Origin of the sequence: Rhodococcus sp. KBW08, assembly GCF_003852455.1 — a bacterium.
In the GTDB taxonomy this organism is placed as follows: Bacteria; Actinomycetota; Actinomycetes; order Mycobacteriales; family Mycobacteriaceae; genus Rhodococcus_F; species Rhodococcus_F baikonurensis.
This window is the reverse complement of the sequence record NZ_QAJJ01000044.1, coordinates 1-57671: the sequence shown is the minus strand read 5'-3', so window position 1 is coordinate 57671 and position 57671 is coordinate 1. Positions and strand designations below refer to the sequence as shown.

Here is a 57671-nt window from a genome sequence, read left to right as displayed (position 1 = left end):
ACGATGACCGTCCAACAGGCATTGAAAGGGGTGCCACTCAGCGCGATCCTCAACTTGACCAACGAGGGCATCAGCACTTTTCGCACCCTCATCCTCAGCAGGGCCGACGCCGAGGACTCCGACAATCTCGGGGATCTCAACGAGTTCTTGTTCGCACTCGCGCAGCGGCTTCACTCGTTCATCTCGATCAGCTATCTCTCGGCTCTTCCAGCCGGTTCCCAACTCGGGGAATACTCCGCCGGCGCGCTCGTGAAAGCCATGTTGGACGGCGACGATCCCACCCAACTTGCGTTGCAGATGGGCATCGAACTCGCACCCCGCTATCTCGTCCTACGGCTCCTGGTGAACCTGCCGCCCACTCGTCCGGGAGCCCGGAATGGCAATCACCAGCGCATACAGGCCTATCGTGACCTCTCCGTCGCTCAGTCGAAGATCGCGGCCCACTTCGGGTCGGCACTGCTCGAAGCGCCCGCACCGCAACGTGGTCTGGTCCTGATCGAAGGCACGCCCGACTGGAGAACGGTGTGCGAGGTCATCCAACGTGCGCGCGCGACTGTGGGGGTGGAGATCACAGCGATCGCCGAGAGCGCCGCCGTCGGTGATATCGCCGCCGCCCAAGCAACCACTCACGAATTGGCGCAACTCGTGCGGCGGCTCAGACTGCCGGCGCGGTCGTACCGAATGGAAGACCTCGCGCTCGAGTATCAACTGACTCGCAGTGGCGCAGGCCGCGACAGCCTGATCAATCTCCTCAAGCCGCTCGACGGAAATCCAGAACTATTGCAGACGTTGTCCATCCACCTCGCCAACGGCCAGCACCGTCAGCGCACCGCGTCGGCGCTCGGTCTACACACGAACACCGTCGACAACCGCATCAAGCGCATCGCAACCCTGACCGGATTGGATCCGGCACTACCCTCTGAGCTGCTCAAACTGCGCGCTGCCATGATCTCTCTGACCTTCGCCAGCACTGATATGGACAATCGTCCAGCGAAAGTGTGAACACTCACATCCTCGCTATTAGCTGTCCACGCATAGAGCCTCGACCCCACTTTTTCGTATCGAGCCGGGCTATAAAAGTGTGGTGCGAATCACCGCGCAAACCAGTAACAATTAAGGGGAAAAACATGATCAACGGCCAGGATAACGCTCTCCTCGGTGCCTTCTTCGACACCATCCTGCAGCTGTTCAACGCGGGCAGCACCGGCACGGGCTCGACGGATGGCGGCGGCGTCTCCTAGGACGAATCTCGGGCCCTGTGCGAGAGAATCTCTCGCACAGGGCCCGCTCCAAGCCGCCTGACACTGTGAGGGCGGTGACCACGGTGACCACCACGTCGCCACCGCTGAAACCAGGAGCAAGCACATGATCGCCGCACCAACCACAGGCGCTTTGGCCGTCGTTTTGAACACCGTCCTACAGATGTTCAACGCCGGCAGCAGTTTCCTCTACACCGACAACTCTCCGATCGGCGGCGGCGGCGAAACTCCCACGACGCCTGCTCCCTGATCGACTTATCCGCTCGCATCACCAAGTCGCGGCACAGACAGGAACCACCGTGATAAACCAGCACACCCTGGGCAGCCTGGTCATCGACTTCGGCTCACTCTCCCGAGCACTCGGCTTCGGCAACGGCTCGATCGTGTCGCTCGGCAGCACCGGAAGTGCCTGAAACAGCCTTCCCGACCACGTCGACGATCCCGTCGCCGCTCACATCCTCACCACATCTCGAAACAGAAAGCAGGTCCCCCTGTGCCTACAATTCCGCTCACCGGCGACCCCATCGTCATCAACATCATCGTCCAGCTTCTGAGCGCGGGCAGCAGCAATGCGCTCGCGTTGGGCGGGGTCGGTAGCAGCGGTCTCGGTAGCACCGGGCTCGGCAGCTTCGACTCGGCGAGCCTCGGAAGCGCTGCTTAGGACCTCACTTGTGATCGGATCGGTGTTCGATCCGCGTCTTCGATCGCCGAAACAGTCCATGAAACCCACGTTGCCCTCCGTCATCGATGACGGAGGGCAACGTGGTCGTTCGGGCGAAACGGCTCGCGGTTGGGCGATCCGGTCGTCGGCCTTACTGTCTCGGCGATCGAAGAGTTGGAATCAACGCCAGTCTTTGGGCGGATCAGTGTCGTCGTGCTCGATGGTCACGGACTCCGAACGATCGTCAGCCGCAGCCTTTTTCGCTGCCTCACGCATCTCGATTCCGTCGGACACCCAGTCACCGATCTCGCGCGTCACGTCTCGAACAGCCCCGGCGATGATCATCGCGATCGAGCCCACGTGGTTGGCTGCACTTTCGGTCAGTTCCTGGACCGTGTCCTTGCGGCGTTCGAATTTCCCGACCATCAGTGTGTGCCTCTCAGGCTGCTGTTCGCTGGCGCTCGACGATAACACCGGGAGGGGTCTTCGACTTGACCAAACCGGGCGGAAGAGCGAGCTTGAAGATCTTGCCCCACACCGAACCGATCTGCTTGAAGAACCCACCGGTGTTGTACGGCAAACCGTACTTCACACACAATTCTTTCACCTGAGGAGCCAGTTCCGGATAACGATGCGCAGGCAGGTCCGGGAAGAGGTGGTGCTCGATCTGGTGCGAGAGGTTGCCCGACATGATGTGGAAGAGCGGGCTCCCCTCGATGTTGGCGCTGCCGAGCATCTGGCGTACGTACCACTGGCCGCGAGTCTCGTCGGCCGTCTCGTCTTCGGTGAAGCTCTGTACGCCGGTGGGGAAATGGCCACAGAAGATGATCGAATACGTCCACACGTTCCGGACCAGGTTGGCAGTGACGTTCCCCGCCAGAGTGGTCACGAACAGCGGCCCCGTGAGAACCGGGAAGATGACGTAGTCCTTGAGGACCTGCTTGCCCGCCTTGTTCCACCAGCCCTTCAGGAGCGGCTTGACGTCGTGCCATTTGCGCTTGCCCTGGATGACGTTCTCGATCTCGAGGTCGTGCATCATCACGCCCCACTCGAAGAGCACCATCAAGGCAAAGGCCCAGACCGGATTACCGAGGTAATAGGGGTTCCACTTCTGCGCGTCGTCGATACGCAGGATTCCGTATCCGATGTCGCGGTCTTTGCCGAGGATGTTCGTGTACGTGTGGTGCATGTAGTTGTGCGAGTGGCGCCACTGGTCGGCCGGGCACACCGTATCCCATTCGAAGACTTCGGAATTGAGCCCGGGTTCACGCATCCAGTCGTACTGACCGTGCATGACGTTGTGGCCGATCTCCATGTTGTCGAGGATCTTCGACACACTCAGTGCACCGACTGCCGCGAGCCACACCGGCGGTAGGAAGCCGAGGTACATCAAGCCGCGACCGGCGACTTCGAAACCACGCTGAGCCTTGATGATCTTGTAGATGTACTCCCGATCCTCCGCACCGAGCGAGGCGACGGTGCGATCACGCAATGCATCCAACTCACGGCCGATCTCCTCGACCTGCTCGTATGTCAGGACGACGGGAGCATCGTCCTTCGCATCGGAACCGTTGCCGAGGAACGGGAGGGTGGGAAGTGAAAGTCCAAACATGTCGGTCTCCAGACAGTCGTGTGGAAAATGGGACTTCAGATGTCGACGGTGACGTCGCCGACGGGAGCGCTGACGCACAGCTGGATCTTCTTGTCCGGCTCGTCGTCTGTCTCACCGGTGCGAACGTTGCGAGTGCGACCAGCCTTCTTGACGGAGGTGCAGGAGAAGCAGATTCCCATCCGGCATCCGTATTCGGGATTGAGGCCCGCAGCTTCAGCTTGTTCGAGAAGAGTTTCGCCGGAGTTCTCGGCCGCCACCCCACTTTTGGTGAAGGACACCTCGCCGCCGGCCTCACCCGGTTCGGCCACCGCCGGCGCGAACTCCTCGGTGTTGAGCAGGTGCTCGACGTCGACCTCACGGAATACCTCACGCACTCCCCGCATCAGTCCGGGAGGCCCGCAGAGATATGTCTGGGCGTCGATCGTGTCCGGATCGGCGATCCACGGCGCCACCGCGTCGAGGTGCCCACGATCGAAGAAACCTTCGAGGTCACCTCCACCGCTTTCGGTGTACACGAGTACCAGTTTCACGTTCGGGTTCTGCTCCGCGATGGTTTTCAGAGCGCGTGCATACGCCACGTCCGCATCGGTGTTCGCGTAGTGCACGAACACGATCTCGCCCGAGTGCTCCTCCTCCACCAGCGTCCGAAGCATGGACATGACCGGGGTGATTCCACTGCCGCCACTGATCAACAACACCCGACGCGGGCGGTCGACGGGAAGGGAGAACACACCGTCTGCCTGCGAGAGGCTGACAACGAGTCCGGGCGCGGCGTTGACGTACAGATACTGCGACACCAGGCCACCCGGATGCGCTTTCACGGTGAGCTCGATCAGCCCACTGCGCGTAGACGCGCCCCCGGCCGGTGAGTAGCACCGAGTGTGACGAACACCGTCGATCACCACGCCCAACTGCACGAACTGGCCCGCCTGAAAACCGCGCCACTGGCGAGTCGGGCGTAGCGTCAGAGTGACGGAGTCAGCGGTCGGATGGTCGACGGCGACAACCTGCGCGCGGATGTCACGAACGGTCGCCATCGGGTTGACCAACTCGAGGTAGCGGTCGATCTGATGTGGAGCGGCCATGGCTTCGATGAGTCCCACCAAGGACAGTCCACGCCGAGGTGTGGACTTCGGTGTCGTGTTCTCAGGAGCTGATGCGATTGTCATGACCCTCCTCGTACTTCGATTGCCGGGTGTATCGATTGCTGAGCTAACTTCCCCCGACTGCGTGAATTCAGTGTACAAATGTTCACCAAAGATAGTGTGACAGGTGCACACAAGTACATGTCAACAAGAATGTGATCCGAGTTACACGAGTTGCCGAAAGGAGCCGGAATGCCTGTACCTACACTCGACGTCGTGACGAAGGCCGGACCGGTGAACCCGGAGCGCAGGGAACCTGAGAACAGGGAACCGGAAAGTCGTGCCGCCAAGAAGGAACGCACACGCCAAGCGCTCCTGGACACTGCCATGGACCTCTCGGCCGATCGCGGCTTCGCCGGAATCAGCTTGCGAGAGGTAGCCCGGGAAGCCGGGATCGTTCCGACGGCCTTCTACCGCCACTTCGCTTCACTGGAGGACGTCGGCGTTGTCCTTGTCGAGGAAAGCATGCGCATGCTGCGTCAGATGCTTCGCGACGCACGGCGCAATCCCAGCACCAAGGACGCCACCACGTCGCTGGAGATCCTTGTGCGACAGGTACATTCACATGAGCGGCAGTTTCGGTTCCTCTGCCGTGAACGCTACAGCGGCGTCAGTGAGGTGCGACGCGCGATAGCCACCGAAATGCGGTTGTTCGTCAGCGAATTGACCATCGACCTCTCCAGAATTACCGGGCTGGAAAGCTGGTCGTCGGACGATCTGGAAATGTCTGCCGACCTGATCGTCTCGACGATGTTCAGTGCTGTCGTCGAACTGCTGGACGCCGGGACGGCCGGGTATCGCGACGAAGCCGCCGTCATCACGCGAGCCGAGAAGCAACTGCGAATCATCATGCTCGGAATGGCCACCTGGAATCCACCTCGAAACTGACCTCGGGTTCACCTTTTCGACGTACGGTGAGAGTCATGTCTTCCACGAGTACATTCGAAATCCCCGTTGGCGACCTCACCTTCGACGTACTGATCTCGGGCCCGGACGACGGCATTCCACTGGTAGCGCTGCACGGCTTCCCGGAGAGCGCCGCATCCTGGGGCAAGGTCACACCACTGCTCACCGCGGCGGGTTACCGCGTGATCGCACCGAATCAGCGCGGTTACTCCGCCGGCGCACGCCCCGAAGGGGTGGATGCCTACAAGATCGAGCACCTGGTCGCCGACGTCGTCGGATTGCTCGACGCGCTCGGCCTGCCCGACGCGCATCTTGTCGGTCACGACTGGGGTTCGGCGGTCGCCTGGCAGGTCGCCGGTCGCCATCCGAACCGGATCCGCAGCCTGACCGCGATCTCGGTCCCCCACCCCACCGCCTTCGGCTGGGCACTCCGCGAGGACGAGGACCAGAAGCAGCGCTCGTCGTACATCGGACTTCTCCGGCAGGAGGGCAAGGCCGAGGAAGTGTTGTCGGAGGACAACTTCCGCCGGCTGCGGGCCATGTTCGACGGACAGATCGATCCTGAATTCGCGGACGAGCACATTCGTGTCCTGAGTGGTGAGGGCGCGCTGACCGGCGCCTTGAATTGGTACCGCGCGATGACCCGCGACTTCGGCGACATCGATCGCACCACCGTCCCGACCACGTACGTCTGGAGCACCGGCGACACAGCGCTCGGCCGTGCAGGCGCAGAGCGCTGCGGTGAATTCGTGGACGCACCCTACGAGTTCGTCGTGCTCGAGGGCGGAAGTCACTGGATTCCGGAAGAGCGAGCCGAAGAGCTGGCCGAGGCAATCCTCGCGCGTGCAGGATCCTGATCGCCGCGTGGAATTCGGCTCTATGTATGTTGTCATACATAGAGCCGAATTGATTCCACCACCAGGAGTTCTGCGATGACCGAGACCGTTGCACCACCCCATCCTTTTGACGCTGCTGTCGGATTGACGTCGCTCACCGCCGGCTTGTCGACCGGCGAAACCAATCCGGCGTACAACAACATGGTCGGCCCGTTCGGCGGCGTCACCGCTGCCACCTTGCTCGAATCCGTGCTGAAGCACCCCGAACGCCTCGGCGATCCGCTGTCGTTGACCGTCAACTTTGCCGGTCCGATCACCGAAGGCGCTTTCGAGATCTCCGCCCGGCCGGTGCGCACCAACCGCTCGACGCAGCACTGGTCCATCGAACTGTCGCAGGACGGAACCGTCGCCACCACCGCGACGGCAGTGTTCGGTACCAGGCGTGAAACCTGGTCGTCGACCGAAATCACGATGCCGGAGGTTCCGTCGGCCGACAACGTTGCACTGCTGCCGTTCCCCGAGTTCATCGCCTGGGCACAGAACTACGAGATGCGGTTTGTCGAAGGTGCGATCCCCGATCTGGAGTCGGGCGAGCATCCCGACTCGACCACGACGCTCTGGGTGCGCGACCAGCCGGCACGCACTCTCGACTTCACGTCACTCACCGCACTGTGCGATGTCTTCTTCCCGCGGGTCTTCTTGCGCCGAGGCAAGATGGCACCGGCCGGAACGGTCTCGATGACCATCTACTTCCACGCCGACGCTCCGGCACTGACCGAGCAGGCAGACAATTCCGTCCTGGGAACCGCGCGGACTCAACGGTTCGGCAACGGGTACTTCGATCAGTCGGCCGAAATTTGGGGCACTGACGGCGCATTGCTCGCTACGACTCACCAGTTGGTCTACTTCAAGGATTGACGGGCAGCGCGCTGTCGCCTTCCGGCGCCTTCACCATCGACAGTGCGGCAAGGCCGACGCCGAGAACCACCAGCAGTCCGATGATGCCGGCGCGGTCTGCACCGAAGAGCCAGGCGAACAGGCCGAACAGTGTCGGCGCCAGAAACGACACTGCTCGGCCTGTGGTCGCGTACAGGCCGAACATCTGACCTTCACGCCCAGGTGGGGTGATGCGCGCCAGGAAGGTTCGCGCCGAAGACTGAGCGGGCCCGACGAACAGGCAGAGTGCAAGTCCGAAGATCCAGAACATCACCGGCCCGGACACCGCGATCAGTATCGCGCCGACGACGATCATCGACGCGAGAGAGACGGTGATGACCTGCTTCGGTCCGATCCGATCGTCGAAGCGTCCGGCAACCAATGCACCGATTGCGGAAATCACGTTGGCAGCGACACCGAACAGCAGGACGTCGGCCGCGCTGATTCCGTAGACGTTGACAGCCAGCACGGCTCCGAAGGTGAACACGCCCGCCAGGCCGTCACGAAAGAGTGCGCTCGCGATCAGGTACCAGATCGTGCGCCTGTCGACGTTCCAGAGTTCGCGCAGATCGCGCCACAACACCCGATAGGAGTCGAGGAACCCGGCCTTCGACGCGCCCGGATCGACCGCGGGGCTGGGCAATTCGGGAACCTTGAAGAACACCGGAATCGCAAAAACCGCGAACCACACCGCGGCCAGCAGTGCCACCATCCGGATGTTCATGCCGCCGTCGGTGGTCAACCCCAGGAATCCTCGAGTGTCGCCGTCGCCGACGATGAAGCCGAAGTAGCACAGCAACAGCAGCACGATTCCGCCGAAATATCCCATGGCCCAGCCGAAGCCGGAGACTCGACCCAGATTCTCCGGCGTCGACACCTGCCGCATCATGGCGTTGTAGGGAACGCCGGCCAGCTCGAAGATCACCGAGCCGATTGCGAGCAGAACCAATCCGAGCCACAGGTAGCGGTAGTTGTCTTCGACGAAATAGAGACCCGCCATCGAGAGCACGGTGATGCCGGTGAGTATCGCGAGCGAGAGTTTGCGTTTACCCGACGCATCGAAACGCTGTCCGGTGATCGGTGCGAGTACCGCGATGAAGAAGCCGGCGATTCCGAGGGCCCAACTGAGCCACGTAGTTGCCGATATCGAGCCGGGCAGGTCGTCGCCGACCGCGTCGGTGAGATAGACCGAGAAGACGAACGTGAGGATCACCGCATTGAACGCGGCCGATCCCCAGTCCCACAGCCCCCACGTGATCACTTGACTCTTCGTGGCCGCACCACCGATGCCTGCGGGTGGCTCGGCCTGGGTGCTGGTGGACTCGGCGCTCATACGGCGAAGCCTAACTGCGCGCGGGCGACTCGGCGCCTCTCTCCGAGATCGAATACAGGACGTTCTATGCACCCGAGTTAGTACGCACTTAGTTGCATACGCACCTGAGTGCATAGATACTTTTTCCATGGCTCTCGAACATGCGTTGCTCGTCTCCTTGTCCGAACAGGATGCGTCGGGATACGACCTCACACGCCGGTTCGACAAGTCGATCGGCTTCTTCCACAGTGCGACGCACCAGCAGATCTACCGAGTCCTCAAGCGAATGGACGAGGCAGGCTGGGTGGAGGTGGAGGCCATCGCGCAGGACGGCCGCCCGGACAAGAAGATGTACCGCGTCAGCGACGCGGGCCGCGCCGAACTGACCCGATGGATCGCCGAGCCGTCCGAGCCGAACCACCTGCGCAACGAGTTGGCCATCAAGATCAGGGCCGCAGCGCACGCCGATCTCCCCGCTCTACGCCGCGAAGTCGCTCGCCACCGCGACGGCCACGCCGCTCGCCTCGACGTCTACCGACTCATCGAAAAGCGCGACTTCCCCAATCCAGCAGCACTTTCCGGCTCTTCGCTGCACCAGTACCTGGTACTTCGCGGCGGTATTCGCGTCGAAGAAGGATTCACCGACTGGTGCCAGGAGGTTCTGGACGCATTGCCCGCTGGCGAGTACGCCACCGAAGACACCGGCGAGTACGCCGCCGAAGACACTCGCGAGTACGCCACCGAAGCCACTGGCAAGTACGCCACGGAAGGACATCCCCAGTCATGACGGAGACACAGTTCCCCCGCCTGCTCGAACCGCTCGACCTCGGATTCACGACGCTGAAGAACCGTGTCGTCATGGGGTCGATCCACACCGGCCTCGAAGATCGCGCGAAGGACACCGATCGCTTGGCCGAGTACTTCGCCGAACGCGCACGTGGCGGTGTCGGTCTGATCATCACCGGCGGCTACGCGCCCAACCGCACCGGTTGGCTCTTGCCCTTCGGTGCCAAGCTGACCAACCGCATCGAAGCGCGCCGTCACCGCCGGATCACCAAGGCGGTTCACGACGCGGGCGGAAAGATCGCCATGCAGATCCTGCACGCGGGTCGCTACAGCTATCAGCCGTTCAGTGTGTCCGCGTCGTCGATCAAGGCGCCTATCAATCCGTTCCGTCCGCGCAAGCTGACCGGCCGCGGCGTGCGATGGCAGATCCGCAACTATGTTCGCTGCGCGCGTCTGGCCAAGTCCGCCGGTTACGACGGCGTCGAAATCATGGGCGGTGAGGGCTACTTCATCAACCAGTTCCTCTGCGAGCGCACGAACAAGCGGACCGACCAGTGGGGTGGCAGCTCCGAGAATCGTCGACGCATCGCAGTCGAGATCGTGCGACGCACACGCAAGGCCGTCGGCCCGAACTTCATCATCGTGTTCCGGCTGTCGATGGCAGACCTGGTCGAGGGCGGTCAGACCTGGGATGAAATCGTCTCACTGGCAACGGAAGTCGAAGCCGCCGGCGCCACAATCATCAACACCGACATCGGGTGGCACGAGTCACGGGTGCCCACCATCGTCACCTCGGTCCCCCGAGCAGCCTTCGTGGACATCACGAGCAAGCTCGAGAAGCACGTCGACATTCCCGTTGCCGCCTCGAACCGGATCAACATGCCCGAGACTGCCGAAGAGATCCTCAACCGCGGTGACGCACAGTTGATTTCGATGGCAAGGCCGATGCTCGCCGATCCCGACTGGGTCAACAAGGCCGAGCGCGGAGCATCCGGCGAGATCAACACGTGTATCGCCTGCAACCAAGCCTGCCTCGACCACGCCTTCGTGCACAAGCAGGTCTCCTGCCTGCTCAACCCGCGCGCGGGCCGCGAGACCACGCTGATCCTCTCCCCCACCCGGCGGGCCAAGAACCTCGCCGTCGTCGGTGCCGGTCCTGCAGGACTTTCGGCAGCACTCAACCTTGCTCAGCGAGGTCATGCGGTCACGTTGTTCGAGGCTTCGGACAAGATCGGTGGACAGTTCGGGATCGCACAGCTCATTCCGGGTAAGGAAGAGTTCGCCGAGACCATTCGCTACTACACCCGCATGCTGGACGTGGCCGGAGTGACGGTCAAGCTCGAAACCCGCGTCGCACCGGCAGACCTCATCGGCTCCTTCGACGAAGTCGTGGTTGCCACCGGCGTGACGCCGCGCGTTCCCAAGATCCCCGGCATCGACAACTCGAAGGTGCTGACCTACGCCGAGGTCGTCCGAGAGGGCAAGCCGGTCGGTAAGTCCGTGGCCGTCATCGGTGCCGGCGGCATCGGCGTCGACGTGAGCGAATTCCTCACCCACCCGACCTCCCCCACCCTTCACCTGAAGGAGTGGAAGCAGGAATGGGGCGTCACCGAACCCGAGATGGCGCCGGGTGCTCTCACCACCCCGGTACCGGAGCTCTCCGAACGTGAGGTCTACCTCCTCCAGCGCAAGCCCGGGCGCATCGGCGCCGGACTCGCGAAGACCACGGGCTGGGTCCACCGAGCAGCACTCAAGAACAAGGGCGTGCACGAACTCTCGGGCGTCAACTACGAGCGCATCGACGACTCCGGCCTGCACATCACGTTCGGTGAGAAGCATGAGAAACCCCGACTCCTCGAGGTCGACACCATCGTCATCTGCGCCGGGCAGGAATCGGTTCGTGACCTCGTGGACGAGCTGACCGTCGCGGGCGTGGTGACCCACATCATCGGCGGCGCCGACGTGGCCGGAGAACTCGACGCCAAGCGTGCCATCGAACAGGGCACACGACTGGCCGCGAAGATCTGACCGGCTACGCTGACTGATCGTGAGCCTGCCGACACCCACAACCACAGCCCGCGCCGTCGTGACCGGCGCCTCCTCCGGCATCGGAGAGGCACTGGCCGCTGATCTGGCATCACGCGGACACTCCCTGATTCTCGTCGCCCGTCGCGGCGAGGTCATGGAGGTCCTCGCCGAGAAGCTTCGCGCCGCGCACGGCGTCGAGGTGGAGGTCCGTGCATCGGACCTCTCCGACAGCGCGGCGCGTGCCGTTCTCGTCGAGGAGCTCGGTGACCGCGACATCAGCATCCTGTGCAACAACGCCGGTATCGCCACCTTCGGGCCGATCGCCGAGCTGGACCCGGCATACGAGCGCGACCAGGTCGAGCTCAACGCCGTTGCAGTGCACGACCTCACGCTGGCCGTGCTTCCGGGCATGCTCGCACGCAAGTCCGGAGCCATCCTGATGGTCGGGTCCGCGGCCGGCAACATGCCGATCCCCAACAACGCGACGTACGCCGCCACGAAAGCGTTCGTGAACACCTTCGCGGAATCGTTGCGCGGTGAGCTCAAGGGCACCGGAGTGAACGTCACCCTGCTCGCCCCAGGCCCTGTACGCACCGAAACTCCGGACCCGGCTGAAGCGTCGATCGTCGACAAGCTGGTCCCGGACTTCTTCTGGATCTCGAGCGAGTACACCGCCAAGGTCTCGCTCGACGGCCTGGCCGAGAACAAGATGCGCGTCGTACCGGGCATCTTGAGCAAGGCGATGTCAGTCGCGGGTGGTTACAGCCCGCGCTCCGTCGTTGCGCCCATCGTGGGCACGTTCTACAAGAAGCTCGGCGGCTGATTCACGCAAACTTCTCAGAGCAGGCCATAGCAGACCGTAAAGTCGGTTAATGGCGATGCGACGAACACTGGCAGTCGGGGCAATCCTTCTTTTGGCCGGAGGGTTGCCCTTACTGCTGCCCACCGCAGCGAATGCGTGCTCGTGCGCTTCTTTTGGGTCCCCGGAAGAAGCCGTGAGCGTATCCAGCACTGTTTTCCTCGGAACCCCGACGGAGAAAACTTCGGACGGGTTCGAGGACACCTACCTGTTCGACGTCATCCGGGTCTACAAAGGCGATCTGGCATCGGTGACGACGGTGGGGACACTCGCGAACGGGAACGGTTGTGGCACAAGCTACGTGCTCGGTACCGAGCGGCTGATGTTCGTTTCGGCGCCGTACGGCGTCGACGCCGAGCACGAGGGGTACAGCTGCGGACCGGCTACCGAAACCGGGTTCGACTTACAAGCGGCGGTCGAGTCCGTGTACGGCGACGGTTACGCCCCGAGAGCCGGCGGAACTCCGTCCGTTGGTGTGTCCGCCGACAGATCGACGGTCATCGGCGGAGTAGCCGCGGTGGCATTGCTCGCGGTGCTCGGTTGGTTCGGATGGAAGCGGCGGCGAGCACAGTGAGTCGACAGGCACAGGAAGTCGAGGACGTCAGGGCCGCGTCAACCTCGTTCGGCGGCGCGTCAAGTAAGCGTCAAGAACCGCCCCACGGGTGACCTTCGGGAGTAGATCTGAAGGTAGCCCGCAACACGGCGGGTCACCTTCAGGAGATCGACGTGACGCTACTCGAAATCTTCCCCTCCCTACGCGGCGCAATGACACCGCGTATGGATCCTGCGTTGTGGCCCATCAGTACTCGCCACGACCACAGCGGGCGTGTCTGCATCGGCGACGTCTCCCTCGAAGAGATCGCGGACCAGTACGGCACACCGACGTACGTCGTCGACGAGGCGGACGTGCGGCACCGCTGCCGCACGTATCGAGAGATCTTCCCCGACTCGGAGATCGTGTATGCCGGCAAGGCACTGATGATTCGAGCGATGGCTACCTGGGTCTCCGACGAGGGACTCGGGGTGGATGTCTGTTCGGCCGGTGAACTCGCCATCGCGCTTGCAGCCGGCGTGGACCCGAAACGAATCATTCTGCACGGCAATGCCAAATCGGTTTCCGAACTGAGGGCGGCGGTCAACGCTGGCGTCGGCCGGATCGTCCTCGACTCCCCCAGCGAAGCGGTACGGCTCGCGTCGGTGTGTACCCACCGGCAGAAGGTGTTGATCAGAGTCACACCCGGCATCGATATTCGCGGGCACAAGGCAGTGTCGACCGGAGTACTCGACCAAAAGTTCGGACTACCGGCATTTTCCGAAGAACTGGAACGTACGGTATCCGTCGTCGCCAACGCGACGCATCTGCAACTCATCGGCCTGCATTGTCATCTCGGCTCCCAGATCACCGATCCCGAACTCTTCCGCCCCGCGATCGAGACGATGATCGCGCAGATGGACGACATACGACGCACGCATCGAATCATCCTCACCGAACTCGATCTCGGCGGTGGCCACGGGATCGCGTACGTACCGGGAGACGCCCAACTGGATCTGACCCGCCTTGCCCACGTCATCGACGAAACTCTCGACGACGCGTGCACCCGAAACCGCTTCCCTCGACCAGAAATCGTTCTCGAACCCGGCCGAGCGATCGCTGCGCGGGCCGGAGTCACGCTCTATCGCGTACAGAACATCAAGACGATCAGCGGCGGGCGAACCTTCGCGTCCGTCGACGGTGGGATGAGCGACAACCCTCGGGTGTCGTTGTACGACAGCCACTACGACGTCGAACTGGTGAACCGACATTCGACTGCGCCGCTCCAGGAAGTCACGGTCGCCGGCCGTCATTGCGAATCGGGCGACGAAATCGCCGCCGGTGCAAGCCTTCCCGCCGACTTGCACGAAGGGGACCTGTTGGCAGTGCCGTGCACGGGTGCCTACCACCACAGTATGGCCTCCACCTACAACAGCGTCGGCCGGCCACCTGTCGTCGCTGTGCTCGGCGGGATTGCGCGGCCATTGATCAGGCGCGAATCGATCAACGACCTCCTGGCCCGCGAGGTCGGCATCTGACCTCGCGGGCGCCCAAGCGTCAGCGCTTACGGCGACTACCGGTGCCGAAGATGTTTCGCGAAATCTCCCGTCCCGCAGCCGAAGCCGCGGATCGCAGGAAACTCTTGACGGCGGAGTTACCCAAGATCTGCTCGGCGATGTTGGGGCCCTCCGGTTCGGCCGGCGGCGGTGGCGGCAGATCCGGAAGCGACGGAAGATCGAGGGACTGATCCGCCGTCGGAGCACCGGCAACCTTCGCCGTCAACTTCTCGTATGCCGACTCGCGGTCGATGGTCTGGCCGTATTTCTGATTCAGCGGGCTCGACGACGCGGCCGCCTTGATCGCGTCGTTGCCGATGGTGTCCATCAGCGACCGGGGAGGCCGAATCTTGGTCCAGGCCACCGGCGTCGGCGCGCCCTTTTCCGACAGCACGGTCACGATCGCTTCACCGATACCGAGTGAAGTCAGTGCCTTTTCCAGGTCGTAGTGTTCGGTCTTCGGATACGTGCGGACGGTCTTGTTGAGTGCCTTCTGATCGTCGGGCGTAAAGGCACGCAAAGCGTGCTGAACCCGCGCGCCCAGCTGCGACAGAACCGAATTGGGAATGTCGGTCGGAAGCTGCGTGCAGAAGAAAACGCCGACGCCCTTGGAACGAATCAACTTGACCGTCTGTTCCACCTGCTGAAGGAAGGCCTTCGACGCGTCCGCAAACAGAAGGTGCGCCTCGTCGAAGATGAACACGAGCTTCGGCTTGGCCAGATCACCCTCCTCCGGCAGCGTCTGGAACAGGTCCGCGAGCACCCACATCAGGAAGGTGGAGAACATCGCCGGGCGTGCCGCCTGAGCGCCGAGTTCGAACAGCGTAATCACGCCGGCACCGCCGACGACACGCAACAGGTCCTCGGTCTCGAGTTCCGGTTCGCCGAAGAAGGTGTCACCGCCGTCGGCTTCGAGGTTGACCAAGGCGCGCAGAATCACTCCGGCGGTTGCCGAGGAAACTCCACCGATACCTTTCAGATCCGCCTTGCCCTCAGCGCTCGTCAGGTGGGCGATGACCGAACGCAGATCCTTGAGGTCCAGCAGAGCGAGGCCCTGAGTGTCGGCCCAGTGGAAGATCAGCCCTAGAGTCGATTCCTGTGTCTCGTTGAGGCCCAACACTTTACTGAGCAGGATCGGCCCGAAACTGGTGATCGTCGCGCGCACCGGGATACCGATTCCGTCAGTACCCAACGACAAGAACTCCACGGGCATCCCTGCGGGAGTCCACGAATCGTCACCCGTCTCGACTGCGCGAGCCTTCATTTTCTCGCTCGGCTCCCCTGCCTTCGACAGACCCGAGAGATCGCCCTTGACGTCGGCCATCACCACTGGCACACCCGCGGCAGACAGCTGCTCGGCGATGCCCTGCAACGTCTTGGTCTTGCCGGTACCCGTCGCACCGGCGATCAGGCCGTGACGGTTGATCGTCGCCAACGGAATCCGCACCCGCGCGGTGGGATCTGCCACTCCGTCGATCACCACCGAGCCCAGCTCGAGTGCTCGACCTTCAGATGAGTAGCCCGCCGCGATTTCAGCTGCAGCACCGGACGGCGCCGGGGCGGCGGGGGTAGCACCTGCAGATGCTTCGGCTTCAGCGGCAGCCGCTTCCTTCTCCGCTTCCTCGGCTGCTGCGGCGGCTTCAGCTGCAATCCGGGCGGCTTCGGCAGCGGCGGCCTTTGCAGCTTTCGCCTTCTCCGCCGGCGTCAGCGGCGCGGCTCCGTCCTTCGGATCCACGGTCATCGAAAAGCCCTCCTCGTTGCAGTGCGGCGAAGATCTTGTCATCACCCGAGCGCCGTCCTGCACGCACCCGAGTTTCCACCGCAGACCTTATCCCGCGGCCGCGCGCACTACTGTGTTCCTGGTGCAGGACAAATTGGTATGGATCGATTGTGAAATGACCGGGCTGCGACTCGAGTCGGACAAACTCATCGAGATTGCGGCTCTGGTGACCGACAGCGACTTGAACATCTTGGGCGAAGGTGTGGACATCGTCATCCACGCCGACGACGACGCTCTGGCGGCAATGCCCGACGTCGTGAAGAAGATGCACGCGAAGTCGGGACTGACCGAAGAGGTCCGGAAGTCGACGGTCACCCTCGCCGAGGCGGAGAAAGAAGTGCTCGCGTACATCCGCAAGCACGTTCCCGTCGCCGGTACGGCGCCCTTGGCAGGCAACTCCATCGCCACCGACCGCGGATTCATCTCGCGCGACATGACGGCACTGGACACCTACCTGCACTACCGGATGATCGACGTGAGCTCCATCAAGGAACTTTCGCGCCGTTGGTACCCGCGGATCTACTTCGGCCAGCCCGAAAAAGGTCTCGCCCACCGAGCGCTCGCCGACATCAAGGAATCCATCCGCGAACTCAAGTACTACCGCGGCACTGCATTCGTCGCGGCGCCCGGACCGTCGAGCGCGGAGATCGCAGCCGTCGTAGAGGGCTTGGGTCCCGCCTGACCTGCCGATTGGCTTCCTGACCGACTTTCGCGCTAGTATCTCTTTCGTCAAAGCAGCCGGGCCAAACCGGTGGCCGAGGCAATGGTGGGCGTAGTTCAGTTGGTAGAGCACCAGGTTGTGATCCTGGCTGTCGCGGGTTCGAGTCCCGTCGCTCACCCAAGCGGAACCCCCGAGAATGTCGAAAGACATTTTCGGGGGTTCTTTTGGTTTGTGCGCCAGCCTGAATGCCCCTGCACGTCTGGCCGGCTACCTCCCCGCCCCGCCCCACCCCGATCCCCTAGCCGCCCGCCCACCCCTATCCGAGCGAACGTACCTCTCGTCGCCTCAGATAGACCGAAAGCCACTTTCGCTCACGTCGGGGTAGCTGGAGATCACGACAAATGGCCCAGCCGTCGATCACTCGGGCCGCGCGCCGGGCTCCCAGACGCCCACTGCGGTCCCCTCCCTCACGTGTCGCTCGTATGCCGAAACCTTGCCGTGGATGACGGCAAGGTTGTCCTGCATCGCAGAAATCCTGGATCGAATCAACACCTCATGCTGTTGCAGAAGTGAAAGCCGTTCCTTCTCGTTTCCCGGACCCGACCTGACGAGTGCGGCGAATTCACGGATCGTGGCGATCGGCATACCCGAGTCTCGGAAGCGATTGCACAGCTTCAACCAAGTGACATCGCTTTCGGAGTAGACCCGACGCCCACCTGCCGAGCGTGCAACCTCGTGAACGAACAGTTCCTCGTGTTCGAAGTATCGAAGGGAATCGATGCTGATTCCGGTCTCGACAGCGACCTCACCGATTGACAGTTCACGCATTGCCTGACGACCTTTCCTTGACCTGGAGTGCACTCCAGATTTTACGGTGCTGCCATGATTTCCATTCAGCGCAAGATCAACACCGGATTCGCCCGAACCTCCACCGCCGACGACGTACTTGCCGGGCGAGACCTGACCGGCACCACCGCATTGGTCACTGGCGGATACTCCGGACTCGGATTCGAGATTTCGCGGTCGCTTTCGTCGGCCGGCGCGCGAGTGCTGGTGCTTGCCCGCCGACCAGAACAGGCACGGGGTGCCGTGGCCGACTTTCCAGGTATCGAAGTGCAAGCGTGCGACCTGTCGGACCCGAGCAGTGTCAGATCGTGTGCGCGAGAAATTCTCGATTCCCGAATCAGTCCGGACATCATCGTCTGCAATGCGGGAATCATGGCCTGCCCGGAGATCCGAGTCGGGTCTGACTGGGAATCACAGTTCGCGATCAATCACCTCGGGCACTTTGTACTGGTGAACCTGCTTGTGCCTGCCATGCCCGCAAACGGTTCTCGCGTGGTCGCTGTCTCGTCGGCGGGACATTTTCTGTCGGGGGTGCGTTGGGACGACATACATTTCCGCAACGGTTACGACCGATGGCTTGCGTACGGTCAGGCCAAGACTGCAAATGCTCTCTTCGCTGTACAGCTGGCGAGCGCCGGTGCTTCACGCGGAATCACTGCGTTCTCCGTCCATCCCGGGAGCATCCTCACTCCCCTTCAACGTCACTTCTCCGCATCGGAGAAACACGAACTCGGATGGACTACGTCGAATGGCGACGCCGTGCCGGGATTCAAGACTCCCGCCCAGGGCGCCGCTACAGCGGTGTGGGCGGCGACGGCGCCGATACTCGCCGATCACGCCGGCGCGTACCTCCAAGACTGCAACATCGCGGACGTTGCGCAGACGGATGACATGAGCGTCGGCGGCGTGAAGCCTTGGGCTACCGATCGCGACGACGCACGCAGACTATGGGCACTGTCCGCTGAAATGACCGGAGTGGACGCCTTCGGTCGGCGCTGACACCGAGCGAACGTACCTCCCGTCGCCTCAGATAGACCGAGAGGCACTTTCGCTCACAAAAGGAATACAGATGCAGAAATGCCCCCAACCGGACGGTCGGGGGCATTCTGACGTTCAGTGCTTCAGGGACGCACTCAGACGTCCGCGTTGCCGGTCTTCCAGACGCTCCAGGGAATGTTCCAGTCACCGAGGCCGTCGGTGCCGGAGAGCGTGCCGCCGACGGTGTTCTTGACGACGACGATGTCCCCGCGCTTGGTGTTGTCGTAGACCCACTTGGCGTTGGACGGGCTCAGGTTGAGGCAGCCATGGCTCGTGTTGGAGTAGCCCTGCTGCCCGACCGACCACGGCGCCGAGTGGAAGAAGATGCCGCTGTAGGACATTCGGGTCGCCCAGTCGACAGGAGTCTTGTAACCCTGAGCGGAGGTGACCGGGACGCCGTACGTGGACGAGTCCATGATCATGTTCGCGAAGCGGTCACCGATGATGTAGACGCCGTTGTCGGTGGGAGTGCTGTCCTTGCCCATGGAGGTGGGCATGGTCATGACGGTCTCACCGTTGACCTGGAAAGTGACCTGCTTGGTGTTGTCGTCTGCCGTGGCGATGACGGCATCACCGATGGTGAAGGAACTCTTCGCGTCTTCCTGCCCGAAGACTCCCTTGCCGAGATTGCGCCCGTACACGTTGACGCTCACGTCGACCTTGGTGCCGGGTGCCCAGTAGTTCTCCGGACGCCAACGGACCTCACGATTGTTGACCCAGTAGAACGCACCTTCGACGGTCGGAGTCGTGGTGACGGTGATCGCAGCTTCGGCAGCCTTGCGATCGGGGATGTTCTCGTCGAACTGCACCGCGATGGGCTGACCGATGCCGACCACGTCGCCCTCGTTCGGCAAGACGTACGGCTTGGTGACGTTGCCGGGTGCGCTGGTGGTGAAGGACGTGACCGTCGTACTGGCGCCGCCCAACCCGAATGCGCGGGCCTCGATCTTGTACTTGCGGTTGTAGCCGAGAGGTTCGGTGGTCGTCCACGACGCACCGTCGGCAGCAATCGCGCCGGCAACTGCCTTGCCGTCCTGATTGACCATCGTAACGTCGGACAGGGCGCCGTCGGCGACGTTGATCTTGACCGGGTCGCCCGGCGAGAATCCGACAGCGCCGTCGGCAGCGGTCGAGGTGAGCTTCGGCTTGATGAGTTCGGTGAGCGGATTGGAATCGATCGGCGCCGACCCTTCGGTGCTGACGTCCTTGCCGCCCGACGTGCACGCGGTCATCAGAACGAGAGCCCCGAGAGACACCGCGATCATCGCCGCGCCCTTCGACGCTCGACCGTTCCCCCCGCGCACGGACAGACCCCACCTTTGACGACTCATCGTTCGACTCCGCTTCACAATTTCTCCGACTAACTTCCGCGCCACATGCGAATCCCACTTACCGGAAGGCAAGTGGGACTTGCGGTATGACTGCGCTGCACCAATGATGCCAGGCGCGCTCGTTACCAACGGTCATGAAGGGCCACGCCGTCAGTAACGTTCAAGTATCAATCGCTCCGAACCGTCCGTTTTGTTACCGATTTCAGCGGATTTCCTCCGATCGGACTACGGCGGCGACGCCTCCACCTGGCGATTTGCTCCCGAACCGGCGATTCGGCTAATGTTCTGTCTCGCAAGAGCGAGCGCCTATAGCTCAGTTGGTAGAGCAAGTGACTCTTAATCACTGGGTCCGGGGTTCGAGTCCCTGTGGGCGCACTTGCAAAGGTCCCCACCTTCTTCGGAAGGTGGGGATTTTTCTTTGTGTCGTGGTGACCAGGTTGTGGTGAATAGACTTCACAGTTACCGGAACCACGGCCTGGAGGACTGATGACTGAGCGCGGAACCACACCTGACAGCGAGCTGGCATTTGCCGGGGTGGCAGGTCAGGCAGCTCTGATCCGGTCCGGAGAATTGTCGGCCCGCGAACTCACCGAGAACACACTTCGCCGGATCGAACGCCTCGATTCGACGCTCAATGCATTTGTGCGAGTTCTCGCAGACGAAGCACTCGACGAGGCGACGCGGCTCGATCAACGTCAGGCCGACGGCCAAACCCTGGGCCCACTGCACGGAGTCCCGATTGCAATCAAGGACGAGAACGACGTCGCCGGAACGCCCACGACATACGGCGGTGCGGCAGCAACGCGCATCGCACCGGCCGATTCAGAGGTTGTCCGCCGGTTGCGCGAGGCGGGTGCGGTGATCGTCGGCAAGACGACGATGCCCGAGTTCGGCATCTGGCCCTTCACCGAGACTGCCGCAAACGGCTACACGAGAAACCCTTGGGACACCGGCATATCCACCGGCGGATCGAGCGGAGGATCTGCGTCGGCCGTCGCGTCGGGAATGGTCGCGGCGGCAATAGGCGGCGACGGCGGCGGTTCCATTCGATTGCCTTCGGCATTCTGCGGGTTGTTCGGCCTCAAGCCGCAACGCGGTCGGGTGAGCACCGCGCCGAACCGAAACCTCTGGCGCGGACTCGGCACGCTCGGGCCTCTCACTCGTTCGGTCGAGGACAGCGCACTCGTATACGACGCAATCACCGGCACCACCGCGACCGACGACTACACAGCCGAAACGATCCGCACCAGCTTTGCCGACGCGGCCGTGTCGGCGCCCGGGCCGCTTCGCATCGCGGTGTCCACCCGGAGTCCGGTCCTAGGCGTCCGCCCGTCAGCGGAGATCGTTGCCGCGGTGCTCTCGATCGCAGAGATGTTGAGCGCGTTGGGACATCACGTCGAAGAACACGATCCCGAGTACCCGGATGCCACTGCCGCTTTTCTCCCGCAGGTGCTCGGCGGCGTCCGCGACGAAGCACTGCGCGTCGACCAGCCAGCACTCCTGGAGAAGCGCACACGAGCACTCGCGTCGATCGGCCGGATAGCCGCTCCCGCGCGCGTCGGGAAATTCGCTTACCGCAAAGGCGAGCGAATTGCAGCGACGGTCAACCAGGTCTTCGACACCTTCGACCTGGTCCTGATGCCGACCACGCCTGCCTTGCCTCGCCCGATCGGACAACTCGAAGGAACCGGCCTTCTCTCCGCAGTCCGCAAGGCACTGCCGATCGCCGCCTACTGTTCGATCTGGAATGTCTGCGGCAACCCGGCGGCCGCGGTACCCGCCGGGTTCTCCGAACGCGGGCTCCCCCTGAGCGTCCAACTGGTCGCGCGCAGCGGTGGTGAACCGACGATTCTCGCACTCGCACAGCAGTTGGAAAGCACCGTCCGCTGGCCGGATTCGCGCCCGCCACACTCCTGAATTACGGAAGCGATGTAACCATCGTCACCACGATGAACACGCGTTTTGCAAACTCCTGAGCCTGTCGGCTAATGTTCTGTCTCGCAAGAGCGAGCGCCTATAGCTCAGTTGGTAGAGCAAGTGACTCTTAATCACTGGGTCCGGGGTTCGAGTCCCTGTGGGCGCACTTGCAAGAAGGCCCCCACCTCACCAGGTGGGGGCCTTCTTCATGTTCTGTCTTCGAAAACTCGGGTCAGCGAATGATCTTCCGGACCACGAGTAGTCCCACCACTGAACCGACTGCGATCAGCGCGTACTTCACTGCCGGCTCGTTGAGCTTGGCGAGCACCGTCTTCTTGGTGTTCTCGACCAGCCGCTTCGGGTTGGTGCGGACCGTCAGTTCGTCGAGTGTGCTCGCGAGCTGATTACGCGCCTTCTCGATCTCGCGCTCGATGCTCTCGGTGTCCCTGGGCACGTGTCCTCCAACTTGTCTGTGTTCTGCTGCTCTGTGTGCGGGTCTGCTGTGCGGACGCAGCGCGCCGACACTTCGCTCTACCGTAGAGGAGCAGAATGCCCTCGCGCCCACCTGCCGCGCAATTTCTCGACTAACCTCGATTCCCGTGACCGAGAACAGTAGATTGTCCGCCGGCGACGTCGCGCCGGATTTCACGCTCCCCGACGCCGACGGCAACGAGGTTTCACTCCACGATTACCGCGGCCGCAAGGTCATCGTGTACTTCTACCCGGCGGCCAGCACGCCGGGGTGCACCAAGCAGGCCTGCGACTTCCGTGACAGCCTCGCCGAACTGAACGGCGCCGGCCTCGAGGTCATCGGAATCTCGCCGGACAAGCCCGCCAAACTCGCCAAATTCCGCGATACCGAGGAACTGACCTTCCCGCTTCTCTCCGACCCCGAGAAGGCGACGCTCGAAGCCTGGGGCGCATTCGGTGAGAAGAAGATGTACGGCAAGACGGTGCAGGGCGTCATCCGCTCGACGTTCCTCGTCGACGAGGAAGGCAAGATCGAGGTGGCCCAGTACAACGTCCGGGCCACCGGTCACGTCGCCAAGCTACGACGCGATTTGTCGGTCTGACTTCAGTATCTGCTCAAGAACAGCGCCTCCGCGAAAGCGAGATTCTCGATCTCCGACGGATCGACGCTTTCGTCGGGCGCATGAATGCGGCACTGCGGTTCCTCGACGCCGATCAATGCGATCTCCGCGTCGGGGAACTGCTCGGCCAGCGCGCTGCACAGCGGGATCGATCCGCCTTGGCCGGCAAATCCCACTTCCCGGCCGTAGGCATCTGTCAGCGCAGACTTCAGTTGCGCGAACCCCGTTCCTTCAGTCGACGACGAGAACGGTGAGCCCGTCGATTCCGGTACGACCTCGATGTGGACGCCCCACGGCGCCGCTGCGCGGAGGTGGTCGGTCAACAACTTCTGTGCCTGCGCCGGATCCGTGCCGGGCGGGACGCGAAGATTCAGACGTGCGGACGCGCGTGGCGTGATCGCCGCCGCCGAACCGACCACCGGCGGGCAGTCGATTCCCAGAATGGTCAGCGCCGGACGAGCCCACACCTGTTCTGCCACCGAACCGGAACCGGTCAGTTGGACGCCGTCAAGCACTCCCGCATCAGAACGGAACTGATCGTCGACGTAGCTGACCCCTGCCCATTCCTGGTCGTTGGTCAAGCCTTCGACGGTGGTGTTTCCGGCGCCGTCGTGCAGGGTCGAAAGAATGTGCACCAGCGCGGTGATCGCATCGGGCGCCGGCCCACCGAAGACGCCGGAGTGAATCTCACCCTCGAGTGTCGACACGTGGACCACCACGTTGGCGATCCCGCGCAGTGACGTCGTGATCGTCGGCTCCCCCACCTCGGTGTTGCCGGTATCGGCGATCAGAATCATGTCGGCCGCGAAAAGTTCGGGCCGCTCTCGCACCAGATCCTCGAGACCACCGGTCCCCATCTCCTCGGAACCTTCGGCGACGATCGTCAGATGTGCGCTCGGATCGACACCGGCGGCGGCAAGCGCACGCAGCGCCGTCAGATGCATGACCACGTTGCCCTTGCAGTCGGAAGCGCCACGTCCGTACCACCGCGCGTCGCGCTCGGTGAGTGCGAAAGGCGGCGAGCCCCAGAGCTCTTCGTTTCCCGGCGGCTGAACGTCGTAGTGGCAGTACAGCAGAACCGTCCGGGCACCGGCCGGACCTGGTCGCCGGCCGACGACGGCAGCCGAGCCGTCGGAGGTCTCGATCGCCTCGATGTCGGCGAAACCCTGATCGCGGAATGCCTCCAGGACCCAATGTGCTGCGGCCGCGCATTCTTCCGGCGGGTACTGCCGTGCATCGGCGACGGACTTCATCGCCACAAGTGCGCTGAGATCTTCACGGGCACGCGGCATGAGTCCACGTACTGCGGTTCGCAGTTCTTCCGTCATCGTCTCCCTTTCCTCGGCATCGAATCTCGGTGTGCCCGAAGAATCTCAGTGTGCCCGAATCGGACGTAGGGAGTCGGGAGGATCGCCGCTTTCGCCACACCGCGCAGCAACCTCTTCGGCTACTGGACAGGTGGTCACCTAGTATCGAGGTGTGGCAACTGCATCGGTACTCGTGTGCGCGCACCTGCGCGGTGCGCGTCGACCGATCACGACCGCCGAAGTAGGTGGCCGATGACACCGGATAATGCACAAGTCCCAAATTCGACAGAGAACACCGATAGCCTGGAAGACGTGCAGCCCACGACTCGTAACCGCGCGCGGCGACGAGTCGACCCGGCACTGGAGAATCCCCAGAGCCTCGAAGAACCGCAGGAACTGCTGCCGCGCAAGCGTCCGACGCAAGAGCGCAGCCAGCGTAAATTCGACGCACTCCTGGCGGCGTCACGCGAACTCCTCACCGATGTCGGATTCGAATCGTTCACCTGCGAAGAGGTCGCGGCACGAGCCGACGTCCCGATCGGGACGCTCTACCAGTTCTTCGCCAACAAGTACGTCATCGTGTGCGAATTGAACCGCCAGGACCTCGTCGGGGTCCAGCACGAGCTCGCGCAGTTCGGCGGCGAGGTGCCATCGCTCGACTGGTTGCGGTTCCTGAACAGTTTCGTCGATCACATGGCCGGGCTGTGGACGTCTGATCCGTCGCGTCGCGAAGTCTGGCTGGCGATGCAGTCGACGCCGTCCACGCGGGCCACCGGAGTCATTCACGAAAAGCAGTTCGCCGAGACCGTCGCGAAAATGCTGGGTCCGCTGACGCCTCGTACGCGGCGCGATCGCCGCCTGATGATGGCGGAAGTTCTTGTCCACGTCGTGTATTCGATGCTCAATTTCTCGGTTCAGGACGGCCAGTCGCATGCCGACGCCGTCGCCGAACTGAAGAGGTTGATGATCGCGTATCTTCTCGTCGCCGAGAAGGAGTCCCGCACGAAGGACTAGTCGAACGACGAAAGAGCCGGTCTCCCCTTGGGAGACCGGCTCTTTCGTGTCCGGCGGTGTTACTCCGGGTCGGATTCGATGACCGCGAACGCGCCGGCCATGTCCCCGTCGTGGGTGAGCGAGATATGAATCTTCACGGCGGTGAGGTGTTTCGCGACGTCACCACGAAGCCGAATGCCGGGGCGCCCCCAGGCGTCCGAGACGACTTCGATCTGATTGTGGATCATCTCCCCCAGCACCGGCGGGCTGGCGAAGAGAGCAGTCGACCATGCCTTGATCACTGCTTCCTTCGCCGCCCACCGTGCGGCGAAGTGTCGTGCCGGTTCGGAGCTCCGGGTAGCGGCGTCTCGACGCTCGCCCGGTGTGAAGTTGTCGAGCATTGCCGTTCCCGGCCTGTTCAATTGCTCGGCGAACTCCGACACCGTCACGAGGTCGAAGCCGATACCCAGAACTCCCATACCGTGATTATTACTTGCAGCCGGGCAGATTCGAGCGGTACACCAGATCTGCGCCGAGTCGTGCGTCCTCGCTCAGCAGCATGTCCGCTTCGAGCTGACGCGACGCCTTGGCCGGCGTTCCGTCGGCACCGAGACGACGATCCGCAGGCCGCTCGTAGAGGCTGTCGCCACCGCACATCGCCTTGGCGAGGCGACGCTGACCGTCGATCGTCCGCTGCTGCGCCGCAGCAACGTAGTCCGCACGCTTGTCGGCCGGAACCGACTCGACGAATGCCTGCGGGTGCACGACGGCGATCAGTCCGGAGACGTGACCGAAGCCGAGGCTGGTCAGCAGACCGGCGCGCAGCGGAAGCTGATCACCGAACTTGAGCGGCTGACGTGCCCACACGAGGTGCTCGAACTCGGCCATCTTGTCGTCGACGCAGTCGAGGCTGCGGTTCGGCGGGACGATGCCCTGGCTCAATACCTGGCAGAGCCCGATCAACTGGAAGGCTGCGGCACCGCCCTTGGCGTGACCGGTCAGGCTCTTCTGCGAGACCACGAACATCGGCGCACCTTCACTGCGTCCCAGCGCCCCGGCGAGGCGCTCGTGCAGCTCTGCCTCGTTGGGATCGTTGGCGGCCGTGGAGGTGTCGTGCTTGGAGATCACGGCGATGTCGTCGGCGCTCACGCCGAGAGCGTTGAGCGAGAGTGCGAGCTGCGAATCCGCTCCCCCGCGTCCGGCGCCCAGTGCTCCGAGTCCCGGTGCCGGGATCGAGGTGTGGACACCGTCGGCGAACGATCCGGCCCAGGCGACCACACCGAGGACGGGCAGACCCATCTCGAGCGCCAGGTCACCACGAGCGAGGAGAATCGTTCCGCCACCGGCCGACTCGACGAAGCCGCCGCGGCGACGATCGTTGGCCCGCGAGAAGCGGCGATCCTCGATGCCCTTGGCGTGCATGTCGTCGGTCTTGGCAGTGGCCGACATGTCACCGAAGCCGATGATGCCTTCCGTGCTCAGATCGTCGAACCCGCCGGCAACAACCAACTGCGCCTTGCCGAGTCGGATCTTGTCGACGCCTTCTTCGACGGATACTGCTGCCGTGGCGCAGGCTGCGACGGGGTGAACCATCGCGCCGTAACCGCCGACGTACGACTGAACGACGTGCGCTGCAATGACGTTCGGCAGCGCTTCCTGCAAGATGTCGTTCGGACGGTTCTCGCCGAGCAGCGTGTCGATGTACAGGCTCCTCATGGAGGTCATGCCGCCCATGCCCGTGCCCTGCGTGTTGGCGACCAGGCTCGGGTGTACCCAACGGAGCAGTTCGCTCGGAGTGAAGCCGCCGGTAAGGAAGGCGTCCACCGTTGCGACGATGTTCCAGAGTCCGACGCGGTCGACCGAATCCGCCATGTCGGCGGGGATGCCCCACTTGGTGACGTCGAAGTTGGTCGGGATCTGGCCGCCGACACTACGAGTCAGCTTCATCTTGCGCGGGACGCGGATCTCGGTGCCTGCGCGGCGAGTGACCGTCCAGTCGCCGGACTCGGCGGAAACCGTGGCCGTCGTGTTCTCCGGATCGGATTCGACGAAGGCCTGCGCCTCTGCCTCACTGCCGACCACGAAGCTCAGATCCTTGTCCAGGAACACCGAGGTGAGCAGCGGAGCGGTGTTGTCGATCATCGCGCCCTCGTCGACGTAACGACGGATGCCGCAACGCTCGACGACTGCGTCGTGGTACTTGTCCGCGATTTCCGCCTCGGGTACCAGGTCGCCGGATTCGACGTCGTACCAGCCCGGCTTGGGGTCGTTCTCCCAGACGATGAGTCCGGTGTTCCACGCCAATTCGAGAACGCCTGCGGCAGAGAGCTGCTCGTCGACCTCCATCTCGAAGCGGGTACGTGAGGAACCGTAGGGTCCGAGCTCTCCGGCACCCACGATGACCACGAGGTCCGCGGGAGTGACGTCCAGTTCGGGCCAGCTCGGAGCCTTGACCGAGTCGTCGAGACGAGCCGGTGCCGGCAACGCCAGGATGCTGGACTCGTCGACGGCTTCGTCAACGGCTTCGGCGATCTCGGCCACCTCGGCAGCTTCCTTGGCCAAAGCACCCAGATCCAGGTTGGCCTCGGACAGTCCGCCGGTCAGGTCGACCTCGAGCGGAGCCTCTGCAGCGGCGCGTCGCGATTCGCGGGTTGCCGTCTTCAGCAGTTGGGTGGCCATCTCCTGGGTGGACCAGGTGCGGACGCCCGCAGCTTCGACTGCGTCGACGATCGGATCGTTGTGACCCATGAGACCGGTTCCGCGAACCCAACCGATGACCGCGTGTGCCAACGTGACCCGCTCAGCCCAGTTGCGCTCGGCCTTCCAACGGTTGACCACGGCGATCAGCGAAGCCTTTGCCTCACCGTAAGCACCGTCGCCGCCGAACGTTCCGCGGTTCGGCGAACCGGGCAGCACTACGTGCAGGTGGGTGTCGACGTCGCTGTCGTAACCGATCTTCGACAGACCGCCGATGAGACGCTCCACCGACCAGAGCAGCACGCGCATTTCCATTTCGGCGCGAGCGCCGGCGTCGGAGAGTTCACCGCCGACACGGGGAGCTGCGAACGGGAAGAGCATCGTCGGCGTCATGGCCGGCTTGATGAGCTTCTTTGCGCCACCTGCGTTCTCGGTGGCCTCGTTGCCGATCCAGTCGATCAGTGCGTCGACGTCGGTGTATGACGCCATGTTCGCGGGAACCACCCAGAGGGCTGCACCGGCGCGAGCGTTCTCGCGGTACAGGTCGCGGTAGAAGCCGAGGCGCTGACCGTCGAGTCGCGAGGTGGTCACGAATACCGTTGCGCCACCGGCAAGGAGCTTGCCCGTGACCGCTGCCGCGATGGAACCCTTGCTGGCGCCGGTCACTACTGCGACCTCGCCTGCCCACTCGGGTGCGTCGGATTCTGTCGTCACGGCCGCATCAGCGATGCGGGTGTAGACCTCGGCGAGCGCCGTGCGGCCTTCGTCGGTCGCGCGGGTGGCCCACCACTTCGCCTGTGCGGCGACAGTGGAACCGGCACCGATGAAGTTCTCGACCGACAACGCGGTGTCACCGAGCCAAATACGAGCGAGATCCTCACGCGCACTTGCCCAACGGTCGTCGAGCAGGACCGCCTTCTGCGCGTCGAATGCCGGAGCAACCAGACGCGGCCAGTCGGAGCCGAGTTCAGCCGAGACCAGGTCGACCAGTTCGGTGTCCTCGACCGTCGCGACTGCTGCTTCTTCGTTCAGTCCGAGCTGCTCGAGCACCAGGCGGGCGGCCGAGGCCAGAACGCCGTTGCGGCCCGTGATGTTCTCGGTGAACTCGCCCAGAGCGGCCGCGTCGACGGTTCCGCCGCTTCCGCCACCGGTGGCCGGCAGCGAGACGCTGACTCCGCGAGCAGAGCCGACCGAGGCAACTGCGCTGTCGATGACTGCGTCCACTGCTGCAGCGTCGGCCAGTGCGCCGGAGCTCAGGCCACCGAGGTCGCCGCCGCGGATGCTGGCGCCGTCACGGGTACCGAGAGCCACTGCTGCGGTGACGTGATGTGCCCAGCCGTCGCCCAGCTCCCAGACCTTCTTGACGCGGTCGGCGATGTAGCCGGGACGCTTGCCCGAGGGGCCGAAGACCTTGCGCAAATGATCGTTGATTGAATCGGAGAGCACCGGTCCGAACGGCTTGTACGTACGGGCGAGCTTGTCGACGGTTGCCCCCAGGGAGCCCATGTCGGCGTCTGCTGCCCCGTCGATTGCACCGAGGGAGAGCTCGGAGCCGAGGTCGACCAGAAGCTGGTTGCGACGCGAGGAAACGCCGTCGCACAGTGCCTCGATCGTGTCCGCGGGGCCGACCTGATCGGGACGGAGCTTGGTCCACAGGCTGATCAGGACCTTCGTGGCGTCGGGCGCCTTGAAGGTGAGGTCATCCGGACGCGGTCCACCCGAAGGTGCAGCCGGCGCGGCAGCGGCAACCGGAGCAGCGGCCGCGGCGGCCGGAGCAGCCTGCGCGGCAGGCGCTTCGATCTCGTCGTCGTCATCGACAGCGGGGTCGACGTCGGTGCCGTAGACGATCGCAGCTTCGCGCTCGACGTTGAGAACCTCGACCGGGTAGCCGAAGCGGCCCGGCAGCTTGAGGGTCTGAGACGCGAGGTTTGCAACGGTCGGGGCAGCGCCGAGACCGATCTCGACGAAGCGCTCGACTCCGAGTCCACCTTCGGACTCGTCGCTGAAGAGCAAGTCCTGCGTCTCGATCCAACGGACCGGGCTGGCGAACTGCCAAGCCAGCAGCTCGATCAGGATGATGCGGGACAACTCGTGAGTGCGCGTTGCGTAGCTGTCGAAGTCTGCGAGGACTTCCTGCAGCGGCTCGGACGGCACCAGGTCGGCGATTTCCTGAACGAAGTCACGACGCAGCGAGAACGGCTTCGGAACCAGGTTCGGGATGTAGCGGCCGATCAGGATGTCCGGATCGATGTCGTGCGGGAGCAAGTCCTGCAGGCACACGCGGAAGTCCGCCACGCCACCGCGAAGGACGGTGGAGTGGAACGGCACGTCGATGCCGGGAACCTGGATGTATGCCCGCTTGCCACCGAATTCTGCTCGGCGACGATCAATTTCGACCTCGAGTGCGTCGAGACCGGCTACCGAACCGGCAATGGCGTACTGGCTGCCGCGCAGGTTCAGGTTGACGATTTCGAGGAACTCACCGGAGGTCTCGGCGACACCGGCGACGAAGCCCTGCACGTCGTCGTCGGAAACACCGATCTGCGACGGGCGGATAGCGGCCATGCGGTAGTCGGAGCGTCCGGCTTCGTCGCGGGGAACGAGCTGGTGCATGGCCGAGCCACGCTGGAAGACGACCTCGAGAAGCGCTTCGAGCGGGAAGACCTCGGCGACAGCGGCGAGTGCGTTGTACTCACCGACCGAGTGACCGGCCAGAAGCGAATCCTCGATGAAGGTTCCGGACTCGCGCAACTCGGCAACCTGCGCAACACCGAGAACGGCCATGGCCACCTGGGTGAACTGCGTCAGGTGCAGGACACCGTCAGGATGCCTGTGCTCGACACCACGGGCCTTGACGGTCACCGGGTTGTCGCGCACGACAGCGAGAATCGAGAATCCGAGTGCCTTGCGGGTGTGCTTGTCCGCGCGCTCCCAGACGTCGCGGGCAGCCTTGGAGCGAGCACGAGCGTCGAGGCCCATGCCCGGGCGCTGGATGCCCTGGCCGGGGAAGGCGTAGACGGTCTTCGGCGCAGCGGTGCGGCCGGTGGCAACCATGACCAGTTCACCGTCGATGCGGCAGCCGACCTCGACGATTTCGGCACCCTGGTCGATACCGACACGATCGACGCGGACATCGATCTCGGCGCCGGGGCGAACCATCCCGAGGAAGCGGGCGGTCCAGGCGGTCAGGCGGCGCGGCGGGACGCGGGTCTCGGCCGGGTCGACTGCGGTGACAACCTGCTGCGCTGCGGCGGAGAGCCACATGCCGTGCACGATCGGGGTTCCGAGGCCGGCCAGCAGAGCGGCGTTGTCGGAGGTGTGAATCGGGTTGTGGTCACCGGAAACCTGAGCGAAGGCGCCCATGCTGACCGGCGCAAGGATCTTCGCGTCACGGCGACGACGACGCGAGGTGTCGACAGCCGCGTCGCTGATCGATCCACCGGCGCGAGCCGGGTCGGCGAGTTCGCCTGCGCCGGTGCGTCCGCGGATCGCGAAACGCTCGGTCATGGTGACGACTGCGGGGGCGTCGAGGCCCTCGCCGAGCATGGCACCGACCTCGACCTTGACCTCGACGACACGACCGAGGTCGGTGTCGAGAACCGAAGCGACCTCGGCGTTGACGACGAGAATGCTCGTCTCGGACGGCAACTCACCGACGAAGTCGACGGTGTGGTCGAGGTGGACCAGGTCGAGCATGCCTTCGATGACGGAAAGACTGTCGAGCTTGGCTGCGCCGAGGACCGCGAAGACGGCGGGCCAGCATGCTCCGACGACGACGTCCGGAACAGCTTTGCCGCTGACACTGAGCGTGGCGGGCAGGCCGGAACCTGTGACACCGGCGTGATCGGCGATTCGATCGGGTACCCACGCGACGTTGAGGCGGGCCTTGCCGTTCTTGACTGCCGGAAGTTCCTGTCCGGCAGCAACTGCCAGCAGCGCGGACATCGCACCTTCGGCGTCTGCCTCGGTGACGACCGGAGCGCCGCCGTCGACGACGGACTCGGGAATCGTGATCGTGATGTCGACGGACTTGTCTGCCACCAACGGAACCGAAAGCAGCACGTGCGAGGAATCGACGACGGTCAGACTGGAACCGGTGGTGCCGTGAACTGCCTTGTCGGCAGACTCTGCACTCCACTCGTCGAGGTCGCCGAGACGGCGGACGGGGTTCTGGGTCAGGCGGCCGGCCCATTGGAGGTCGGGAGCCGAGAGGACGGCGTCGAGAAGTCCGGGTGCGGAATCCTGGTGGCGACGGCTCGCGAGTGCAATCGGAGTGGTTCCGGCAGCGACCAATTCGTCGTAGGTGGCCTTCTCGAAGCGATCGAGCAGGTCACCGACCGGCTCGTCGACACGGGTGATGCCTGCGACGGCAACGGTGCCGGGGATGACGCAAACCTGATCGGCGGTGTAGCGGGGATCGTGTGCCTGCCACAGGGAGTCGCTGCGCCACCAACGACGCACGTCACCGTCGACGACGGGAACGAAGTTGACCGGCTTGCCCGGCGTCTTGCACAGCGAGATGAAGAACGAGACGTCTGCGGGATGCAGAACGGTCGTCGAGTAGTCCGGGTACGACGCCTGCAGTGCGCAGATCGCAGCCTCGGGGCGCTCGAGAGTCTCGGCGTCGCCGAACAGCGTGGGAATCGGGCCGCGGTCGACCGGGTGCAGACGCGCCTCGGTGCGCTGGAGCATCTCGCCGAAGCGAGCACGCCAGGTGATGTCGAGCCACGGGCTCGAGGTCGCCTCGACGATGGCGTCCTGAAGATCTGCGCCGCAGTCGAATTCCTTCGCGGCGTCGATGCCGACGGTCAGTTCGAGGTAGCGACGCAGCCACTGCGCGTACGTCATGGTCTCGACGTCGCCGAAGTAGGGCTTGGCGGTGACGTCGAGGGCGGCGATGATCTCCTCGCGGCGCTCGGCCACTGCCTCGGAATCACCGGCAACCTCGTCGAGGAGGCGTCCGGTACGCGAAGCCGCGTTGTCGATTTCGTGGATGTCGGCACCGAGCTGGCTACGGCCCGAGGCCATTCCACCTTCAGCGGTACCGGCACCGACCCAGTCCGGCGTACCGGGTGTGTCGACGAGGAGCTGCTTGACCTCGGGAGAGGTGGTGGCCTCGAGAGTCGCCATGGCTGCGGTGCCGACCAGGATGCCGTCGACGGGCATGGCCGGGAAACCGGCTGCGGCAGACCAGCGGCCGGTCAGGTAATCGGCTGCGCGCTCCGGTGTTCCGATGCCACCGCCGACGCAGATGACCAGGTTCGGACGTGTACGCAGCTCGGCGTACGTGTCGAGGAGCAGGTCGTCGAGGTCTTCCCACGAATGGTGTCCACCGGCGCGGCCACCTTCGATGTGGACGATCACGGGGAAGTTCGGAACCTCGTTGGCGATACGGATCACGGAACGGATCTGCGCCACGGTGCCGGGCTTGAACGCGATGTTGGTGATGCCGATCTCGGACAGCTCGTCGATGAGGGCAACGGCCTCTTCGAGTTCCGGGATACCGGCGGTGACGATGACGCCGTCGATGGGAGCACCGGCAGTACGGGCACGCTGCACCAGACGCTTGCCACCGAGCTGCAGCTTCCACAGGTACGGGTCGAGGAACAGGGAGTTGAACTGGACCGCGCGGCCCGGCTCGAGCAGCATCTTCAGCTCTGCGACACGGTCTTCGAAGATCTCCTCGGTGACCTGTCCACCACCGGCAAGCTCGGCCCAGTGACCGGCATTGGCTGCCGCGGCGACGATCTTGGCGTCGACCGTCGTCGGCGTCATGCCTGCGAGCAGGATGGGCGAACGACCGGTCAGCTTCGTGAACGCGGTCTCGACGCCGATGCGGCCGCCGGGAAGCGCAACGGGCTTCGGCGCGAACTCGGACCACGAACGTGAGACCTCGGGCGCAGCGCCGGGAGTGAGCAGATTGCGGTGTCCGCCACGGGTGGCGGCGGCAATGATGCCGATGCCCTGTCCACGCAACGAAGAGGACGTCATACGGGTCAGCTGATCGCTGGGTCCGAGATCGAGAATCCACTTGGCGCCGGCGGAGATTGCGCCGTCGACAGCCTCGACCCAGTCGACCGGATCGACGAGGACACCCTGCGCAAGTTCGCGCGCACGGTCCGCGTCGAGACCGCAACGGGTTGCCCAGCTGCCGACAAGTTCGACGGCCTCTGCCAATGCGGGGTGGTGGAAGCCGATTTCGGTGTCGAGCGGATCGAAGGACGGAGCGAAGACGGAACCGCCACGCTTCTTGCCCTCACGCTCACGGGCTTCTTCGGCTTCGATCTGCTCGCAGCGTTCTTGCACGCGGGCCAGCTGAGCGGGCGGCCCGGCAAGGACGACGCGGCGACGGCCGTTGCGAATAGCGAGGACAGCCGCGCGCTCGGGCGCCACACCCTCGGCAAGCTCGGCGACGATGGCAGCGAGACGCTCGGGATCGACGCCCGAAACTGCAACCATCGGCTTCGCGGAGGCGCCGGCGATGACGCCACGGCGACGGCCGACGAGGCTGGCAGCGGCGCCGACGAGCTGCGCGACGGCGAGGAGCTCACCGTCGTCGTTGCCCTGCGCGGCTACGGCAGCCGTGGCCAGAAGGCCCTGCGAGTGGCCGATGACGGCGGCCGGTGGGTTACCGGCTACATCCAGACCCTGAGCGGAGAGTGCACGCAACGCCGCAAGCTGCGTGAGGAAGACGCCGGGGAGTGACACCGGAGCTGCGGTGAGCGCTGCAGCGGACGGACCCGCCGACTTCTCGCCTTCTTCTTCGTCGACGATCTCGGCTTCGAGCATCCACGCGATCGGATCGAACCCGACCGGGCGAACCACGAGAAGATCCTGTGCAACGGGCGCGAGGCGTGCGGCTGCGTCGTTGACCAGATCGGTCAGAACGGGCTCCAGGCCGTTGTCACGGCTGAGCTCCTCGAGCGAGGTGAGCCAGGGAGCGCCCTGACCACCGAAAGCGATTGCGTAGGAAACGCCGTTGTTCAGCGAATCGACGAGGGCACCTTTACTGGTCGTGCGGGACTGTCCCCCATCGACGCCGAAACGGCGCCCACCCTTCGAGTCGCGTCCGTTTCCTGTAGGTGTCGTGTCATCGATCGTCACGCGTACGTCCTCTCCTGGTCACCTCTGCGGCGAGGTGGGATTTGCGGTGTGCTGCCCGGCTGAAGTGCTCGCGAATTCGTCGAGAGAATCGACGGAGTCAGGGCGTTCGTGCAAGACAAGGTTTACACAGAATCATGAGGATTTCCTCACGTTTGTCGGCGCCCTGGAAATCTGGACTTTCGGGGCCGTGATCTTCCTCACGACACTTCGAGAAAGTGACTCGCGAGTAGGTCGCGAACGCCCTGCCTGGGACTGTTACCGGGATTTTCAGAAACCTGAGGAACCCCTCATATTTATTGTTACCAATTCGTGACCTCCTTGACGGACGGTCGATCCCGTGCGTTCGCGGCCACAATCTGTCGGACCCTCTCGCTACGTTCAGCTCGTCCACACAGGACAACTTCTCGGGGGGAGAAATCATGAAAGACACAGACGTAGCCAGAGCGGTCGAATTCATCGCCGCCGAACTTCCGCGCGAGGCTTGGCCGCATTGGAATCAGGGATGGCCGCGCGAGTCCGAAGCCGCCCTTCTCGACGCGATCTTCTCGTCGCGCGCCGCCTACGGAACGCCGAAGACCGGAGTCCGCGCCGTCGTCGACCGTTGGCGCACACACCGCTCGGTAGCCGCCGGCGAACATCTCGACAGCCTGTCCGCTCTCGCCGCCTTCACCGACCGTGGCGACGAACTCGCAACGGTTCTCGGCAATCGCCAGCGCGTGCCGGGCAACTACTCCACCAAGGCCGAAGGTGTAGCTCGCGCAGCCAAGGCGCTCGTCGACGCCGGTTGCCGGTCCAGTTCCGACGTCGAGGACACCGAAAGCCTCCGCTCGGCAGTCGTCTCCGTTCCGGGCCTCGGCCCCAGGACCTTCGAAACGCTGGTGTTCTTGTCCGGGAAGTTGTCGGCAGCCTCTATAGATCTGCTTGCACGGTTCGCCACCGAGGCGAGCAGCAGCGAGGAATTGTTGTCGAGCACCGACGCAACCGAATTGCTTGTTGCGGTGTCGGAACACCTCGACGTCGATGTTCGGACACTCACCCACGCTGCGTGGCGGTATCAACGCACCGCTGAACAACCGCGCCGATCGAAGAAAACCACCACCTCGCCGGCAGCGGATCCGCTCGCCGAATCGGCCTGAGAGCAGGCGGGCACATCCCGACCAGGGTGGTGTTCCCGCGAGCGATTCCACTCGCGTATCCTTTGAATTCCGCGCGCGAGTGGCGGAATTGGCAGACGCGCTGGATTTAGGTTCCAGTGTCTCAGGACGTGGGGGTTCAAGTCCCCCCTCGCGCACAACGAAGAGCCCCGCCGGATCTGATCCGGCGGGGCTTTTTCAATTCTTGATCACGTTCAGCGCTTTCGATCCTTGACCGGTGGAGTCATGTACGTCGTCCGACTCGGCGTCAGCCCCAGACGGACCGAGCTCTCCAACCACGTGATCGCCGCTGCCGTCGGATCCACAACTGGAACATGAATCCCTGTGTCATGCAGCCTGTCTCGGACTGCGTCGGTCACACCGAGCATGCCGGTGCAACCGAGAACAATGGAGTCCGCCTCCCCGTTCTCCACGGCCGCAGACGCCTGATCGGCCAGTCGATCGATCAGCACCTCCCGATCGGTGAGTCCGAGGACCGGCATGTCCACGACTCGAATGCTGCCCAGCCGAGTGTCCAGCCCGTATCGCCGAGTGAGCGATCGAAGCATCGGCACGACATTGGGCAGGATGGTAACGACGCCGACCCGATCGCCCAGACTCATCGCCGTCAGGAAGGACGGCTCGAAGCCGCCGACCACCGGTGCGTCGATGATCTCTCGGGCGGCATGCACTCCGGGATCGGCGAAACACGTGATGAACACACCGTCGACGCCGTCAGCGGCCGCCTCTTCTACCCTCTGCACGACCCCGGGGCCGGCCAGTGCCTCGTCGTACTCACTCTCGATGCTCGCCGTTCCGGAACGCAGCGAAACGACGTCGACCCTCGTACCGGGCGCTGCCCAGTGCTCCACCTCGGCTGTCACAGCAGGCGTGAGTGTGGTGTCGATGACCGGACGAATCACTCTGATGTGCATGAACGCTCCCCTGTTGTCGGATACGCCCGAGGTTATCGATGCAGTTCAGCCGGGAGAATGTGTTCAATGCCCGACGGTGCGGTCGAGGATGGGCGTAGCGCACATGCAGCTTCTTCGACACGCCGTGGCACGGCTCCTACGACACGCCGTGGCGCGGCCTTTACGACACGCCGTGGCGCGGCCTTTACGACACGCCGTGGCACGGCCTCTACGACACGCCGTGGCACGGCTTCTACGACACCGTGTCGGAGATCGCAGGGCGAGGCACTATAGCTCTCAGGTACCGTCTTAGTGTGTCCAAGAACGCTACGAAACGCCGACCTGCGCTGATTGTGCTGGTCATCGTGTCAGCCGCCGGCTGCCTCGCGCTCGGCTGGTGGCAGTGGGAGCGCTTCGAAGCCGTCGGAGGGTCCGGACAGAATCTCGGGTACGCGTTCCAGTGGCCGCTGTTCGCGGCGTTTGTCGTGTACGCGTATCGCAAGTTCGTTCAGCTCGAAGACGTGGACCCCGAAGAGGCCGAGGCCGAGGAAGCCGCCGCGGAGCCGCGTGAGATTCCCGCCGACCTCTTGCCGCAACGCCCGCAGGCCGAGTTCGACGATGTGAACCTCGACGTCGACGATCCTGAAGCCCGCCAAATGCTGGAATACAACGACTACCTTGCGCAGCTCGCCGCTCGCGAGTCCGATAGGAGCACGACGTGAGTACCGGTTCGGAAGCGAGCATCGCTACCCCCGCAGTCAACGCAGAAAAACAGAAGAAGGTTGCGTCGGCGCTGGTCCGATACCGCGTTCTCGCCTGGATCACCGGCCTCTGGCTGCTGTTCCTGACCGGTGAGATGGTCTACAAGTACCTGATTCTCGACAATTCCGCGGACGCACCGTCGTGGTTGTTCTACATCGGTCAGATCCACGGCCTGTTCTACATGCTCTACCTCGTGTTCACGATCGACTTGGCAATCAAGGCCCGGTGGAAGCCCGGGACGACGGTTGCCACCGCGCTCGCCGGCACGATCCCCTTCTTGTCGTTCGTGTTCGAGCACAAGCGAACCGCCCAGGTGAAGCAGGCTTATCAGCTCTGAGAGTTTCGAAAAGTAGAGCCCTGAACGCAGACGCGTTCAGGGCTCTACTTTTCGGATTCGGTTCAGCCGGCCAGTGCGGCCAATGCCGGAACGAGCTGCACGAGCGCGCGCCCTCGATGTGACGCCGCATCCTTTTCGGCCGGGGTGAGTTCTGCGGCCGAGCGGGTGTCGCCGTCCGGACGGAAGATGGGGTCGTATCCGAATCCGCCGTCGCCGGCCGGTTCTCGGCCGATCACCCCGCGCCATTCGCCGCGCACGACAGTCTCGTCGCCGCCGGGGATCACCAGTGCACAGGCGGAGACGAATGCCGCGCCCCGCCGCTCGTCGGGCACGTCCCCCAGCTGAGCCAGCACCAGAGCGGTGTTCGCGCCGTCGTTCCCGTGAGTGCCCGACCACCGCGCGGACAGCACACCCGGCATCCCGTTGAGTGCATCGATCTCGACACCGGAATCATCTGCGATGCAAGCCATTCCGGTTGCAGCGGCCCCGTCACGGGCTTTGGCGAGCGCATTCTCCTCGAACGTCGCTCCGGTCTCGGGGGCTTCGGGGAACGGCGGAACCTCGTCGAGCCCGACCAGTTCGATTCCGTTCACTCCGGCGGCGTCGAGAACTCGATGAAGTTCCTTCAGTTTCTTGGCATTTCGGCTGGCAACCAATACTCGTACGCTCACAGCTCAGGCACCGAACTTCTTCTTGGGTTCCGGATTCTTCGGTTCGGGGAGCACCCCGGGATACGGCTCGGCCAACGCCTGACGCTGTATCTCGAAAAGTTGCTCACAACCCGCCAGAGCGGAGTCGAGCAGCTTGTCCAGCGTCGAGCGCGGGAAGGTGGCGCCCTCACCGGTTCCTTGAATTTCCACCAGAGTGCCGGTATCGGTGGCCACGACATTCATGTCGACCTCGGCACGCGAATCCTCTTCGTACGGAAGGTCGAGACGAACTCGTCCGTCCACGACGCCGACGCTGACGGCCGCTATGCCACACGAGATGGGCTGCGGGTCGGAAAGCAGGTCGGCTGCGCGCAGGTACGTCACGGCGTCGACCAGGGCTACGTATGCCCCCGTCACTGCCGCGGTGCGAGTGCCACCGTCGGCTTGGAGGACGTCACAGTCGAGGGCGATGGTGTTCTCACCGATTGCCGCGAGATCGATGCACGCCCGAAGTGACCGGCCGATGAGTCGACTGATCTCCTGCGTGCGTCCGCCGACCTTGCCCTTGACCGATTCGCGGCCACTGCGTGTGTGCGTGGCGGCCGGAAGCATCGCGTATTCGGCTGTCAGCCAACCCAAGCCGGAGCCCTTGCGCCAGCGGGGTACACCTTCTTCGACACTGGCCGTGCACATGACGCGTGTGTTCCCGAACTCGACCAGAACGGATCCGGCCGGATGACTGGTGAACCCGCGGGTGATCTTGACCGTGCGGAGCTCGTCGTCCGCCCTACCGTCTTCTCGTGTAGTCACCTTCGTGAGCCTAGCGGTCGCCCGGTCGGCGCTGCATCGAATGTGAGGGGAATCAGATGTCGTAGACACTTCCGGCGGAGACGGCATGAACCGGTCCGGAGAATTCGGATTTCGCTTCGGCGATCACGTCTTCACGCGATGTCCACGGCGGTATGTGGGTGAGGAGAAGTTCCTTGACGCCGGCGAGCGCAGCCACACGGCCCGCTTCCTTGCCGGAGAGATGGACTCCCTCAGGTCGATCGGGGCTGTCGGTCCACGACGCTTCGGAGAGCAACACGTCTGCACCACGCGCGAGTTCGACGACGTTGTCGCACATACCGGTGTCGCCTGTATAGACGAGCACGCGGCCGTCGGCGCCGGTGATCCGGAATCCGTAAGCCTCGGGTGGATGATTCATCCGACGGGCGACGACGCTCAGTTCTCCGAATGTCACCGGCTCGTTCTCGGCCCAGAGCCGGACGTCGATGGTGTCGGAGATGTCGTCCATCTCGCCGGCGCACTCGGCGGAGGACACTCCGATGCGGCACGCGGTGTCGGTGGGGCCGTAAACCAGAGCCCGTCCGACCGGCGGGTTGGGGTGATAGCGACGCCAGACCAGCAGGCCGGGCATGTCCAGACAGTGGTCCGCATGAAGGTGCGAAAGCAGGATCGTCACCTCGCCCGGATCGGCGTATCGCTGCAACGCCCCAAGAACTCCCGGGCCGAAGTCGATCACGAGCGGCGGAGTTCCCGGTGCCGTGAGCAGGTATCCCGAAGCCGGTGAATCCGGACCCGTGACGCTGCCGGAACACCCCAGGACGGTCATGCGCATACCGGTCATGCTGCCACGTCTACCCGTCTGGGAAAAAGCTCTTGGTGGTTTTGGCGCGTCGAAGTCACACCGCAGTGAGGGTGTGACCCACGTCCGTTCAGAAACTCGGTGGTCGAACGGCCGGCGTCGACCCCGCGCGCTTGGCCCTCTCCCCCGACGTCAGCGCCCACGCGGCCACCACGCCGCCGATCGCTCCGAACAGATGTCCTTGCCAGGAAACCCGTGGATCGCTCGGCAGTACGCCCCACAGCACTCCGCCGTACACGACGAAAACAGCAACGCCGATCAGGATCTGGGTGAAGCTGCGCGTGAAGAACCCGCGCACCAGCAGGTAGGTGACCCAGCCGAAGATCAGCACGGACGCACCCACGTGATTCGAGTTCGAGCCGGCGAACAACCAGGTCCCGACACCGCCGATCACCCAGATGATGCCGGTCGCCGCGAGTCCGCGCGCGATTCCCGTCACCAGCACGAGGTATCCGAGAATCAGCACCGGAATGGTGTTGGCGATCAGGTGGCCCCAGTCGTCGTGAAGTACCGGGGCGAACAGGATTCCCCACAGACCGTCGAGCGTGCGCGGGGTGACGCCGGCATTCTGGACATTCTGACCGGAGATGACATCCACGATCTCGATCACGTAGAGCAGGATCGCGAAGCCGCCCACCAATACGGCCGACTGCTTCCACACCGAGGGCGGACCGGATTTCGGTGCCGGCGTCCGGGTGCCGAAGTCCGGATTGTTGAAATCCATCGTCATCGTGTGCGTCCTCCACCGTCGATCCGGTTTTTCTGATTCGCTCACTGGCGACCAGGCTCAATTCGAGATTACAACCGACACCAGGAGTGCTGCCTAGAGAAATGCGGACGGGAAGAGTTCGCGGTAGCTCGGGATTCCGGCCACCGACGTGGCGTCGAGAATCGCTGTGACGATCGCACGTTCGACCACCTGCGCCGACGCTGCGCACACTGCGTCGAGTACGGGCAGATCGTTCGGGAAGGCGGCCGGAACCGCGATCTCCGAATTCGGCTTGTGATCACCGGTAGCGAGGGCGAAGATCGTGTCGCCGTCGAGCGGCGAATGTGCGGGCCGAATCGCACGAGCCAGACCGTCGTGACCTGCGACAGCGACGCGTCGGCACCCGGCTTTGGTCAGGGCGGCGTCGGTGGCGACCACACCGATCGTGGTGTTGAGGACGGTTCCCTTGGCCGCGACGGCGTTGGCTGCCGCGAGTTCGGACGCGTCGGGAGGCCTGAGTCCGAAAGATTCCGCGCCGTCCGAGCCGACGCCCCACGGCAAACCTGTTCGCGGATCGAAGACCGAACCCACCGGATTGGTCACGATCAAGGCGGAGACCGTCGTCCCCTCGGCGGGGCCGTCGGCGATCACGACGCTGGCCGTTCCCACGCCGCCTTTGAGCGCTCCGGCTCTGGCACCTACCCCGGCGCCGACCGTGCCCGTGGCGAATTCGCGCGAAGCGGTGTCGGCAGCGAGGAATCCGAAGTCTCCGGTCGGACGAACGTTCCAGTCGCCAACCGGCAGATCGAAGATCACGGCGCCGGGCACGATCGGTACGACCTGACCAGGAGCCCCCATCGCGATCCCGTGATCGTGTTCCTCGAGCCAGCGCATCACTCCGTCGGCCGCGGCAAGTCCGTATGCACTGCCGCCGGTCAACAGCACGGCATTGACCTGCTGAACCGAATGGCTCGGGTCGAGCAGGTCGGTCTCGCGGGTACCCGGACCGCCGCCGCGGACGTCGACCCCCGCCACCACACCGGCCGACGCGAGCACGACCGTGCAGCCGGTGGCCGCGCCGCTTCCGAGTGTGGCGCCCTCGTCGAGTTTGTGGTGATGGCCGACTGCGAGGCCGGCGACATCTGTCAGTGAATCAGTGGGCCCGGTCCGCGTCGTGGTCATGGCATGAGCGCCTGGACGAGGGAGTCCTGCATCCACGTCAACCAGTGATAGACGTCGAGATGCGGGGCTCGCGGGTCGTCGGGTTCGAGGCTCTCCGGGGTGTCGGCGTCGATGCCGAGATTGGTGCCGAGCGCGAGACGGACGTCGTTGAGCGAGGACAGCCAGGCGTCGGCCTGTTCCTGCGTGAGAACGACCTTGCCGCCTGCCTCGGGAAGCGAAGCCAACAGCATTCGAGCGGACTCACGTTTGGCGTCGATGATCTCGGGCTCGTGCAAACTTCGCAGCGCACCGTTGACATTGGCACCCGCGTCGTCGAGATCGTCACTGTCCGGAGCGACCTTGTCCGGATCGGTGCGCTGGAAGTCGGGAAGCAAACGTGCCAACACCGGATTGTCCGGGGTCTCCGAATTTCCGGTGCGAAGGCCCGTCAGCGCGGCGAGCTCGTCCTGCGGCGCCGAAGACGCACGCTCGTCGAGAAGCCCGGTCACCGACTCCACGAGCGAGCGCAGAACTGCCGCCTCGTGGCCGTCCATCTCGGACTTGAACTTGACTCCGCCAAGTGAACTCTTCCTACTCCACGTCCGCACGCGTCGGACTCCCGTCTACGAGTTAGGCGAACAAATCGGTCGAAAAGGGCTTTTCTCAGGTGTCGTCGCGTTGCATCGTGGCCCAGAGACCGGCCGCGTGGAGGCGACGGACATCGGCCTCCATCTTGTCGCGCGAACCGCTCGAGACCACGGCCTTGCCCTCCGAATGGACCTGCATCATCAGGTCGGTGGCCTTGGCTTTGCTGTAACCGAACAACTTCTGGAACACGTAGGTCACGTAGTGCATGAGATTGACCGGGTCGTCCCAGACGATGGTCACCCAGGGCCGATCGGCGGCTTCGATGGTCGCCACAGCCTCCGACTGCTCGGGCGTGGCTTGAGGAGAGGAAGCCGTAGCGCCTCTCATCGTTACGTTCGCCGAGTAAGTGCCGGACACGGTCGCGCCGCCGAAAACCATGTATCCAGGGTACGGCGCGACGAGAGGCGACAACACCCACCCACGTCGTCTCGCGCATAGAGTTGTGTGCGTGCCTACGCAAATTTCCGACATCCGCGACGCCGGTGCCAGCACCGCACTGCTCACCGATCAGTACGAACTGACCATGCTCTCGGCGGCTCTCGCCGACGGATCTGCCTTCCGTAACTGCAGTTTCGAGGTATTCGCACGGCGGCTGCCCGACGGTCGTCGCTACGGCGTCGTCGCCGGTACCGAACGCCTGCTCGACGCACTCGAGCAGTTCCGGTTCGGTGAACCGGAACTGGCGATCGTTGCGAAATTCCTCGACGACACGACGGTCGAGTGGCTGCGCAACTATCGATTCTCCGGTGACATCGACGGCTACCGCGAGGGCGACTTCTACTTCCCCGGATCACCGATTCTCTCGGTCCGCGGAACGTTCGCCGAGTGCGTCATCCTCGAAACCTTGATTCTCTCGATCCTCAACCACGACAGCGCGATCGCTTCGGCCGCAGCCCGCATGGTGAGCGCAGCGGGTGGCCGACGGATGATCGAGATGGGCTCGCGTCGCACACACGAACAGGCAGCCGTCGCCGCTTCACGTGCCGCCTATCTCGCCGGGTTCGACGCCACCTCCAACCTCGAAGCCGCGCGGCGTCACGACGTACCCAGCGCGGGTACCAGTGCACACGCTTTCACTCTCCTGCACACCACCGAGGACGGTCCGGACGAGGCTGCGGCATTCCGCGGTCAAGTCGCCGCTCTGGGCGTGTCCACCACCTTGTTGGTGGACACCTACGACATCACCGAGGGTGTGAAAACGGCTGTCGCCGTTGCCGGTCCCGAACTGGGCGGAGTTCGCATCGATTCCGGTGATCTCGGCGTCCTGGCTCGCCAGGTACGGCAACAACTCGACGACCTCGGTGCCACCAAGACGCGCATCGTCGTCTCCGGCGACCTGGACGAGTACGCCATCGCGGCCCTGCGGGCCGAACCCGTCGACTCGTACGGCGTCGGCACTTCACTGGTCACCGGATCGGGCGCGCCCACAGCGGGCATGGTCTACAAGTTGGTCGAGGTGGACGGGATCGCCGTCGAGAAGAGAAGCACCAACAAGGCATCTCGTGGCGGCGCCAAGAAGGCACTGCGCGTGGTGCGTCCGACCGGAACGATCGTCGAAGAAGTCATCTACCCCGCCGGCTCGCCCGCTCCGGTTTCCGAGGCGGACGGCGCGACCGAATTGTTGATCCCGTTGGTTCGCGAAGGCAAAGTCGTCGAGAGCGCACCGACGCTCGAAGAGAGCCGCGCAGTTCTGAAGGCTGGGCTCGTGAGCCTGCCGTGGGAAGGACTCAAGCTCTCGCGCGGAGACTCGGCAGTGCCCGTTCGATTCTCCGGAGGTGAGCACCGGTGAGTGCAAAAGCACTGATCGTCGTCGACGTTCAAAATGATTTCTGCGAAGGTGGCGCTCTCGCTGTCGACGGCGGTGCTGCGGTTGCGGCTGCCGTCAACGATTTCGTCAACTCCCACGAGTACGACGCCGTAGTCGCGACTCGCGATTTTCACATCGCCCCTGGGGCGCATTTCTCCGAGACTCCAGACTTCGTCGACAGTTGGCCGGTTCACTGCGTCGTCGGGACGGCCGGCGCCGAGTTCCATCCGGCGTTCGACGCCTCTGTCGCCGGTTCGGCGATCTTCTCCAAGGGCGCCTACAGCGCTGCCTATTCCGGTTTCGAGGGAGCAACCGAGGACGGCACGACGCTCGAGGACTGGCTCCGCGCCCACGAGATCACCGACGTCGACGTGATCGGCATCGCCACGGATCACTGTGTCAAGGCCACGGCCGTCGACGCCGCGCGCGCGGGGTTCGCCACGACGGTTCTTCTCCCCTTCACCGCTGGTGTGTCGACCGCCACGATCGAGTCGGCATTGGTGCAGATGCAGGAGGCGGGAGTGCAGCTGATCGGGCGAGACGAGGCGTCGTTGGAAGAAGACTCGAATGCCGGGGAACTACCCCGGGAATCATCCGTGGACGTTTCTGACGTAGGGATCCATTAACCTTCGTGGGTGGCCGATCAACTCCCGAACGTTCCCGAACTGCTCCAGACAGCGGTGCGGTCGCTCGGCGGTGCCGAACGAACCAGTCAGCTGACGATGGCGTCCGCCGTGGCGCACTCGATCGACACCGGCGAGCATCTTGCCGTCCAGGCCGGCACCGGTACCGGTAAGTCGCTCGCCTACCTCGTTCCGAGCCTGCGCCACGCGGTCGAATCGGGACGCACCGTGGTCGTGTCCACCGCCACCATCGCGCTTCAGCGTCAGCTCGTCGATCGAGATCTGCCGCGGCTCGCCGACGCACTGAAGAAGCCACTCGGCCGACGCGCCGAGTTCGCAATCCTCAAGGGCCGCAACAACTACCTGTGCATGAACAAGATCCACACCGGCGCGTCCGAGCAGCCGCCCGAGGACGAGTTGTTCGATCCGTTCACGGTCTCGCGTCTCGGCCGGGAGGTCGTACGCCTCACCGAATGGTCCTCCGACACCGAAACCGGTGATCGTGACGAATTGGTGCCGGGCGTGTCCGATCAGGCGTGGCGGCAGGTCAGCGTCACCTCCCGCGAGTGCATCGGCAAGAACCAGTGCCCGGTCGGTGAGGACTGCTTCGCCGAGCGGGCCCGAGTCGAGGCGTCGAAAGCCGACGTAGTGGTCACCAACCACGCACTGCTCGCCATCGACGCCATCACCGGCATCCAGATCCTTCCCGACCACGACGTCGTGGTGATCGACGAGGCCCACGAGTTGGTCGACCGCGTCACCGGCGTTGCCACGGCTGATCTCACTGCCGCCTCGATCAGTGCCGCGGCCAGGCGCTGCGGCAAGATCGCCGAAGAACAGGACGCCGACCGACTCGAAGCTGCCGGCGAGGGTTGGGCGGGGCTCCTCGAAGAATTACGGCCAGGTCGATGGGAAGGCCTCCCGGACGGGGCGGCGCCCGCACTGGCCGCGATCCGCGACGCGGCCTGGTCGCTGCGCACCGCTATCGGCCCGGCCAAACCGGGTATGGCGGCCGCAGACCCCGAAGCCGCTGCCGCCCGCAACGCCGCGCTCTCGTCCGTCGACGACGTCCACGACAGCGCCGTGCGCATTCTCACTGCTTTCGACGAACCCGACCCGGCCAAGCGCAAGGACGTCGTCTGGCTGTCCTCGGACGAGTTCCGCGGATCGGTGCGGCGCTCCGTCCGGATGGCTCCGCTCTCGGTCGGCGGGTTGCTGCGCTCACGACTGTTCGCCGAATCCACCGTCGTTCTCACTTCCGCGACACTGACCGTCGGCGGATCGTTCGACGGGCTCGCCGTCAACTGGGGTCTCCCCGCCGAATCGTCCGCGCGCCCCGACTCGGGTACCGCCATCGGAACCGAAGCCCCTTCCGACGCTTCGGCTTTCCGCTGGAACTCGCTCGACGTCGGGTCGCCGTTCGACCATGCCAAGGCCGGCATCATCTACATTGCCCGCCACCTGCCCACGCCCGGCCGCGACGGCCTCTCCCCGGTCTATCTCGACGAGATCGCCGAACTTGTCGAGGCTGCGGGCGGACGCACCCTCGGACTGTTCTCGTCGATGCGCGCCGCCAAAGCCGCGTCCGAGGCCATGCGCGAACGCCTCGACACACCGATCCTGTGCCAGGGCGACGACGCCACCGGCACCCTCGTCAAGGCCTTCGCCAAGGACGAACCCACGTCACTGTTCGGCACGTTGTCCCTGTGGCAGGGCGTCGATGTTCCGGGGCCGTCGCTGAGCCTCGTCATCTTGGACCGGATTCCGTTCCCGCGCCCGGACGACCCACTGCTGATGGCCCGCCAGCAAGCCATCGAATCCCATGGCGGTAACGGCTTTCTCAGCGTCTCGGCCAATCACGCGGCGCTGCTCCTGGCACAGGGCGTGGGCCGTCTGCTTCGCAGCACAGACGACAAGGGCGTGGTCGCCGTGCTCGATCCGCGTCTGGCCACGGCGAGGTACGCGGGTTACCTTCGCGCATCACTGCCTCCGTTCTGGGAGACGACCAACCCCGAAGTCGTCCGCAAGGCACTCACCCGCATCCGCGACTCGCGTCCCTGACCGAGTTTCACCCGGGCACAATTCTGCCCCGGTACCGACCGAACGGCCCGGGGCAGAAAGCACAACGTCAGACGTTCGGTGTGGTCACCAATCCGAGTTCGGACGCATTGACCAACAACCGGTGATGTGGCAGAACCCGTACGGTGTAGCCGACGGAGCCGGAGACCGGAAGGGCGACCTCGGCTTCGAAGATCTCGGTTCCGTCCTCGGCGCCGAAGTGTGTCATCGGGAACGTCACCACGTCGGTGAGTTCCTCGCCCGGGCTGACGCGTCCGAGAACTGCCTGAACCTCGACATCCGAGACCGACAAGCCGCCGAGGCGGACCTTGGCCGTCAACGAAATGGTCGCACCGATCTCCGGAGTGTCCGGCAGGCCGGAACCGTCCACCTGCTCGACGGCGACCGACGGCCACTGCGATTCGATGCGGCGACGGAACTCGGCCACCTCACGCGCACCGGCAAAATCATCCGCCACTACCGCTCGAGCTGATTCCGCCGAAGGGGCATAGTAGTCGACCGCGTAGTCACGAACCATGCGTGATGCCAACACTTTCGGGCCCAGATTCTCGAGGGTGTGGCGAACCCTCTCGACCCAGCGCGTCGGCAGATCGGCCGCATCACGGTCGTAGAACGTCGGCAGCACCGCGTGCTCGAGAAGTTCGTAGAGGGCGCTGGCTTCCAGATCGTCACGCCGCACGTCGTCGAGAACACCGTCGGCCGTCGGAATGGCCCACCCGTTCTCGCCGTCGTACATCTCGTCCCACCATCCGTCACGAATGGAGAGGTTGAGTCCACCGTTGAGCGCGGATTTCATGCCGGAAGTACCGCACGCCTCGAGTGGGCGAAGCGGGTTGTTGAGCCACACGTCGCAGCCCCAGTAGAGGTAGCGGGCCATGGACATGTCGTAGTCGGGCAGGAAGACGATGCGGTGACGGACATCCGCTTCGTCGGCGAACCGTACGACCTGCTGAATGAGTGCCTTGCCACCGTCGTCGGCGGGGTGCGACTTACCGGCCACCACCAACTGCACCGGACGCTCCTCGTCGAGCAACATCGCACGCAGACGCTCGGGATCACGCAGCATGAGCGTCAACCGCTTGTACGTCGGAACGCGCCTGGCGAATCCGACGGTCAAAACGTTGGGATCGAAAACTCCAGTGGTCCAGCCGAGTTCAGCCTCGGTCGCGCCGCGTTCCAGCCACGACGCCCGGACGCGACGACGAACTTCGTCGACCAACTTGCCGCGCAACGCATTACGTGTTTCCCACAGTTCCGTGGCCGACAACTCGTGCAGGCGCTCCCACCCGCGCGCTTCTTCGAGTTGCTCCTGCCCGACGATCCGCCTGGCCACGTCCATCCACTCCGGCGCCGCCCACGTCGGTGCGTGCACACCGTTGGTGACCGAACCGATCGGCACCTCGTCGGCGTCGAATCCCGGCCAGAGTCCGTTGAACATGTCGCGGCTGACGATGCCGTGCAACTTCGAGACGCCGTTCGCGCGCTGCCCCAGACGAAGGCCCATGTGCGCCATGTTGAAGATCGACGGATCGGATTCGCGCCCCATCCCGACGATGCGGTCGACGGTCAGGCCAGGAAGCAACGTCGATTCGTTCTCGCCGTTCGTGCCGCCGAAGTAATGGCGGACCAGATCTGCCGGGAAGCGGTCGATTCCGGCAGGTACCGGGGTGTGCGTCGTGAATACGGTTCCGGCTCGAACCGCGGCCAGAGCGGAATCGAAGTCCAGACCACTGGTGGTGACAAGCTCCCGAATCCGTTCGATACCGAGGAATCCGGCATGCCCCTCGTTCATGTGGAACACCTCGGGATCGGGCAATCCGTAAGCCGCGGTGTAGGCGCGGACCGCGCGCACGCCGCCGATACCCGCGAGGATCTCCTGCTTGATGCGGTGATCCTGGTCCCCGCCATAGAGGCGGTCCGTGACGCCGCGAAGGTCCGCGTCGTTCTCGGCGATGTCGGAATCGAGCAGCAGCAACGGCACTCGGCCGACCTGAGCGATCCACACTCGCGCACGAAGCACACGGCCACCGGGCATGGCCACGTGAATGACGACCGGAGATCCCTCGTCGGAGGCCGGGCCTGCGTCCGTCAGCAAACGAAGAGGCAACCCCTGAGGGTCGTGGGGTGGGTAGTGCTCGGCCTGCCAACCGTCGGCGGTCAGCGACTGGCGGAAGTAGCCGGATCGGTAGAGCAGTCCGACGCCGATGAGCGGCAGCCCGAGATCGGACGCGGCCTTGAGATGATCACCGGCAAGGATGCCCAATCCCCCGGAGTAGTTGGGCAGAACCTCACTGACCCCGAACTCCATGGAGAAGTACGCGATTCCGCCGGCCAACGACGTGCCCTTGGCCTGCTGGGACTGATACCAGCGCGGCGTACTCAGGTAAGCGTCGAGATCGGCTGCTGCAGTGTCGAGGTCACCGAGAAATGCCTCGTCGCTGCCGAGTTCGTCGAGCCGGGCGGGGTCGACTTCCCCGAGCATCCGGACCGGGTCGAACTGGACTGCTTGCCAGAGTTCGGGGTCGAGTCGCGAGAACAAATCCTGTGTCTCGGGATGCCACGACCAACGAAGGTTGGTGGACAGGGGGCCGAGCGCGGCGAGGCGCTCCGGAAGGTGGGCTCGGACAGTGAACCGACGCAAGGCTTTCACCCCGCGAACCCTAGTCGAGTTCCTTGCACTCTGTCTGGTGGAACCTCACGTCCGAGCCGACCTGACCACCGACGGACCCGAATTCGCCGTTATCAGCGCTCCGGCGCGACACCCACTACGGTTGAACCGGCGAAAGAAAGTTTTACCGCGATCCATCACCAGAAATGGAGCTTCCCGTGTCAGGACGCCTCGGTATCGACGACGTGGTACCCGAGATCTCGGGTAACTATCCGGCAAAGGCCGTGGTCGGTGAAGTCTTTCCGGTGCATGCCACCGTGTGGCGAGAAGGCCACGACGCCATTTCCGCAACTCTGGTGGTGCGTGGTCCGCGCGGAACCAAGCCGCTGCGTATTCCGATGGATCCCGGCACCGAACCGGACACCGTCGACGCGGTGTTCACGCCGTCCGCCGAAGGCATGTGGTCGTTCCGGATCGAGGCGTGGAGCGATCCCATCGCCACCTGGAAGCACGCGGTGGAAGCAAAGCTGGCCGTCGGGCAGGGCGCTGTCGAGTTGGCCAACGACCTGGAAATCGGTGCGCGCCTGTTCGAACAGGCCGCGCACGAGGTGCCGCGGGGCAACAGGTCCCGGCTCGAGGCCGTCACGGCGTCGCTGCGCAGCGATCAGGCGCTGACTGCTCGCGTCGCTCCGGCCTTCGCCTCCGACGTGGCCGAACTGCTCCGCGCCACTCCGCTCCGAGAACTGGTCACCAAGGGCGAGTCCCACCCCGTCGTCGTCGATCGCAACCGTGCGCTGTTCGGCTCCTGGTACGAGTTCTTCCCCCGCTCGACGGGTGGTTGGGACGAGAACGGGGTCCCGCAACACGGCACGTTCCGCACCTCGGCCGAGGACCTGCCCCGCATCGCCGCAATGGGTTTCGACGTCGTCTACCTACCGCCGATCCACCCCATCGGGGAGATCAATCGCAAGGGGCGCAACAACACCCTCACCCCCGAGCCCGGTGACGTCGGTTCGCCCTGGGCCATCGGCTCGGTCGACGGCGGGCACGACGCAGTCCACCCTCAGCTCGGCACCCTCAAGGATTTCAAAGCCTTCGTCGCCACCGCTCGCAAGCTCGATCTCGAAGTGGCACTGGATCTCGCACTGCAGTGCGCCCCGGATCATCCGTGGGCCAAGAAGCATCCGGAGTGGTTCAACGTCCTTCCCGACGGCACCATCGCCTACGCCGAGAACCCACCCAAGAAGTATCAGGACATCTACCCGATCAACTTCGACACCGATCCTCGCGGCCTCGACAAGGAGATCCTGCGAGTCGTCCGTCACTGGATCAGCGCCGGTGTCAAGATCTTTCGGGTCGACAACCCGCACACCAAACCGCCCAACTTCTGGGAGACGCTGATCTCGGAGGTCAAGAAGACCGACCCCGACGTCCTGTTCCTCGCCGAGGCATTCACCCGTCCGGCACGCATGTACGGCCTGGCGCGACGCGGATTCACCCAGTCGTACACGTACTTCACCTGGCGAGTGGCGAAGTGGGAACTCACCGAATTCGGCAACGAGTTGGCGGCGAAGGCCGACGAAGCCCGACCGAACCTCTTCGTGAACACCCCGGACATTCTGCACGAATCCCTCCAGCACGGTGGGCCCGGAATGTTCGCTCTACGAGCAGCTCTCGCCGCTACGCTGGCGCCGACGTGGGGCGTCTACTCCGGTTACGAACTCTACGAACACCAAGCCGTTCGCCCCGGCAGCGAGGAATACCTCGACTCCGAGAAGTACGAACTCCGTCCGCGCCGTTTCGCCGAAGCAGCAGCGAGAGGCGAATCGCTCGAGCCGTGGATCACCGCGCTCAACCGCATCCGGCGTGCACACCCCGCATTGCAGCAGTTGCGGAACCTGCACTTTCACCACATCGACAACGACGCACTGATCGCGTTCTCGAAGTTCGACGCCTCGACCGGCGACGCCGTCCTGACGGTGATCAACCTCAACCCGTTCGCGGCAGAGGAGGGCACCGTCTGGTTGGACATGCCGGCACTCGGACGCGAGTGGCACGACCACATGACCGTGCTCGACGAAGTAACCGGTGAGCAGTTCAATTGGGGCCAGGCCAATTTCGTCCGGCTCGAGCCCTGGCGTTCGGTGGCGCACATCCTCGCGCTCCCACCCGTTCCGTATCCGGCCCGGATCTCTCTGGCCTACCAAGCACGCAACGCGCACCGCGCGAGTGGAGGCAAGTGATGCCAACAGACAAGTCCCCTTCGGGTATCGCCCCGGACAGTCACGATCTGGATCTGCTGGCGCGCGGTGAACATCACGATCCACACAGCGTCCTCGGCGCACATCCCCACGCCGACGGGACCGTTCTGCGAGCGCTGCGTCCCCACGCCGAGTCCGTCAGCGCAGTCATCGGCGGCAAAAGCTTTCCCCTCGAACATGTTTCGAACGGCATCTTCGCTTCCTTGGTCCCCTATCCCGACCTGATCGACTATCGCTATTCGGTGACGTACCCGGGTGGACACACCGTTCTCGCGGCTGACCCGTACCGATTCCTGCCAACCCTCGGCGAACTCGACCTACACCTGTTCGGCGAGGGTCGCCACGAACGCCTGTGGGACATCCTCGGTGCACACCCGCGTTCTTACGAAACGCCGGACGGACCCGTCGACGGCACCTCGTTCGCCGTCTGGGCTCCGGCCGCCCGCGGTGTGACCGTCGTCGGCGATTTCGACGGGTGGGGAGGGCAATTCGCTCCCATGCGCGTCCTCGGCTCCACCGGAGTCTGGGAGATCTTCCTGCCCGACATCGCAGTCGGTTCGCTGTACAAGTTCCGAGTCCACGGACACGACGGCTCGGTTCGCGACAAGGCAGATCCGATGGCGTTCGGTACCGAGGTTCCACCGGCGACGGCCTCGCGGGTGACCACCAGTTCCCATGTGTGGAACGACGCTGCCTGGCTGGAAACCCGTGCAGGTGTCGACCCTTCACAGTCGCCGATGAGTGTGTACGAGGTGCATCTCGGATCGTGGCGCCCCGGTCTCGACTACCGGCAGATGGCCGAACAGCTGGCGGAGTACGTCACCGCAACCGGATTCACCCATGTCGAACTGCTGCCGGTCTCCGAGCACCCGTTCGGCGGATCGTGGGGATACCAGGTCACGTCGTACTACGCACCGACGTCCCGCTTCGGCACGCCCGACGATTTCCGGTGGTTCGTGGACCACCTGCACGCCGCAGGAATCGGCGTCATCGTCGACTGGGTACCCGCGCATTTCCCCAAGGACGAGTGGGCGCTGGCCCGTTTCGACGGAACTCCCCTGTACGAGCACGCAGATCCGCGACGCGGCGAGCAGTTGGACTGGGGCACATACGTATTCGACTTCGGCCGCCGCGAGGTCCGGAACTTCCTCGTCGCCAACGCGCTCTTCTGGCTCGAGGAGTTTCACATCGACGGACTGCGCGTCGACGCCGTCGCATCGATGCTGTACCTGGACTACTCACGTCCGGAAGGTGGGTGGACTCCCAACATTCACGGTGGCCGCGAGAATCTCGAAGCCGTTGCGTTCCTGCAGGAGATGAACGCAACCGTCCACAAGAACCATCGAGGTGTCGTCACCGTCGCCGAGGAGTCGACGGCGTGGCCCGGAGTCACTCGGGCAACCAATGTCGGTGGCCTCGGGTTCAACATGAAGTGGAACATGGGGTGGATGCACGACACCCTCGGGTTCCTCGGTCACGACCCGGTGCACCGGACCTACCACCATCACGAGATCACTTTCTCGCTGATGTACGCGTGGAGCGAGAACTACCTGCTACCGATCAGCCACGACGAGGTGGTGCACGGCAAGGGGACTCTGTGGACCCGGATGCCCGGCAACGACTTCGCCAAGGCGGCAGGTCTTCGATCACTGCTTGCGTACATGTGGGCGCATCCGGGCAAGCAACTGCTGTTCATGGGACAGGAGTTCGGCCAGAGCGCGGAATGGTCCGAAGAACGCGGCCTCGACTGGTGGCAGCTCGACGATCAGTACACCGGCACTCTCCATCGCGGCGTCCAGCGACTGGTCGGCGATCTCAACTCCGCGTACCGACGCCATCCGGCAATGTGGACCCTCGACACCTCGCCCGGTGGATACTCCTGGATCGACGCCAACGACACCGAGAACAACGTCCTCAGTTTTCTGCGTTACGGTACTGACGGTTCGATTGTCGCCTGCCTGTTCAACTTTTCGGGCAGTGAGCACTCGAGCTACCGCGTCGGGCTACCAGAGCCCGGCCGATGGGTGGAAATTCTCAACACCGATGCCGAGGTGTACGGCGGCTCCGGAGTCGGGAACCTCGGAGCGGTCACGGCAACGTCGCGTTCGTGGCATGGTCGGCCAGCCTCCGCACAGGTGGCGCTGCCAGCTGCTGGAGCGATTTGGATAAGTCTGGAGCGTTGATGGTCGGCCGGCGAGTAGTCATTGTCACGTCGTCACTGTTGGCGGTGGCCGCACTGCTCGCCGGTTGTGCCGGCGGAACGAACGGTCACGCCGTCTCGATTTATCACGACCCGTTCCGTGTCGCCGGACTCGACGCGACAGCGGGACCAAGTGGGTTGCGTCCGGGAGCCCCCAATGCCGACCGAGCAATCACCGGTACCGACGGTGGGGACATCGACGCCCTGGCGGCCAACGCCATCACCGACATCGAAACCTACTGGGCCGCCGAGTACCCGGCTCTGTTCGACAAGCCCTTCGAGCCGGTCGACGAGCTGATCTCGTGGGACCCCACCGAATCGAACGGACCGGACTTCTGCGAGGAGACCACCGAAGAACTCATCAACGCCGGGTACTGCAGCATCGATCACACCATCGGTTGGGATCGCGAACTGCTGCTGCCCGAGGTTCGAGAGAAGTTCGGCGAAGTGGCCGTCGCGTTCATCTTTGCGCACGAGTACGGCCACGCGGTTCAACGCAAAGCCGGGATCGTCGGCGGTAAACGAGATGCGGCCCTGGTGCGAGAACAGCAAGCCGACTGTTTCGGGGGCGCCTTCCTGCGGCACGTCGCGGAGGACAAGGCCGCACACTTCACGATGAACACCTCCGACGGACTCAACAAGGTGTTGGCGTCGGCCGTCGCCATCCGCGACGAAGACCCTAATGATCCTGAGAGCCATCATGGTTCGGCTTTCGAGCGCGTCACCGCCACTCAGATCGGCTTCACCGACGGCGCCGGTGCGTGCGCGAAGATGGACGCCGACGAAATCGAGTCACGACGCGCAGACCTCCCGCAGCAGTTCGCCGAAGGCAACGACTCCGGAGAACTGCCTGTCACCGAGGCAACTCTCGACGAGTTCGTGAAGACATTCCAAGCGATCTTCGATCTACCCGAGCCGCCGAAGGTTGTGTTCACCGGCGCCGACACCGGGTGCAGCGATGCCGTTGCGACCGAACCCGTGTCGTACTGCCCGTCGACGAACACCATCGGAATCAGCGTCGACGACCTTGCCGAGCGCGGCACGCCGGGTCGCGTCGGGCGACGCGAGTTGATCCAGACCAACATCACCGGTGACTACAACGCCTACGTCCTGCTCGCGTCGAGGTACACCCTCGCGATGCAGAAGGAGAACGGCCAATCTCTCGACACCCCGCAGACTGCCTTGCGCGCCGCCTGCCTGTCCGGCGTCATCACCGCAGCGCTCAGTCCCACCAACGCCGCGGCGTCCGGCGCACAGGTCACACTCTCCCCCGGCGACCTCGACGAAGCCGTATCGGGGCTGCTGACCGACGGCCTCGCCGCCAGTGACGTCAACGGTGAGACGGTTCCGAGTGGGTTTGCGCGCGTCGACGCGTTCCGGACCGGTGTACTCGGTGGCCGGGAAGTGTGCGACAGCCGCTACACGGAGTAGCGGCTGCCGGTCCACACGTCAGTAGAGAGCGGAAGCCAACTTACGTCGGGCCGCGATGACGATCGGTTCTGCCGGGTCGAACAGTTCGAACAGTTCGAGCAAGCGCGTCCGAGCAGCAGCCTTGTCGTCGCCGGCAGTTCGCGAGACCACCGAGATCAAGCGGGCGAACGACGCCTCGGGTTGCTGGGCGAACATTTCCAGGTCGGCCGCAGCGAACTGCAATTCGAGATTGGACGGATCAGCATCCGCGGCCGCAATCGACTCGGGATCGACGCCCTGAACCCGAGCCATGAACTTCACCTGGCGGACAGCGCTCTTGGCCTCCGCGTTGTTGGGTTCGGCGTCGAGAATCACCTGGTACGCAGCGATGGCGGCGTCGAGATCGCCCTCGTCCAGCGCGGTTTCAGCTGCGACGAAGCGAGGGTCCTCGACCTCCTCCACGGGCTCGTCACCGTCGGGCACAGGCCCACTCAACTTGCCCTCGACAGCTTGGAGCACTGCGTCGAACCACTGACTGAGCTGCGCCTCCGGCTGAGCGCCCTGGAAATCGGCCAACGGCTGACCTGCCGCGACGGCAACAACCGTCGGCACCGACTGGACGCCGAACGCCTGCGCGATACGAGGGCTCACGTCGACGTCGACGTTGGCAAGAATCCACTTGCCGCCGGCACGCGCGGCCAATGATTCGAGAACTTCGGTGAACACGACCGAGGGCTCGTATGCGCGGCCACCGATGTTGACGATGACCGGCACCTGGCTCGACTTGAGCAGGACCTCGCTTTCGAAGTTCTCCTCGGTCACCTCGATCACTGCCCCGGAGACAGCAGAAACGGCCCCGTCGCCGCTGGTGTTACGCGGCGGTGGTGGGGCCGTGGCCCGCTCTTTGAAGGCGGACAAGTCGACTGCGCCGCTCATGGCGGCAGCAACTGCGGACGAACGCGCGGGGGGCCTGGAACCTGGTCGAGTCACGACTCCCAGTTTGTCACGAGTTGCGCGGAGCTACGTAGAGGGATGCAGCACTCAGACGAGCGCAGCGTTTCCCTTGGATGCCTCGAACTCCGTGGACAGTTCGCCGAGCTTGCCGTTTCGCACTGCCCAGCGCTCGAATATGACGGTGCCGAACGGCGGAACGCTCGAGATCAGCGCAAGGATCGTGGTCTTGATGTCCCACTTGAGCGACCACGCGGTCAGGAGGGCAACAACGATGAACACCAGGAAGCCGGCGGTTCCGTGAACCATTCCGGGGATGCGAATCGCTTCTTCGTGTCCGAGGACCCACTTGAAGAACATGGCAACCAGCAAAGCCGCCCAGGTCACAGCTTCCCACCACGCCACCAGACGGAAGCGTTTCGCGGGAGTGGATACGTCAAAGATGTTCGCCATGAGGCCATTGTGCCCGAACAACTACGACGCCCCGTAGTTGTGTGAGGAAAACCACGGGGCGCCGCTGAGCGAGAGCACTGGTTCAGGTGTATTGAGACACTCAGGCCTTGGGGACGCGGATGAT

The 57671-nt window shown here is 64.1% G+C and carries 46 protein-coding genes, 4 tRNA genes and 1 pseudogene (1 of these 51 running past the window's edge); 29 read left to right on the top strand and 22 right to left on the bottom strand.

Annotated elements, in window-relative coordinates:
- The 3 genes from DBV08_RS31680 to DBV08_RS32495 all read left to right on the top strand — a co-directional run.
- A protein-coding gene (locus DBV08_RS31680; protein WP_095973061.1) for a CdaR family transcriptional regulator crosses the window boundary here: on the top strand, window positions 1–1002 show its 3' portion. The gene continues 258 nt to the left of window position 1, outside the view; 1002 of the gene's 1260 nt are visible here — the last part of the coding sequence; the start codon falls outside the window, past its left edge; it ends in the stop codon at window positions 1000–1002.
- Window positions 1003–1365: 363 nt separating this feature from the next.
- The gene (locus DBV08_RS32500; protein ID WP_003945326.1) at window positions 1366–1509 is read left to right on the top strand and encodes a hypothetical protein; all 144 of its coding nucleotides are present in this window, start codon (window positions 1366–1368) and stop codon (window positions 1507–1509) included.
- A 243-nt stretch (window positions 1510–1752) separates the two neighbouring features.
- Window positions 1753–1920, top strand: a complete 168-nt coding sequence (locus tag DBV08_RS32495) for a hypothetical protein (RefSeq protein ID WP_003945367.1) — start codon at window positions 1753–1755, stop codon at window positions 1918–1920.
- 180 nt (window positions 1921–2100) lie between these two features.
- On the opposite strand, the gene DBV08_RS31675 is transcribed toward DBV08_RS32495, so the two are convergent.
- Genes DBV08_RS31675 through DBV08_RS31665 form a run of 3 tightly spaced genes read right to left on the bottom strand, consistent with a single transcriptional unit; the run spans window position 2101 to window position 4701 of the window.
- Entirely contained in the window at window positions 2101–2346 is a 246-nt protein-coding gene (locus DBV08_RS31675) for a hypothetical protein (RefSeq protein WP_124570053.1), read from the bottom strand.
- Between the two features lie 13 nt (window positions 2347–2359).
- Window positions 2360–3532, bottom strand: coding sequence for an acyl-CoA desaturase (locus tag DBV08_RS31670; RefSeq protein ID WP_095973059.1), 1173 nt, complete (start codon window positions 3530–3532; stop codon window positions 2360–2362).
- A gap of 35 nt (window positions 3533–3567) precedes the next feature.
- Complete coding sequence (locus DBV08_RS31665; RefSeq protein WP_124570051.1) at window positions 3568–4701, bottom strand: ferredoxin reductase; 1134 nt, start codon at window positions 4699–4701, stop codon at window positions 3568–3570.
- A gap of 168 nt (window positions 4702–4869) precedes the next feature.
- Here DBV08_RS31665 and DBV08_RS31660 point away from each other — a divergent pair, with 168 nt between their 5' ends.
- The 3 genes from DBV08_RS31660 (at window position 4870) to DBV08_RS31650 (ending at window position 7337) form a co-directional block, all read left to right on the top strand.
- Window positions 4870–5565 (top strand): TetR family transcriptional regulator, encoded by a 696-nt coding sequence (locus tag DBV08_RS31660; protein WP_095973057.1) that lies wholly within the window; start codon window positions 4870–4872, stop codon window positions 5563–5565.
- A 35-nt stretch (window positions 5566–5600) separates the two neighbouring features.
- On the top strand, window positions 5601–6440 hold the full coding sequence (locus DBV08_RS31655; protein WP_124570049.1) for an alpha/beta fold hydrolase: 840 nt from the start codon (window positions 5601–5603) through the stop codon (window positions 6438–6440).
- Between the two features lie 75 nt (window positions 6441–6515).
- A complete protein-coding gene (locus DBV08_RS31650; protein ID WP_124570047.1) occupies window positions 6516–7337 on the top strand; it encodes an acyl-CoA thioesterase II in 822 nt (273 codons plus the stop codon).
- On the opposite strand, the gene DBV08_RS31645 is transcribed toward DBV08_RS31650, so the two are convergent.
- Window positions 7327–8688 (bottom strand): MFS transporter, encoded by a 1362-nt coding sequence (locus tag DBV08_RS31645; RefSeq protein WP_124570044.1) that lies wholly within the window; start codon window positions 8686–8688, stop codon window positions 7327–7329. The two genes, DBV08_RS31650 and DBV08_RS31645, sit on opposite strands and share 11 nt — an antisense overlap.
- A gap of 127 nt (window positions 8689–8815) precedes the next feature.
- Between DBV08_RS31645 and DBV08_RS31640 the strand changes: the two are divergent.
- The 5 genes and pseudogenes from DBV08_RS31640 to lysA all read left to right on the top strand — a co-directional run.
- Window positions 8816–9340, top strand: a pseudogene (locus DBV08_RS31640) (PadR family transcriptional regulator); the annotation flags it as partial.
- 110 nt (window positions 9341–9450) lie between these two features.
- Window positions 9451–11481, top strand: coding sequence for an NADPH-dependent 2,4-dienoyl-CoA reductase (locus DBV08_RS31635; RefSeq protein ID WP_124570042.1), 2031 nt, complete (start codon window positions 9451–9453; stop codon window positions 11479–11481).
- Between the two features lie 19 nt (window positions 11482–11500).
- Entirely contained in the window at window positions 11501–12304 is an 804-nt protein-coding gene (cmrA, locus tag DBV08_RS31630; RefSeq protein WP_124570040.1) for a mycolate reductase, read from the top strand.
- A 172-nt stretch (window positions 12305–12476) separates the two neighbouring features.
- Window positions 12477–12914: a hypothetical protein gene (locus DBV08_RS31625; RefSeq protein WP_124570038.1), complete on the top strand. Its 438-nt coding sequence runs from the start codon at window positions 12477–12479 to the stop codon at window positions 12912–12914.
- 152 nt (window positions 12915–13066) lie between these two features.
- On the top strand, window positions 13067–14410 hold the full coding sequence (lysA, locus tag DBV08_RS31620; RefSeq protein ID WP_124570036.1) for a diaminopimelate decarboxylase: 1344 nt from the start codon (window positions 13067–13069) through the stop codon (window positions 14408–14410).
- A gap of 19 nt (window positions 14411–14429) precedes the next feature.
- Here lysA and DBV08_RS31615 read toward each other — a convergent pair whose 3' ends face one another.
- Complete coding sequence (locus DBV08_RS31615) at window positions 14430–16169, bottom strand: helicase HerA-like domain-containing protein (RefSeq protein WP_124570034.1); 1740 nt, start codon at window positions 16167–16169, stop codon at window positions 14430–14432.
- Between the two features lie 121 nt (window positions 16170–16290).
- On the opposite strand from DBV08_RS31615, the gene orn reads away from it, so the two are divergent.
- Together orn and DBV08_RS31605 are read left to right on the top strand one after the other, a co-directional pair.
- Window positions 16291–16890, top strand: a complete 600-nt coding sequence (gene orn / locus DBV08_RS31610) for an oligoribonuclease (protein WP_024487359.1) — start codon at window positions 16291–16293, stop codon at window positions 16888–16890.
- An 84-nt stretch (window positions 16891–16974) separates the two neighbouring features.
- Window positions 16975–17047, top strand: a tRNA-His gene (locus tag DBV08_RS31605).
- Window positions 17048–17286: 239 nt separating this feature from the next.
- On the opposite strand, the gene DBV08_RS31600 is transcribed toward DBV08_RS31605, so the two are convergent.
- The gene (locus DBV08_RS31600; RefSeq protein ID WP_124570032.1) at window positions 17287–17697 is read right to left on the bottom strand and encodes a MerR family transcriptional regulator; all 411 of its coding nucleotides are present in this window, start codon (window positions 17695–17697) and stop codon (window positions 17287–17289) included.
- A gap of 54 nt (window positions 17698–17751) precedes the next feature.
- Here DBV08_RS31600 and DBV08_RS31595 point away from each other — a divergent pair, with 54 nt between their 5' ends.
- Window positions 17752–18714, top strand: coding sequence for an oxidoreductase (locus DBV08_RS31595; RefSeq protein WP_095973047.1), 963 nt, complete (start codon window positions 17752–17754; stop codon window positions 18712–18714).
- 134 nt (window positions 18715–18848) lie between these two features.
- Here DBV08_RS31595 and DBV08_RS31590 read toward each other — a convergent pair whose 3' ends face one another.
- Window positions 18849–20018 carry an Ig-like domain-containing protein gene (locus DBV08_RS31590; protein WP_397488335.1) on the bottom strand — a complete coding sequence of 390 codons (1170 nt, stop codon included), beginning with the start codon at window positions 20016–20018 and terminating at the stop codon, window positions 18849–18851.
- Window positions 20019–20386: 368 nt separating this feature from the next.
- Here DBV08_RS31590 and DBV08_RS31585 point away from each other — a divergent pair.
- The 3 genes from DBV08_RS31585 (at window position 20387) to DBV08_RS31575 (ending at window position 22167) form a co-directional block, all read left to right on the top strand.
- Window positions 20387–20459: transfer RNA gene (locus DBV08_RS31585), tRNA-Lys, on the top strand.
- 111 nt (window positions 20460–20570) lie between these two features.
- Window positions 20571–22001 carry an amidase gene (locus DBV08_RS31580; protein WP_124570030.1) on the top strand — a complete coding sequence of 477 codons (1431 nt, stop codon included), beginning with the start codon at window positions 20571–20573 and terminating at the stop codon, window positions 21999–22001.
- Between the two features lie 93 nt (window positions 22002–22094).
- Window positions 22095–22167: transfer RNA gene (locus DBV08_RS31575), tRNA-Lys, on the top strand.
- 66 nt (window positions 22168–22233) lie between these two features.
- On the opposite strand, the gene DBV08_RS31570 is transcribed toward DBV08_RS31575, so the two are convergent.
- On the bottom strand, window positions 22234–22455 hold the full coding sequence (locus DBV08_RS31570) for a DUF3618 domain-containing protein (protein WP_003945299.1): 222 nt from the start codon (window positions 22453–22455) through the stop codon (window positions 22234–22236).
- Window positions 22456–22600: 145 nt separating this feature from the next.
- Here DBV08_RS31570 and bcp point away from each other — a divergent pair, with 145 nt between their 5' ends.
- Window positions 22601–23074 (top strand): thioredoxin-dependent thiol peroxidase, encoded by a 474-nt coding sequence (gene bcp, locus DBV08_RS31565; RefSeq protein WP_007733290.1) that lies wholly within the window; start codon window positions 22601–22603, stop codon window positions 23072–23074.
- A 2-nt stretch (window positions 23075–23076) separates the two neighbouring features.
- Here the strand turns inward: bcp and DBV08_RS31560 are convergent, their stop codons facing one another.
- Entirely contained in the window at window positions 23077–24420 is a 1344-nt protein-coding gene (locus tag DBV08_RS31560; RefSeq protein WP_124570028.1) for a dipeptidase, read from the bottom strand.
- A gap of 291 nt (window positions 24421–24711) precedes the next feature.
- On the opposite strand from DBV08_RS31560, the gene DBV08_RS31555 reads away from it, so the two are divergent.
- Window positions 24712–25413 (top strand): TetR family transcriptional regulator, encoded by a 702-nt coding sequence (locus tag DBV08_RS31555; RefSeq protein ID WP_019749142.1) that lies wholly within the window; start codon window positions 24712–24714, stop codon window positions 25411–25413.
- 59 nt (window positions 25414–25472) lie between these two features.
- Here the strand turns inward: DBV08_RS31555 and DBV08_RS31550 are convergent, their stop codons facing one another.
- Both DBV08_RS31550 and DBV08_RS31545 read right to left on the bottom strand, forming a co-directional pair.
- A complete protein-coding gene (locus DBV08_RS31550) occupies window positions 25473–25871 on the bottom strand; it encodes a holo-ACP synthase (RefSeq protein ID WP_124570026.1) in 399 nt (132 codons plus the stop codon).
- Between the two features lie 10 nt (window positions 25872–25881).
- Window positions 25882–35193: a type I polyketide synthase gene (locus tag DBV08_RS31545; protein WP_124570024.1), complete on the bottom strand. Its 9312-nt coding sequence runs from the start codon at window positions 35191–35193 to the stop codon at window positions 25882–25884.
- Window positions 35194–35612: 419 nt separating this feature from the next.
- Between DBV08_RS31545 and DBV08_RS31540 the strand changes: the two genes are divergently transcribed.
- Together DBV08_RS31540 and DBV08_RS31535 are read left to right on the top strand one after the other, a co-directional pair.
- Entirely contained in the window at window positions 35613–36329 is a 717-nt protein-coding gene (locus DBV08_RS31540; protein ID WP_124570022.1) for a hypothetical protein, read from the top strand.
- Window positions 36330–36402: 73 nt separating this feature from the next.
- A tRNA-Leu gene (locus DBV08_RS31535) sits at window positions 36403–36484 on the top strand.
- 57 nt (window positions 36485–36541) lie between these two features.
- Here the strand turns inward: DBV08_RS31535 and DBV08_RS31530 are convergent.
- Window positions 36542–37261 (bottom strand): aspartate/glutamate racemase family protein, encoded by a 720-nt coding sequence (locus DBV08_RS31530; protein WP_124570020.1) that lies wholly within the window; start codon window positions 37259–37261, stop codon window positions 36542–36544.
- Window positions 37262–37554: 293 nt separating this feature from the next.
- Here DBV08_RS31530 and DBV08_RS31525 point away from each other — a divergent pair, with 293 nt between their 5' ends.
- Window positions 37555–37962, top strand: a complete 408-nt coding sequence (locus tag DBV08_RS31525) for a transcriptional regulator (RefSeq protein ID WP_124570018.1) — start codon at window positions 37555–37557, stop codon at window positions 37960–37962.
- Window positions 37959–38339 carry a DUF3817 domain-containing protein gene (locus tag DBV08_RS31520; protein ID WP_003945334.1) on the top strand — a complete coding sequence of 127 codons (381 nt, stop codon included), beginning with the start codon at window positions 37959–37961 and terminating at the stop codon, window positions 38337–38339. The genes DBV08_RS31525 and DBV08_RS31520 overlap by 4 nt, the downstream gene beginning before the upstream one ends.
- Window positions 38340–38401: 62 nt before the next feature.
- On the opposite strand, the gene rdgB is transcribed toward DBV08_RS31520, so the two are convergent.
- The 7 genes from rdgB to clpS form a co-directional block, all read right to left on the bottom strand.
- The gene (gene rdgB, locus DBV08_RS31515; RefSeq protein ID WP_095973031.1) at window positions 38402–39010 is read right to left on the bottom strand and encodes an RdgB/HAM1 family non-canonical purine NTP pyrophosphatase; all 609 of its coding nucleotides are present in this window, start codon (window positions 39008–39010) and stop codon (window positions 38402–38404) included.
- A gap of 3 nt (window positions 39011–39013) precedes the next feature.
- Window positions 39014–39799, bottom strand: coding sequence for a ribonuclease PH (gene rph, locus DBV08_RS31510; RefSeq protein ID WP_003945332.1), 786 nt, complete (start codon window positions 39797–39799; stop codon window positions 39014–39016).
- A gap of 52 nt (window positions 39800–39851) precedes the next feature.
- Entirely contained in the window at window positions 39852–40610 is a 759-nt protein-coding gene (locus tag DBV08_RS31505) for a cyclic nucleotide-degrading phosphodiesterase (protein ID WP_007733274.1), read from the bottom strand.
- 97 nt (window positions 40611–40707) lie between these two features.
- A complete protein-coding gene (locus tag DBV08_RS31500; RefSeq protein WP_095973030.1) occupies window positions 40708–41367 on the bottom strand; it encodes a rhomboid family intramembrane serine protease in 660 nt (219 codons plus the stop codon).
- Between the two features lie 93 nt (window positions 41368–41460).
- Window positions 41461–42528: a P1 family peptidase gene (locus DBV08_RS31495; RefSeq protein ID WP_124570016.1), complete on the bottom strand. Its 1068-nt coding sequence runs from the start codon at window positions 42526–42528 to the stop codon at window positions 41461–41463.
- Window positions 42525–43115 carry a DUF2017 domain-containing protein gene (locus DBV08_RS31490; protein WP_003945318.1) on the bottom strand — a complete coding sequence of 197 codons (591 nt, stop codon included), beginning with the start codon at window positions 43113–43115 and terminating at the stop codon, window positions 42525–42527. The genes DBV08_RS31495 and DBV08_RS31490 overlap by 4 nt, the downstream gene beginning before the upstream one ends.
- A 55-nt stretch (window positions 43116–43170) precedes the next feature.
- Window positions 43171–43482 carry an ATP-dependent Clp protease adapter ClpS gene (clpS, locus tag DBV08_RS31485; protein WP_029255695.1) on the bottom strand — a complete coding sequence of 104 codons (312 nt, stop codon included), beginning with the start codon at window positions 43480–43482 and terminating at the stop codon, window positions 43171–43173.
- 121 nt (window positions 43483–43603) lie between these two features.
- On the opposite strand from clpS, the gene DBV08_RS31480 reads away from it, so the two are divergent.
- The 3 genes from DBV08_RS31480 to DBV08_RS31470 are packed head-to-tail and all read left to right on the top strand — an operon-like array spanning window position 43604 to window position 47646.
- The gene (locus DBV08_RS31480) at window positions 43604–44944 is read left to right on the top strand and encodes a nicotinate phosphoribosyltransferase (RefSeq protein WP_185565010.1); all 1341 of its coding nucleotides are present in this window, start codon (window positions 43604–43606) and stop codon (window positions 44942–44944) included.
- Window positions 44941–45588, top strand: a complete 648-nt coding sequence (locus DBV08_RS31475) for an isochorismatase family protein (RefSeq protein WP_124570015.1) — start codon at window positions 44941–44943, stop codon at window positions 45586–45588. Before DBV08_RS31480 ends, DBV08_RS31475 begins: the two co-directional genes overlap by 4 nt.
- 9 nt (window positions 45589–45597) lie before the next feature.
- Window positions 45598–47646: an ATP-dependent DNA helicase gene (locus tag DBV08_RS31470; RefSeq protein ID WP_058038870.1), complete on the top strand. Its 2049-nt coding sequence runs from the start codon at window positions 45598–45600 to the stop codon at window positions 47644–47646.
- 67 nt (window positions 47647–47713) lie between these two features.
- Here the strand turns inward: DBV08_RS31470 and glgP are convergent, their stop codons facing one another.
- On the bottom strand, window positions 47714–50314 hold the full coding sequence (glgP, locus tag DBV08_RS31465) for an alpha-glucan family phosphorylase (protein ID WP_095973026.1): 2601 nt from the start codon (window positions 50312–50314) through the stop codon (window positions 47714–47716).
- Between the two features lie 176 nt (window positions 50315–50490).
- Between glgP and DBV08_RS31460 the strand changes: the two genes are divergently transcribed.
- From DBV08_RS31460 to DBV08_RS31450, 3 genes are read left to right on the top strand one after another with little or no spacing between them, the layout of a single operon-like run.
- The gene (locus tag DBV08_RS31460; protein ID WP_095973096.1) at window positions 50491–52515 is read left to right on the top strand and encodes an alpha-1,4-glucan--maltose-1-phosphate maltosyltransferase; all 2025 of its coding nucleotides are present in this window, start codon (window positions 50491–50493) and stop codon (window positions 52513–52515) included.
- Window positions 52515–54716: a 1,4-alpha-glucan branching protein GlgB gene (gene glgB, locus DBV08_RS31455; protein WP_095973025.1), complete on the top strand. Its 2202-nt coding sequence runs from the start codon at window positions 52515–52517 to the stop codon at window positions 54714–54716. Before DBV08_RS31460 ends, glgB begins: the two co-directional genes overlap by 1 nt.
- A complete protein-coding gene (locus DBV08_RS31450) occupies window positions 54716–56164 on the top strand; it encodes a neutral zinc metallopeptidase (RefSeq protein WP_095973024.1) in 1449 nt (482 codons plus the stop codon). The genes glgB and DBV08_RS31450 overlap by 1 nt, the downstream gene beginning before the upstream one ends.
- An 18-nt stretch (window positions 56165–56182) precedes the next feature.
- On the opposite strand, the gene DBV08_RS31445 is transcribed toward DBV08_RS31450, so the two are convergent.
- Both DBV08_RS31445 and DBV08_RS31440 read right to left on the bottom strand, forming a co-directional pair.
- On the bottom strand, window positions 56183–57079 hold the full coding sequence (locus tag DBV08_RS31445; RefSeq protein WP_166813667.1) for a tetratricopeptide repeat protein: 897 nt from the start codon (window positions 57077–57079) through the stop codon (window positions 56183–56185).
- 105 nt (window positions 57080–57184) lie between these two features.
- Entirely contained in the window at window positions 57185–57547 is a 363-nt protein-coding gene (locus DBV08_RS31440; protein WP_020908283.1) for a DUF3817 domain-containing protein, read from the bottom strand.
- Window positions 57548–57671: the final 124 nt, after the last annotated feature.

Coding starts and splice junctions, on each gene's coding strand:
- DBV08_RS32500 (WP_003945326.1), top strand. CDS start 1,366: ATGATCGCCGCACCAACCACAGGCGCTTTGGCCGTCGTTTTGAACACC.
- DBV08_RS31675 (WP_124570053.1), bottom strand. CDS start 2,346: ATGGTCGGGAAATTCGAACGCCGCAAGGACACGGTCCAGGAACTGACC.
- DBV08_RS31670 (WP_095973059.1), bottom strand. CDS start 3,532: ATGTTTGGACTTTCACTTCCCACCCTCCCGTTCCTCGGCAACGGTTCC.
- DBV08_RS31665 (WP_124570051.1), bottom strand. CDS start 4,701: ATGACAATCGCATCAGCTCCTGAGAACACGACACCGAAGTCCACACCT.
- DBV08_RS31660 (WP_095973057.1), top strand. CDS start 4,870: ATGCCTGTACCTACACTCGACGTCGTGACGAAGGCCGGACCGGTGAAC.
- DBV08_RS31655 (WP_124570049.1), top strand. CDS start 5,601: ATGTCTTCCACGAGTACATTCGAAATCCCCGTTGGCGACCTCACCTTC.
- DBV08_RS31650 (WP_124570047.1), top strand. CDS start 6,516: ATGACCGAGACCGTTGCACCACCCCATCCTTTTGACGCTGCTGTCGGA.
- DBV08_RS31645 (WP_124570044.1), bottom strand. CDS start 8,688: ATGAGCGCCGAGTCCACCAGCACCCAGGCCGAGCCACCCGCAGGCATC.
- DBV08_RS31635 (WP_124570042.1), top strand. CDS start 9,451: ATGACGGAGACACAGTTCCCCCGCCTGCTCGAACCGCTCGACCTCGGA.
- DBV08_RS31615 (WP_124570034.1), bottom strand. CDS start 16,169: ATGACCGTGGATCCGAAGGACGGAGCCGCGCCGCTGACGCCGGCGGAG.
- DBV08_RS31600 (WP_124570032.1), bottom strand. CDS start 17,697: ATGCGTGAACTGTCAATCGGTGAGGTCGCTGTCGAGACCGGAATCAGC.
- DBV08_RS31595 (WP_095973047.1), top strand. CDS start 17,752: ATGATTTCCATTCAGCGCAAGATCAACACCGGATTCGCCCGAACCTCC.
- DBV08_RS31590 (WP_397488335.1), bottom strand. CDS start 20,018: ATGATCGCGGTGTCTCTCGGGGCTCTCGTTCTGATGACCGCGTGCACG.
- DBV08_RS31580 (WP_124570030.1), top strand. CDS start 20,571: ATGACTGAGCGCGGAACCACACCTGACAGCGAGCTGGCATTTGCCGGG.
- DBV08_RS31560 (WP_124570028.1), bottom strand. CDS start 24,420: ATGACGGAAGAACTGCGAACCGCAGTACGTGGACTCATGCCGCGTGCC.
- DBV08_RS31550 (WP_124570026.1), bottom strand. CDS start 25,871: ATGGGAGTTCTGGGTATCGGCTTCGACCTCGTGACGGTGTCGGAGTTC.
- DBV08_RS31540 (WP_124570022.1), top strand. CDS start 35,613: ATGAAAGACACAGACGTAGCCAGAGCGGTCGAATTCATCGCCGCCGAA.
- DBV08_RS31530 (WP_124570020.1), bottom strand. CDS start 37,261: ATGCACATCAGAGTGATTCGTCCGGTCATCGACACCACACTCACGCCT.
- DBV08_RS31505 (WP_007733274.1), bottom strand. CDS start 40,610: ATGCGCATGACCGTCCTGGGGTGTTCCGGCAGCGTCACGGGTCCGGAT.
- DBV08_RS31500 (WP_095973030.1), bottom strand. CDS start 41,367: ATGACGATGGATTTCAACAATCCGGACTTCGGCACCCGGACGCCGGCA.
- DBV08_RS31495 (WP_124570016.1), bottom strand. CDS start 42,528: ATGACCACGACGCGGACCGGGCCCACTGATTCACTGACAGATGTCGCC.
- clpS (WP_029255695.1), bottom strand. CDS start 43,482: ATGAGAGGCGCTACGGCTTCCTCTCCTCAAGCCACGCCCGAGCAGTCG.
- glgB (WP_095973025.1), top strand. CDS start 52,515: ATGCCAACAGACAAGTCCCCTTCGGGTATCGCCCCGGACAGTCACGAT.
- DBV08_RS31450 (WP_095973024.1), top strand. CDS start 54,716: ATGGTCGGCCGGCGAGTAGTCATTGTCACGTCGTCACTGTTGGCGGTG.
- DBV08_RS31445 (WP_166813667.1), bottom strand. CDS start 57,079: ATGAGCGGCGCAGTCGACTTGTCCGCCTTCAAAGAGCGGGCCACGGCC.
- DBV08_RS31440 (WP_020908283.1), bottom strand. CDS start 57,547: ATGGCGAACATCTTTGACGTATCCACTCCCGCGAAACGCTTCCGTCTG.